Annotated in this window: 54 protein-coding genes (2 of these 54 running past the window's edge); 7 read left to right on the forward strand and 47 right to left on the reverse strand. The window is 63.1% G+C overall.

Translation table 11 applies throughout. The features are described 5' to 3' along the window. From hisD to ACFQNJ_RS09460, 26 genes are all read right to left on the reverse strand, one after another. Positions 1-1,108: the 5' portion of a histidinol dehydrogenase gene (gene hisD / locus ACFQNJ_RS09335; protein WP_382256401.1), read on the reverse strand. The gene continues 284 nt to the left of window position 1, outside the view; the window shows 1,108 of its 1,392 coding nt (coding positions 1-1,108); the start codon lies at positions 1,106-1,108; the stop codon falls past the left edge of the window. Further along, positions 1,105-1,764, reverse strand: coding sequence for an ATP phosphoribosyltransferase (gene hisG / locus ACFQNJ_RS09340; RefSeq protein WP_382256403.1), 660 nt, complete (start codon positions 1,762-1,764; stop codon positions 1,105-1,107). Before hisG ends, hisD begins: the two co-directional genes overlap by 4 nt. Before the next feature lie 5 nt (positions 1,765-1,769). Further along, positions 1,770-3,038 carry a UDP-N-acetylglucosamine 1-carboxyvinyltransferase gene (gene murA, locus ACFQNJ_RS09345; protein ID WP_382256406.1) on the reverse strand — a complete coding sequence of 423 codons (1,269 nt, stop codon included), beginning with the start codon at positions 3,036-3,038 and terminating at the stop codon, positions 1,770-1,772. Positions 3,039-3,048: 10 nt separating this feature from the next. After that, complete coding sequence (locus tag ACFQNJ_RS09350; protein ID WP_374640136.1) at positions 3,049-3,288, reverse strand: BolA family protein; 240 nt, start codon at positions 3,286-3,288, stop codon at positions 3,049-3,051. A 21-nt stretch (positions 3,289-3,309) separates the two neighbouring features. Then, positions 3,310-4,065, reverse strand: a complete 756-nt coding sequence (locus tag ACFQNJ_RS09355; RefSeq protein ID WP_382256408.1) for an ABC transporter permease — start codon at positions 4,063-4,065, stop codon at positions 3,310-3,312. Continuing rightward, entirely contained in the window at positions 4,062-4,994 is a 933-nt protein-coding gene (locus ACFQNJ_RS09360) for an ABC transporter ATP-binding protein (protein ID WP_382256409.1), read from the reverse strand. Before ACFQNJ_RS09360 ends, ACFQNJ_RS09355 begins: the two co-directional genes overlap by 4 nt. Before the next feature lie 115 nt (positions 4,995-5,109). Beyond that, complete coding sequence (locus ACFQNJ_RS09365) at positions 5,110-5,415, reverse strand: STAS domain-containing protein (protein ID WP_382256411.1); 306 nt, start codon at positions 5,413-5,415, stop codon at positions 5,110-5,112. Between the two features lie 7 nt (positions 5,416-5,422). Continuing rightward, a complete protein-coding gene (locus ACFQNJ_RS09370) occupies positions 5,423-6,049 on the reverse strand; it encodes an MlaC/ttg2D family ABC transporter substrate-binding protein (RefSeq protein ID WP_374640179.1) in 627 nt (208 codons plus the stop codon). Positions 6,050-6,139: 90 nt separating this feature from the next. Then, positions 6,140-6,898 (reverse strand): MlaA family lipoprotein, encoded by a 759-nt coding sequence (locus tag ACFQNJ_RS09375; RefSeq protein WP_382256413.1) that lies wholly within the window; start codon positions 6,896-6,898, stop codon positions 6,140-6,142. 29 nt (positions 6,899-6,927) lie between these two features. Next, a complete protein-coding gene (gene mlaD, locus ACFQNJ_RS09380; protein ID WP_382256416.1) occupies positions 6,928-7,407 on the reverse strand; it encodes an outer membrane lipid asymmetry maintenance protein MlaD in 480 nt (159 codons plus the stop codon). 14 nt (positions 7,408-7,421) lie between these two features. Further along, positions 7,422-8,201, reverse strand: coding sequence for a lipid asymmetry maintenance ABC transporter permease subunit MlaE (gene mlaE, locus ACFQNJ_RS09385; RefSeq protein WP_382256417.1), 780 nt, complete (start codon positions 8,199-8,201; stop codon positions 7,422-7,424). Next, on the reverse strand, positions 8,198-9,013 hold the full coding sequence (locus ACFQNJ_RS09390) for an ABC transporter ATP-binding protein (protein ID WP_374640128.1): 816 nt from the start codon (positions 9,011-9,013) through the stop codon (positions 8,198-8,200). The genes mlaE and ACFQNJ_RS09390 overlap by 4 nt, the downstream gene beginning before the upstream one ends. A 156-nt stretch (positions 9,014-9,169) precedes the next feature. Next, positions 9,170-10,651: a glutamate synthase subunit beta gene (locus ACFQNJ_RS09395; RefSeq protein WP_382256419.1), complete on the reverse strand. Its 1,482-nt coding sequence runs from the start codon at positions 10,649-10,651 to the stop codon at positions 9,170-9,172. A 28-nt stretch (positions 10,652-10,679) separates the two neighbouring features. Then, positions 10,680-15,407, reverse strand: coding sequence for a glutamate synthase-related protein (locus tag ACFQNJ_RS09400; protein ID WP_382256422.1), 4,728 nt, complete (start codon positions 15,405-15,407; stop codon positions 10,680-10,682). A gap of 190 nt (positions 15,408-15,597) precedes the next feature. Then, positions 15,598-16,296, reverse strand: a complete 699-nt coding sequence (locus ACFQNJ_RS09405) for a transposase (RefSeq protein ID WP_382256425.1) — start codon at positions 16,294-16,296, stop codon at positions 15,598-15,600. Positions 16,297-16,336: 40 nt separating this feature from the next. Then, complete coding sequence (locus tag ACFQNJ_RS09410) at positions 16,337-16,984, reverse strand: hypothetical protein (RefSeq protein ID WP_382256428.1); 648 nt, start codon at positions 16,982-16,984, stop codon at positions 16,337-16,339. 56 nt (positions 16,985-17,040) lie between these two features. Then, positions 17,041-18,252, reverse strand: coding sequence for an MFS transporter (locus ACFQNJ_RS09415; protein WP_382256431.1), 1,212 nt, complete (start codon positions 18,250-18,252; stop codon positions 17,041-17,043). Further along, positions 18,249-19,454, reverse strand: a complete 1,206-nt coding sequence (locus tag ACFQNJ_RS09420) for a deoxyguanosinetriphosphate triphosphohydrolase (RefSeq protein ID WP_382256666.1) — start codon at positions 19,452-19,454, stop codon at positions 18,249-18,251. Before ACFQNJ_RS09420 ends, ACFQNJ_RS09415 begins: the two co-directional genes overlap by 4 nt. Next, on the reverse strand, positions 19,439-20,557 hold the full coding sequence (gene aroB, locus ACFQNJ_RS09425) for a 3-dehydroquinate synthase (RefSeq protein ID WP_382256433.1): 1,119 nt from the start codon (positions 20,555-20,557) through the stop codon (positions 19,439-19,441). Before aroB ends, ACFQNJ_RS09420 begins: the two co-directional genes overlap by 16 nt. A 14-nt stretch (positions 20,558-20,571) precedes the next feature. Further along, positions 20,572-21,120, reverse strand: coding sequence for a shikimate kinase (locus tag ACFQNJ_RS09430; RefSeq protein WP_382256668.1), 549 nt, complete (start codon positions 21,118-21,120; stop codon positions 20,572-20,574). Between the two features lie 85 nt (positions 21,121-21,205). Further along, the gene (locus tag ACFQNJ_RS09435; protein WP_382256435.1) at positions 21,206-21,589 is read right to left on the reverse strand and encodes a hypothetical protein; all 384 of its coding nucleotides are present in this window, start codon (positions 21,587-21,589) and stop codon (positions 21,206-21,208) included. A 23-nt stretch (positions 21,590-21,612) separates the two neighbouring features. Beyond that, the gene (pilQ, locus tag ACFQNJ_RS09440) at positions 21,613-23,754 is read right to left on the reverse strand and encodes a type IV pilus secretin PilQ (RefSeq protein WP_382256671.1); all 2,142 of its coding nucleotides are present in this window, start codon (positions 23,752-23,754) and stop codon (positions 21,613-21,615) included. A gap of 26 nt (positions 23,755-23,780) precedes the next feature. Continuing rightward, positions 23,781-24,308, reverse strand: a complete 528-nt coding sequence (locus ACFQNJ_RS09445) for a pilus assembly protein PilP (protein ID WP_382256438.1) — start codon at positions 24,306-24,308, stop codon at positions 23,781-23,783. A gap of 20 nt (positions 24,309-24,328) precedes the next feature. Then, positions 24,329-25,018, reverse strand: coding sequence for a type IV pilus inner membrane component PilO (locus tag ACFQNJ_RS09450; RefSeq protein WP_374640118.1), 690 nt, complete (start codon positions 25,016-25,018; stop codon positions 24,329-24,331). 10 nt (positions 25,019-25,028) lie between these two features. Continuing rightward, a complete protein-coding gene (locus ACFQNJ_RS09455) occupies positions 25,029-25,646 on the reverse strand; it encodes a PilN domain-containing protein (RefSeq protein ID WP_382256441.1) in 618 nt (205 codons plus the stop codon). After that, positions 25,643-26,722, reverse strand: coding sequence for a pilus assembly protein PilM (locus tag ACFQNJ_RS09460; RefSeq protein ID WP_382256444.1), 1,080 nt, complete (start codon positions 26,720-26,722; stop codon positions 25,643-25,645). The genes ACFQNJ_RS09455 and ACFQNJ_RS09460 overlap by 4 nt, the downstream gene beginning before the upstream one ends. Positions 26,723-26,991: 269 nt before the next feature. On the opposite strand from ACFQNJ_RS09460, the gene ACFQNJ_RS09465 reads away from it, so the two are divergent. Then, positions 26,992-29,418: a penicillin-binding protein 1A gene (locus ACFQNJ_RS09465; RefSeq protein WP_382256447.1), complete on the forward strand. Its 2,427-nt coding sequence runs from the start codon at positions 26,992-26,994 to the stop codon at positions 29,416-29,418. On the opposite strand, the gene cyaY is transcribed toward ACFQNJ_RS09465, so the two are convergent. Next, entirely contained in the window at positions 29,408-29,737 is a 330-nt protein-coding gene (cyaY, locus tag ACFQNJ_RS09470) for an iron donor protein CyaY (protein WP_382256449.1), read from the reverse strand. The genes ACFQNJ_RS09465 and cyaY overlap by 11 nt on opposite strands. A 14-nt stretch (positions 29,738-29,751) precedes the next feature. Here cyaY and lptM point away from each other — a divergent pair, with 14 nt between their 5' ends. Next, positions 29,752-29,991, forward strand: a complete 240-nt coding sequence (gene lptM / locus ACFQNJ_RS09475) for an LPS translocon maturation chaperone LptM (protein WP_382256451.1) — start codon at positions 29,752-29,754, stop codon at positions 29,989-29,991. 46 nt (positions 29,992-30,037) lie between these two features. Further along, positions 30,038-31,315: a diaminopimelate decarboxylase gene (gene lysA / locus ACFQNJ_RS09480; protein WP_382256452.1), complete on the forward strand. Its 1,278-nt coding sequence runs from the start codon at positions 30,038-30,040 to the stop codon at positions 31,313-31,315. A gap of 7 nt (positions 31,316-31,322) precedes the next feature. Here lysA and ACFQNJ_RS09485 read toward each other — a convergent pair whose 3' ends face one another. The 5 genes from ACFQNJ_RS09485 to ACFQNJ_RS09505 form a co-directional block, all read right to left on the reverse strand. Beyond that, the gene (locus ACFQNJ_RS09485) at positions 31,323-31,928 is read right to left on the reverse strand and encodes a protein-methionine-sulfoxide reductase heme-binding subunit MsrQ (RefSeq protein ID WP_382256674.1); all 606 of its coding nucleotides are present in this window, start codon (positions 31,926-31,928) and stop codon (positions 31,323-31,325) included. Next, positions 31,925-32,938 (reverse strand): protein-methionine-sulfoxide reductase catalytic subunit MsrP, encoded by a 1,014-nt coding sequence (msrP, locus tag ACFQNJ_RS09490; protein WP_382256454.1) that lies wholly within the window; start codon positions 32,936-32,938, stop codon positions 31,925-31,927. The genes ACFQNJ_RS09485 and msrP overlap by 4 nt, the downstream gene beginning before the upstream one ends. 123 nt (positions 32,939-33,061) lie before the next feature. Then, positions 33,062-34,423 carry a c-type cytochrome biogenesis protein CcsB gene (ccsB, locus tag ACFQNJ_RS09495; RefSeq protein WP_374640111.1) on the reverse strand — a complete coding sequence of 454 codons (1,362 nt, stop codon included), beginning with the start codon at positions 34,421-34,423 and terminating at the stop codon, positions 33,062-33,064. Further along, on the reverse strand, positions 34,420-36,558 hold the full coding sequence (locus ACFQNJ_RS09500) for a cytochrome c biogenesis protein ResB (RefSeq protein WP_382256456.1): 2,139 nt from the start codon (positions 36,556-36,558) through the stop codon (positions 34,420-34,422). Before ACFQNJ_RS09500 ends, ccsB begins: the two co-directional genes overlap by 4 nt. 170 nt (positions 36,559-36,728) lie before the next feature. Then, positions 36,729-37,343 carry a c-type cytochrome gene (locus ACFQNJ_RS09505; protein ID WP_374640109.1) on the reverse strand — a complete coding sequence of 205 codons (615 nt, stop codon included), beginning with the start codon at positions 37,341-37,343 and terminating at the stop codon, positions 36,729-36,731. Between the two features lie 97 nt (positions 37,344-37,440). Between ACFQNJ_RS09505 and yihA the strand changes: the two genes are divergently transcribed. Then, complete coding sequence (gene yihA / locus ACFQNJ_RS09510) at positions 37,441-38,163, forward strand: ribosome biogenesis GTP-binding protein YihA/YsxC (RefSeq protein WP_382256458.1); 723 nt, start codon at positions 37,441-37,443, stop codon at positions 38,161-38,163. A gap of 14 nt (positions 38,164-38,177) precedes the next feature. On the opposite strand, the gene ACFQNJ_RS09515 is transcribed toward yihA, so the two are convergent. Next, entirely contained in the window at positions 38,178-39,098 is a 921-nt protein-coding gene (locus ACFQNJ_RS09515) for a lysophospholipid acyltransferase family protein (RefSeq protein ID WP_382256460.1), read from the reverse strand. A gap of 10 nt (positions 39,099-39,108) precedes the next feature. Beyond that, a complete protein-coding gene (locus ACFQNJ_RS09520; RefSeq protein ID WP_382256463.1) occupies positions 39,109-39,951 on the reverse strand; it encodes a lysophospholipid acyltransferase family protein in 843 nt (280 codons plus the stop codon). Positions 39,952-40,091: 140 nt separating this feature from the next. On the opposite strand from ACFQNJ_RS09520, the gene metK reads away from it, so the two are divergent. Continuing rightward, on the forward strand, positions 40,092-41,273 hold the full coding sequence (gene metK, locus ACFQNJ_RS09525) for a methionine adenosyltransferase (RefSeq protein WP_374640105.1): 1,182 nt from the start codon (positions 40,092-40,094) through the stop codon (positions 41,271-41,273). Positions 41,274-41,451: 178 nt separating this feature from the next. After that, complete coding sequence (locus ACFQNJ_RS09530; RefSeq protein WP_382256465.1) at positions 41,452-43,530, forward strand: PAS domain-containing sensor histidine kinase; 2,079 nt, start codon at positions 41,452-41,454, stop codon at positions 43,528-43,530. A 6-nt stretch (positions 43,531-43,536) separates the two neighbouring features. Here ACFQNJ_RS09530 and ACFQNJ_RS09535 read toward each other — a convergent pair whose 3' ends face one another. Beyond that, positions 43,537-44,049, reverse strand: coding sequence for a DUF2889 domain-containing protein (locus ACFQNJ_RS09535; RefSeq protein ID WP_382256468.1), 513 nt, complete (start codon positions 44,047-44,049; stop codon positions 43,537-43,539). 126 nt (positions 44,050-44,175) lie between these two features. Between ACFQNJ_RS09535 and ACFQNJ_RS09540 the strand changes: the two genes are divergently transcribed. Continuing rightward, positions 44,176-44,640: an EVE domain-containing protein gene (locus tag ACFQNJ_RS09540; RefSeq protein WP_382256470.1), complete on the forward strand. Its 465-nt coding sequence runs from the start codon at positions 44,176-44,178 to the stop codon at positions 44,638-44,640. A 4-nt stretch (positions 44,641-44,644) separates the two neighbouring features. Here ACFQNJ_RS09540 and ACFQNJ_RS09545 read toward each other — a convergent pair whose 3' ends face one another. From ACFQNJ_RS09545 to ACFQNJ_RS09600, 12 genes are all read right to left on the reverse strand, one after another. Further along, positions 44,645-45,871 (reverse strand): multidrug effflux MFS transporter, encoded by a 1,227-nt coding sequence (locus ACFQNJ_RS09545; protein WP_382256473.1) that lies wholly within the window; start codon positions 45,869-45,871, stop codon positions 44,645-44,647. A gap of 51 nt (positions 45,872-45,922) precedes the next feature. Further along, on the reverse strand, positions 45,923-49,045 hold the full coding sequence (locus ACFQNJ_RS09550) for an error-prone DNA polymerase (protein ID WP_382256476.1): 3,123 nt from the start codon (positions 49,043-49,045) through the stop codon (positions 45,923-45,925). A gap of 9 nt (positions 49,046-49,054) precedes the next feature. After that, entirely contained in the window at positions 49,055-50,365 is a 1,311-nt protein-coding gene (locus ACFQNJ_RS09555) for a DNA polymerase Y subunit UmuC family protein (protein ID WP_382256479.1), read from the reverse strand. Next, positions 50,310-51,152, reverse strand: coding sequence for a translesion DNA synthesis-associated protein ImuA (imuA, locus tag ACFQNJ_RS09560; protein WP_382256482.1), 843 nt, complete (start codon positions 51,150-51,152; stop codon positions 50,310-50,312). Before imuA ends, ACFQNJ_RS09555 begins: the two co-directional genes overlap by 56 nt. An 80-nt stretch (positions 51,153-51,232) precedes the next feature. After that, positions 51,233-51,637 carry a ribonucleotide reductase subunit alpha gene (locus ACFQNJ_RS09565; RefSeq protein WP_382256485.1) on the reverse strand — a complete coding sequence of 135 codons (405 nt, stop codon included), beginning with the start codon at positions 51,635-51,637 and terminating at the stop codon, positions 51,233-51,235. Continuing rightward, on the reverse strand, positions 51,634-52,287 hold the full coding sequence (locus tag ACFQNJ_RS09570; protein ID WP_382256487.1) for a nitroreductase family protein: 654 nt from the start codon (positions 52,285-52,287) through the stop codon (positions 51,634-51,636). Before ACFQNJ_RS09570 ends, ACFQNJ_RS09565 begins: the two co-directional genes overlap by 4 nt. Further along, positions 52,265-52,939 (reverse strand): carbonic anhydrase, encoded by a 675-nt coding sequence (locus ACFQNJ_RS09575; RefSeq protein ID WP_374640094.1) that lies wholly within the window; start codon positions 52,937-52,939, stop codon positions 52,265-52,267. Before ACFQNJ_RS09575 ends, ACFQNJ_RS09570 begins: the two co-directional genes overlap by 23 nt. Positions 52,940-52,949: 10 nt before the next feature. Next, positions 52,950-53,783, reverse strand: coding sequence for a peptidylprolyl isomerase (locus ACFQNJ_RS09580; RefSeq protein ID WP_374640092.1), 834 nt, complete (start codon positions 53,781-53,783; stop codon positions 52,950-52,952). Between the two features lie 22 nt (positions 53,784-53,805). Continuing rightward, entirely contained in the window at positions 53,806-54,537 is a 732-nt protein-coding gene (gene narI, locus ACFQNJ_RS09585; RefSeq protein ID WP_374640091.1) for a respiratory nitrate reductase subunit gamma, read from the reverse strand. Between the two features lie 15 nt (positions 54,538-54,552). Beyond that, positions 54,553-55,230: a nitrate reductase molybdenum cofactor assembly chaperone gene (gene narJ, locus ACFQNJ_RS09590; RefSeq protein WP_382256491.1), complete on the reverse strand. Its 678-nt coding sequence runs from the start codon at positions 55,228-55,230 to the stop codon at positions 54,553-54,555. Between the two features lie 13 nt (positions 55,231-55,243). Next, positions 55,244-56,776 (reverse strand): nitrate reductase subunit beta, encoded by a 1,533-nt coding sequence (gene narH / locus ACFQNJ_RS09595; RefSeq protein WP_382256494.1) that lies wholly within the window; start codon positions 56,774-56,776, stop codon positions 55,244-55,246. Between the two features lie 26 nt (positions 56,777-56,802). Next, on the reverse strand, positions 56,803-57,053 hold the final stretch of the coding sequence (locus tag ACFQNJ_RS09600) for a nitrate reductase subunit alpha (RefSeq protein WP_382256497.1). The gene runs 3,532 nt beyond the window's last position; 251 of the gene's 3,783 nt are visible here — the last part of the coding sequence; the start codon falls outside the window, past its right edge; it ends in the stop codon at positions 56,803-56,805.

Consider the following 57,053-nt stretch of genomic DNA (forward strand, 5'->3'; position numbering starts at 1 on the left):
GCCTGAGCAGCGGCTCCCATCGGTGCGGATCGCTGCTGGAGACCTCCAGGTGCTCCGGCGCGATGCGGTTGCTGATGGTGCAGGCTTCTTCCATGTCGCGCGTGTGGATGAGCGCGCCGCGGTCGTTCAGGCTCTTGGCGATGATGGCGGCACGCGGCATGGTGGGCAGCAAGCGATCAATGGCGGCCTGCACCGCGTCGAGGTAGGTAGCGTCGGGGCACAGCAGGATCGACTGCGCCAGCTCGTCATGCTCGGCCTGGCTGAACAGGTCCATCGCCACCCAATCGGCCGGTGTGCTGCCGTCTGCCAGCACCAGGATCTCGCTGGGGCCGGCGATCATGTCGATCCCCACCGTACCGAACACCCGGCGCTTGGCACTGGCCACATAGGCGTTGCCGGGACCAGTGATCTTGTCGACCTTGGGCACCGTGGCGGTGCCATAGGCCAGTGCAGCCACGGCCTGCGCACCGCCGATGGTGAAGGCGCGCGTGACACCGGCGACGTAGGCCGCGGCCAGCACCAGTTCGTTGCGCTCGCCGCGCGCCGAAGTGGTCGCACCCGTGCCGCCGGTAGCCACGCTGCCGCGCACCGGGGTCGGCACCACCATGATGATCTCGCCCACGCCGGCCACGTGCGCCGGCACCGCGTTCATGATCAGACTCGATGGGTAGGCCGCCTTACCGCCGGGCACATAGATGCCCACACGGTCCAGCGGCGTGACCTTCTGGCCCAGCAGAGTGCCGTCTTCGTCGCGGTAGGTCCAGCTCTCGCCAGAGGCTTTCTTCTGCGCCTCGTGGTAGCTGCGCACGCGGCGCGCCGCGCTCTGAAGCGCCTCGCGCTGGGCGGCAGGCAAGCCGTCAAACGCGGCCTTGAAGTCGGCCTGGGTCAGCTCGAGTTCGGCCATCGAGCCCGCCTGCAGACCATCGAAGCGCGCCGTGTACTCCAGCACCGCCGCGTCACCGCGCTGCTTCACATCGGTCAGGATGTCCGCCACGCGTTGCTCGATCGCATGATCCGTGTCCGCCGACCAGTGCAGCCGCTGGGCGAACTGTGTTTCGAAATCGGCCGAGGCTGTGGACAGGCGAAGGGGCGTGGCGGAGAGGCTCATGACGGTGAAGGGCCTTTCTGGATGGCTTGTGTGAAGGCGTCGAGAATGGGTCGGATGGCAGCCTGCTTGAGCTTGAGGGCCGCCTGGTTGACCACCAGGCGCGAGCTGATGTCCATGATCTGCTCGACTTCGACCAGGTTGTTGGCCTTGAGCGTCTTGCCGGTGGAGACCAGGTCCACGATGGCATCGGCCAGCCCGGTCAGGGGCGCCAGCTCCATGCTGCCGTAGAGCTTGATCAGGTCGACGTGGACGCTCTTGGAGGCAAAGAAATCGCGCGCAATGGTGGTGTATTTGGTGGCCACCTTCAGGCGCGACCCCTGCCGCACCGCCGACGCGTAGTCAAAGTCTGCCGGCACCGCGACACTCATGCGGCACTTGGCGATCTGCAGATCCAGCGGCTGATACAGGCCCTGTCCGCCATGCTCGATGAGCGTGTCCTTGCCGGTGACGCCCAGGTCGGCACCGCCGTGCTCCACGTAGGTCGGCACGTCCGTGGCTCGTACCAGAACCACGCGAACGTTCGGCTGATTGGTGGGGAGAATGAGCTTGCGCGACTTCTCCGGATCTTCAAGCACTTCGATGCCGGCTGCAGCGAGCAGCGGCAAGGTTTCGTCGAAAATTCGCCCTTTGGACAGGGCCAGGGTGATCGTGGGCATGTGGCTCACCTGATGCGTTCGATGTCCGCGCCGATGGCACGCAGCTTGGTTTCCATCTGGTCGTAACCGCGGTCAAGATGGTAGATCCGGTCCACGATCGTTTCGCCGTCGGCCACGAGCCCGGCAATCACCAGACTGGCCGACGCGCGCAGGTCCGTGGCCATCACCGTCGCGCCGGACAGGCGCTCCACGCCTTCCACGACCGCGACCTTGCCGTCGATCTGGATGCGAGCGCCCAGGCGCATGAGTTCACTCACGTGCATGAAACGGTTCTCGAAAATCGTCTCGGTGACCGTGCTGGTTCCTTGGGCGATGCAGTTCAATGCCATGAACTGGGCCTGCATGTCGGTCGGGAAGCCGGGGTACTCGGTGGTGCGGAAGCTCTGTGCCTTGAGGCGACCTTCGCTGCGGACGCGAATGAAACCTTCTCCCGCTTCGATGACAGCGCCGGCCTCACGCAGCTTGTCAATGACCGCTTCGAGGTGGTCAGCGCGCCCGTGCCGCAACACGACCTCTCCACCAGTTGCGGCGACGGCGCAGAGGAAGGTTCCCGCCTCGATCCGGTCGGCAACCACCTGGTGGCGACAACCATGCAGGCGTTCGACGCCCTGGACATGGATACGGCTGGTGCCATGGCCTTCGATCTTCGCCCCCATGGCGATCAGCATCTCGGCCAGATCCGGGATCTCGGGCTCCTGGGCGGCGTTTTCCAGCACCGTCTCGCCATCCGCCAGCGCAGCGGCCATCAGGAAGTTCTCGGTACCGGTCACCGTCACCATGTCGGTGGCGATGCGCGCGCCCTTGAGTCGGCTGCGACCCGACGGCAGACGGGCCACCATGTAGCCATGCTCCACCACGATGTCGGCACCCATGGCCTGCAAGCCCTTGATGTGCTGATCCACGGGCCTGGCGCCGATGGCGCACCCCCCCGGCAGCGACACCCTGGCGTGTCCGAAACGGGCCAGCAAGGGACCGAGCACCAGCACGGAGGCACGCATGGTCTTGACCAGTTCGTACGGTGCTTCCGGGGTGATCGGTCCGCCAGCGTGGAAATCCATGCCCCCACGCTCGCCATGGGTCGCTGTGCGCACACCCATGTGGTCGAGCAAGGACCTCATCGTGGCGATGTCCCGCAGGCGCGGCACATTCGTCAAGGTGACGGGCTCATCGGTCAGCAGGGTGGCACAGAGTTCGGGCAAGGCCGCATTCTTGGCCCCGGAAATCTCCACCTCACCGTGCAGGGTCCGCCCCCCCGTGATGCGCAGTTTGTCCATGGTCTTGCTCTCAGCCTCGGGCAGCCCATTCGGCTGGCGTGAAGGTTTTCATCGACAGCGCGTGCACCTCATCATTGTGGATACGCTGTCCCAGGGTGGCATAGACCTTCTGGTGGCGCGCGATCGACCGCATGCCCTCGAAAGCCGGCGATACGACGACGGCGGCCCAGTGGCGGCCATCACCGGTGACCTCTATGTGTTCGCAAGGCAGACCCTCGCGGATGATGGACTCGATCTGGTCAGCAGTCATGGGAAGGAAGAGAAATGGGCGTCAGTGACGGATCTTGTAGCCGGTGCGAAGCAGGTGCAACGCCAGAAAAGCCACCACGGCAAGCGCAGCGCTGACGATCCCCAGACTCAGCCAGGGTGACACGTCGCTGACGCCGAAGAAGCCGTACCGGAAGCCGTCGATCATGTAGAAGAACGGGTTGAGATGGCTGACAGTCTGCCAGAACGCCGGCAGCGAATGGATCGAATAGAACACCCCTGACAGGAACGTCATGGGCATGATGATGAAATTCTGGAACGCCGCCATCTGGTCGAACTTTTCGGCCCACAGCCCGGCGATCAGACCCAGCGTTCCGAGCAGCGCCGCGCCCAGGAACGCAAACACCAGCACCCAGAGCGGCGCCAGTATGGGCGGCTGCGCGTACCACCAGGTCAGCAGCATCACCCCAAGGCCGACGGCCAGACCACGCACCACCGACGATCCCACGTAGGCCACGAACCAGGCCCGGTGAGACAGGGGGGTGAGCATCAGGAACACAAGGTTGCCCATGATCTTGCTCTGGATGAGCGAGGAACTGCTGTTGGCAAAGGCATTCTGGAGCACGCTCATCATCACCAGGCCCGGCAACAGGAAGGCGGTGTAGTTCACCTGACCGTAGACCTTCTCGCTGTCCTCGAGCACATGGCCGAAGATCATCATGTAGAGGATGGCCGTGATCACCGGCGCTGCCACGGTCTGGAAGCCCACCTTCCAGAACCGAAGGACCTCTTTGTAGAACAGGGTCTGCCAGCCGTTCACGAACGCGCCTCCGCTTGGGCAGCCTGTGCAGCGCCCCCCATCACATCGATGAAGACATCCTCCAGATCGGGTTTGCGAATCTCGATGTCTTCGGCCACCACACCGCTTTCACGGACCCGAGCGAGCAGTTGCTCCACCTCCAAGGCGCTGTGCGCCGGCAACTGAACCACCCGGCCGGTGACACGGGCGTGTACCAGCAGATCATCGGGCAGGGACTGGTCCGTCTTGAAGCGCAGCACATTGGATGACGCGCGTCGAAGGAGCTCGGAGGTTTTCTCCAGCGCCACCACCCGGCCCTGCTTGAGCATGGCAATGCGGCCGCACAGCGCCTCGGCTTCTTCCAGGTAATGGGTGGTGAGCAGCACCGTGCTGCCCTCGCGATTGAGGCGGGACACAAACTGCCAGAGCGTCTGTCGCAACTCGACGTCCACCCCGGCCGTGGGCTCATCCAGCACGATCACGGGTGGACGGTGGACCAGCGCCTGCGCCACCAGCACACGCCGCTTCATGCCACCCGAGAGCTGCCGCATATTCGCCTGGGCCTTGTCGGCCAGACCCAAGCCTTCCAGAAGCTCATCGATCCAGGCATCGTTGTGGCGGATGCCGAAGTAGCCCGACTGAAGCCTGAGCGTCTCTCGGACATTGAAAAAGGGATCGAACACGAGTTCCTGTGGCACCACGCCCAACTGACGGCGCGCAGACGGGTAGTCAGCCTGCACATCATGCCCGTTGACGGTCACCTTGCCACCGCTGGGCTGGGTGAGACCCGCCAGAATGCTGATCAGCGTGGTCTTGCCGGCGCCATTGGGGCCCAGCAGACCAAAGAACTCCCCAGGTTCGATATCGAACGAAACGCCATCCAGCGCCTTGAAGGTGCCGCGTGCGCTCTGGTAGGTCTTGGAAACGTTTTGGAAAGATACGGCGGGCATCGCGCGGGCGGTCCGAACCGGCGGCATGCTAGCCGCCTCGGGCTGAGGAACCTGACATTTTAGGCCAAGGGGAGGGGCCGGACAGCCGGGCTGTAGAAAGACCCGGCCTATGACATCAGGCCGCGGTGGCCGAAGGGATGTCGAGCAGGGTGTCGACCCCGTAGAGGCGAACCAGCGACGTCAGGCGCTCCGGCCAGTTCACGATACCGAGTTCGCGCCCTCGAAGAAGCTGGTGGCGGCGCAACTCCAGCAGGACAGCCACCGCCGACGTGTCGAAATCATGCAGAGCCGCTGCATCGAGGACGACCATGGCATCCTCGGTCGCTGACAGCGCAGACTGGAGCTCTGTCAGCACCGAAGATGCCCGTTCGATGGTCAGCCGCGAAGGCAACGCCAGGAGAGGAAGCAACTGCTCGTTCACAGCGGGCTCAACCTGCCTTGGGAGAAGCACCAGCCTTGTTTCGCTGGGCCAGCGACTGGATCAGGCCATCAATGCCTTTGGCAGAGATTTCCTGGGCAAACTGCGAACGGTAGGTTTCCACCAGCCAGACGCCCAGCACATTCAGGTCATAGATCTTCCAGCCCTGCTCGGTCTTCTCCAGGCGGTAATCCAGCTGGATCGGCTCTCCCTTGCCGCGCACCTCGCTGCGGACCACAACTTCCTTGTCTTCCGGGCGGGCACGCATCGGACGGAAGCTCAGGGTCTGATCCTTCACCTCACCGAGAGCGCCCGAATAGGTGCGCACCAGCAAGGTCTTGAATTCGTCCTGCAGGGCCTTCTGCTGCTCCGGCGTGGCCTGGCGCCAGTACCGACCCACGGCAGACGAGGTCATGCGGGTGAAGTTCACATTGGGCATGATCTTGCTGTCGACCAGCGCCACGATGCGGTTGGTGTCTCCCGCCTGAATGGCGGGGTCGGCCTTGATCGCGGCAAGCACTTCGTTCGAAATCCGCTTGACCAGTTCGTCCGGTGCCTCCTGGGCAGCCTGCACGGACATGGTCGAAATCGTCGAGACGGCCATCACGGCAGCCACCATCCATTGGCGTCGTTTCATCATGGTGTTGTTTTCCTTTCCGGGCCAGTGCCCTGTCCACAGGTTTGCCAGAGGCGCCCATCATGGAACACCTGCATGTCGGCAAAACCCCTATTTGTCAGTATCTGTATCGCGCTGGATCCCGATGCCGTTGCCCATCTGCTCCTGGGCATGCTCGATCTGGCTTTCGCGACGCTGGAGGTAGACATCCCGTGTGAAGCTGTACTTGTCCAAGGCAACCCCTTCGAGCATGGAAGTGGCTCTCAGCAGGTTGGTGCGTGTGTCCACAAGCCTGAGCACATACAGGCTGTTGCGTGTCGGAATGTGCTCCAGCTGCTGGACCAGATCTCCTCGGGACTCGATGCTCGTGCCTGCGACATCACGGATGGTCGAGGGGCCCATGAACGGGAGCACCAGATAAGGACCTGACGGAATGCCCCAACGACCAAGAGTCAACCCAAAATCCAGTTTGGTCCGCTCGATACCCATCTCGGAGGCGATGTCGAGCAGCCCACCCAGACCGAAAACGGTATTGACGCTGACGCGCAGCCAGTTCTCAGCCGCTTCACGCGGACGAAGCTGAAGCACCGCATTGGCCGTCGACCACACATCACCCAGGTTGCCGAAGAAATTGCTCACACCGGTTCGCACCGGATCTGGCGTCACATCCCGGTAGGCAATCGCCACTGGCTTGACGACCGCTTCGTCCACCACCTCGTTGAAACGGTACACATCCCGGTTGAAGGTCTCGAACGGATCCTGTGGATGGGCATCCGGGCGGGTCGCACAGCCCACCGATACCGCCACCACCACGGAAAGCAGCGCCCACCGGGTCATCCGCTGAAGCATGGAAGAAAACGTTGAGGACATGACACAAGAATCCGAAGGATGGCAGGCCGTCATTCGCCCTGGCTTGAACCGCTGTCCGCCGCCCGGTTGAACAGGAACTGACCAATGAGGTTCTCCAGCACGACGGCCGACTGGGTCTGTGTGATCACATCGCCCGCCGAAAGGTTCTCCACGGCGCCACCCGGCTCGATACCGACATACTGGTCGCCCAGCAGACCCGAGGTCAGGATCTTGGCCGACGAATCCCTGGGAAACGCCATCGCTTTGCTGATTTCCAGCGTCACCAGACCCTGAAAGGTCTGGGGATCCAGGGTCACACCCGTCACGCGCCCGACATTCACGCCGGCCGAACGAACGGCGGCCCTGGCCTTGAGGCCGCCGACGTTGTCGAACCGGGCCTGCACCACATAGGTGTCACCACTGGTTGTGAAACTGGCCAGGTTGGCCGCCTTGAGCGCAAGAAACAGCAGTGCCGCAGCCCCCAGGAGGACAAACAGGCCGACGAGGATTTCGGTGGTTCGCTTGTTCATGAATGATTACCTTGTCAGGGGGTGGAGAACATCAGTGCCGTCAGGATGAAGTCCATCGCAAGCACCCCCAGCGAAGAGGTCACCACGGTTCTCGTGGTGGCATAGGCGACGCCCTCGGGGGTCGCTTCGGTTTCATAGCCCTGATAGAGCGCCACCGCGGTGCAGATGACGCCAAAGACCATGCTCTTGACCACGCCGTTGCCCACGTCCCGCCAGACGTCAACGCCGTTTTGCTGGATCGCCCAGAAGTTGCCCGCATCGATGCCGATCAGACCCACGGCCACCAGCCAGGCACCCAGAATGCCGATGGCCGAAAACAGCGCCGCGAGCAAGGGCATCGAGATGACACCGGCCAGGAAACGCGGCGCCAGCACCCGTTTGCGCGGATCAATCGCCATCAGTTCCATGGCCGAGATTTGTTCACCAGCCTTCATCAGACCGATTTCGGCCGTCAGCGAGGTACCGGCCCGACCCGCAAACAACAGTGCCGTGACCACCGGGCCCAGTTCGCGCACCAGGGAGAGGTTGACCACCAATCCCAGCGATTCGGCTGCACCAAAGTTCGTCAGCGTGTTGTACAGCTGCAATGCCAGCACGAAACCCACCGCCAGCCCCGATGCCAGGATGATGATGAGCGAACGGTTGCCGATGGCATGAACCTGCTTGACCACCAGGCCGAAGCGCCCCAGGGCCGACGGCACAGCCTTGAGAAGCTCAAGGAAAAAAATGGCGCCATGTCCCCAGGACGCGAGCACATCCAGGGCCCTGCGCCCCAGCCATTGAAGAAAATTCACCGGACCACCTCCAGGCCGAAATCGGCTGCCACGGGGGGCGCCGGATAGTGGAACTTGACCGGACCATCGGGTTCGCCGCGCACGAACTGACGAACCTCGGGATCTGTGCTGTCCATCAGCTCAGCGGGGGTACCTTGAGCGACCAGGCGACCACCCGCGGCCATCAGCACCACCCAGTCGCTGATGGCCATGCACTGCGGCACATCATGGGAAATCAGCAGCGTGGTGGCACCCGTGACATCGGTCAGGGTGCGGATCAGCTTGGCCGCCACCCCCATGGACACAAGATCAAGGCCGGCGAAGGGCTCGTCGTACATGATCAGTTCCGGGTCAAGGGCGATGGCACGGGCCAGCGCCACCCGACGACCCATGCCACCGGACACTTCACTGATCTTCAGCCCCGCGGCTCCGCGAAGCCCGACCGCGTTGAGCTTCATCAGGACGATGTCCTTGATGAGCGCCTCTGGCAGGTCTGTCATCTCGCGCAAGGGAAAAGCAACGTTGTCGAACACCGACAGGTCGGTGAACAGCGCCCCGAACTGGAACAGCATGCCCAAGCGGCGGCGCAAGCGGAACAGCTGTGCCTTGTCACGCGTGTTGATGACCTCGCCGTCGAACACCACCCGACCGCTGTTGGCGGGATGCACGCCACCAATCAGCCGCAGCAGAGTGGTCTTGCCACAGCCCGAGCCCCCCAGGACGGCCGTCACCTTGCCCCTTGCAAACTGCAGGGACAGGTCGTTGAGGATGGTGCGTCGGCTGTCGTAGCCGAACGTCACGTGGTCGATCTCGATAAAGGGTGATGAGGTCATGCCAGGCGGCGGGATCCCGGGGAAACCCGGATTGTCGCATGGTCATGAAAAGCCCCTCGAAACCACGGACTCAAACAATTTGTGAACAAAAGCAATAAAGCCGGCATTCCTCCATATTCAGGAGGCGTGCCGGCTGTCGCCAAGAATCGGACGATATCAGCGTGGGAGGTCGGAATAGCCCATCAGGAACTCGTCAACGGCGCGGGCGGCCTGACGGCCTTCCCGGATCGCCCAGACCACCAGAGACTGTCCTCGGCGCATGTCGCCGGCCGCGAACACCTTGGCCACATTGGTCGCATAGCCACCGGTGAATTCGGTCGTCGCCCTGGCGTTGCCTCGGGCGTCCTTGTCCACACCAAAGGCGTCGAGCACGCTGGCGACCGGGTTCACAAAGCCCATGGCCAGCAGCACGAGGTCGGCCTTGTACTCTTTCTCGGTGCCCGGCACCTCGATGAACTTGCCGTCCTTGAACTCGACGTGCACCGTCTTCAGGCCGGTGAGCTTGCCGTTCTTGCCGATGAACTCCTTGGTGGAGATGGCGAACTCGCGCTGGAGGATGCCCTTCTCGGCGCTCTCCTCGTGGCTGGAGCTGGTGCGCAGCTTAAGGGGCCAGTAGGGCCACACCAGGGGCTTGTCTTCCTGCTCGGGCGGCTGCGGCATGAGCTCGAACTGCGTCACGCTCAGGGCGCCATGGCGGGTGCTGGTGCCCACACAGTCGGAGCCGGTGTCGCCACCGCCGATGACGATGACGTGCTTGCCGTCGGCGCGAAGCTGGTTCTTGAGCTTGTCGCCTGCGTTGACCTTGTTCTGCTGGGGCAGGAACTCCATGGCAAAGTGCACGCCATCCAGATCACGGCCGGGCACCGGCAGGTCACGGCTCTGCTCGGCGCCGCCGGTCAGCACCACAGCGTCGAACTGCGCCTTGAGCTCGTCGGCACTGATCACCGTCTTGGCGTCGTTCGTGACCTTGCTGCCCTCGGGCATGGCACCGATCAGGGTGCTGGTCTTGAACACCACGCCCTCGGCTTCCATCTGCGCCACGCGGCGATCGATGTGCGACTTCTCCATCTTGAAGTCGGGGATACCGTAGCGCAGCAGCCCGCCGATGCGGCTGTTCTTCTCGAACACCGTCACATCGTGGCCCACGCGCGCCAGCTGCTGCGCGGCCGCCAGACCAGCCGGGCCGGAGCCGACCACCGCCACCTTCTTGCCCGTTTTGTGCTTGGGCGGCTGAGGCTGAACCCACCCATTGGCCCAGGCCTTGTCGATGATGGCGTGCTCGATGGACTTGATGCCCACCGCGTCGCCGTTCACGTTGATGGTGCAAGCAGCCTCGCAAGGCGCGGGGCAGATGCGTCCGGTGAACTCCGGGAAGTTGTTGGTGCTGTGCAGCACGGTGATGGCGTTCTGCCAGTCCCCCTGGTACACGAGGTCGTTGAAGTCAGGAATGATGTTGTTGACCGGGCAGCCGTTGTTGCAGAACGGCGTGCCGCAGTCCATGCAGCGTGCGCCCTGGATCTTGGCCTGGCTGTCGTCCAGCGCAACCACGAATTCCTTGTAGTGCTTCAGGCGTTCGGCAACGGGCATGTAGCCCTCTTCCAGACGCTCATATTCCATGAAGCCGGTGACTTTTCCCATGATGAATGGTCCTGCGTGGGGTGGATTTTTACTTGGCGGGAGCCGCTTGTTTCTTGGCGCTGCTCTGCGCCTTGCCGGTGGCAGCCACAGCCGCCTTCTTGGCGTTGATCTCGGCCAGGGCGCGCTTGTACTCGGTCGGGAAGACCTTCACGAACTTCGAGCGGGCGGTGGTCCAGTTGTCCAGCAACTCTCGGGCGCGCTTGCTGCCCGTCCAGCGGTTGTGGTCTTCGAGCAGTTTCTTCAGCTGAGCCTCATCGGTCTGGTCGCGGTGCCAGACAGCGCGGTCGATCGTGGCTTCCTGCTCGGCGGCTGGCAACACCTTGTCCAGCGCGACCTGGGCGGTGTTGCAGCGCTGGGCGAACAGGCCGTCCTCGTCGTACACATAGGCCACGCCACCGCTCATGCCGGCGGCGAAGTTGCGGCCGGTCTTGCCCAGCACCACCACGGTGCCGCCGGTCATGTATTCGCAGCCGTGGTCACCCGTGCCCTCGACCACCGCGGCGGCACCGGACAGGCGCACGGCAAAACGCTCGCCGGCCACGCCGCTGAAGAAGGCCTCGCCGCTGGTGGCACCGTACATCACCGTGTTGCCGACGATGATGTTGCGCGCCGCGTCGCCGCGGAAGTCGATGCTCGGGCGCACCACCACACGGCCACCCGACAGCCCCTTGCCGGTGTAGTCGTTGGCGTCACCGATCAGGTACAGCGTGATCCCGTTACACAGGAAGGCACCGAAAGACTGGCCACCCGTGCCTTCGAGCTGGATGCGGATGGTGTCATCGGGCAGCCCTTCAGGGTGCACCTTGGTCACCGCGCCCGAGAGCATGGCACCCAGCGAGCGGTTGACGTTGCGCGCCACCTCGATGAACTGGACCTTCTCGCCCTTCTCGATGGCAGGCTTGCTCTTGGCGATCAGCACGTTGTCGAGCGACTTCTCCAGGCCGTGCTCCTGCGTCTGCACATGCAGGCGCGGCACATCGGCCGGCACGTCGGGGGTGGCCAGCAGGCGGCTGAAGTCCAGACCTCGGGCTTTCCAGTGCTCGATGCCTTTCTTCATGTCCAGCAGGTCGGCGCGACCGATCAGGTCGTCGAACTTGCGGATACCCAGTTGGGCCATGATCTGGCGGGCTTCCTCGGCGACGAAGAAGAAGTAGTTGACCACGTGCTCGGGCTTGCCCGAGAACTTCTTGCGCAGCTCCGGATCCTGCGTGGCCACGCCCACCGGACAGGTGTTGAGGTGGCACTTGCGCATCATGATGCAGCCCTCAACCACCAGCGGTGCGGTCGCGAAGCCGAATTCATCGGCACCCAGCAGCGCGCCGATGACCACGTCGCGACCGGTCTTCATCTGACCATCGGCCTGCACACGGATGCGGCCGCGCAGGCGGTTGAGAACCAGGGTCTGCTGGGTTTCGGCCAGGCCGATTTCCCAGGGCGAACCAGCGTGCTTGATGGACGACCAGGGCGAAGCGCCCGTGCCGCCGTCGTGACCGGCGATCACCACATGGTCGGCCTTGCACTTGGCCACGCCCGCGGCGATGGTGCCCACGCCCACTTCGGACACCAGCTTGACGCTGATGTCGCTGTGCGGCGCCACGTTCTTCAGGTCGTGGATCAGCTGGGCCAGGTCTTCGATCGAGTAGATGTCGTGGTGCGGCGGCGGGCTGATGAGGCCCACGCCCGGCACGCTGTGGCGCAGCTTGCCAATGTACTCGGACACCTTGCCACCGGGCAACTGGCCGCCTTCGCCCGGCTTGGCGCCCTGGGCCATCTTGATCTGGATCTGGTCGGCGCTGGCCAGGTATTCGGCCGTCACACCGAAACGGCCGGAAGCCACCTGTTTGATCTTCGAGCGCAGCGAATCGCCATCCTGCAGCGGGTAGTCCACCTCGAAAATGTTGCCCAGCAGGTCGGACATGGTCTGGCCCTGCTTGATCGGGATGCCCTTGAGCTCGTTGCGGTAGCGCAGCGCGTCCTCGCCGCCTTCGCCGGTGTTGCTCTTGCCGCCGATACGGTTCATGGCCACGGCCAGCGTGGCGTGCGCCTCGGTGGAGATGGAGCCCAGCGACATGGCGCCGGTGGCAAAGCGCTTGACGATCTCCTTGGCCGGCTCGACCTCGTCAAGCGGGATGGCCTTGGACGGATCGATCTTGAATTCGAACAGACCGCGCAGCGTCATGTGGCGGCGGTTCTGGTCGTTGATGATTTGCGCGTATTCCTTGTAGGTGCTGAAGTTGTTGGCGCGTGTGCTGTGCTGAAGCTTGGCGATCGCATCCGGCGTCCACATGTGCTCTTCGCCGCGGGCGCGCCAGGCGTACTCGCCACCGGCATCCAGCATGTTGGCCAGCACCGGGTCGTCACCATAGGCGGCCTTGTGCATGCGGATGGCTTCCTCGGCGATCTCGAAAACGCCGATGCCCTCGACACGGCTGGCGGTGCCGGTGAAGTACTTGGCCACCGTCTCGCTGTTCAGGCCGATGGCCTCGAACAGCTGGGCGCCGCAGTAGGACATGTAGGTGCTCACGCCCATCTTGGACATGATCTTGGACAGACCCTTGCCAATCGCCTTGACGTAGTTGTAGATGGCCTTGTCGGCCGACAGGTCGCCCGGCAGCTCCTTGTGCATGGCCACCAGGGTTTCCATGGCCAGGTAGGGGTGCACGGCTTCGGCGCCATAGCCGGCCAGCACGGCGAAGTGATGCACCTCGCGGGCGGTGCCTGTCTCCACCACCAGACCGGCGGTGGTGCGCAGGCCCTCGCGCACCAGATGCTGGTGCACAGCCGACAGCGCCAGCAGCGCCGGCACAGCCACCTGTTCGCGGCTCGCAGCGCGGTCGCTGATGATCAGAATATTCTTGCCACCCTTGATCGCGTCCACGGCCTCGGCACACAGCGAGGCCAGCTTGGCCTCCACGCCCTCCTTGCCCCAGGCCACCGGGTAAGTGATGTCCAGCGTGTGGCTGCGGAACTTGCCTTGGGTGCGCTCTTCGATGGCACGCAACTTGTCCATGTCCTCGAAGTCGAGGACGGGCTGGCTGACTTCCAGACGCAGCGGCGGGTTCACCTGGTTGATGTCCAGCAGGTTCGGCTTGGGGCCGATGAAGGACACCAGCGACATCACGATGGCTTCGCGGATCGGGTCGATCGGCGGGTTGGTCACCTGGGCGAACAGTTGCTTGAAGTAGTTGTACAGCGGTTTGTTCTTGCCCGAGAGCACGGCCAGCGGGCTGTCGTTCCCCATGGAGCCGATGCCCTCTTCGCCGTTGATGGCCATCGGCGCCATCAGGAACTTGATGTCTTCCTGGGTCATGCCGAAGGCTTGCTGGCGGTCCAGCAGGCTCGCCGGCTCGGACACCGGCATGTCGGCCGCGTTGGGCTCCACATCATCGAGCTTGATGCGCAGGTTCTCGATCCACTGCTTGTAGGGCTTGCTGTTGGCGAGGTTGGCCTTGAGCTCCTCGTCGTCGATCATGCGGCCCTGCTCCAGGTCGATCAGGAACATCTTGCCGGGCTGCAGGCGCCACTTGCGCACGATCTTGTTTTCCGGCACCGGCAGCACGCCCGATTCGGAACCCATGATGACCAGGTCGTCATCGGTCACGCAGTAGCGCGAGGGGCGCAGGCCGTTGCGGTCCAGCGTGGCGCCGATCTGGCGGCCGTCGGTGAACACGATCGAGGCCGGGCCGTCCCAGGGTTCCAGCATGGCGGCGTGGTATTCGTAGAACGCGCGGCGGCGCGGGTCCATCATGGTGTGCTGTTCCCAGGGCTCGGGAATCATCATCATCACGGCCTGGCTGATCGGGTAGCCGGCCATGGTCAGCAGTTCGAGGCAGTTGTCGAACGTGGCGGTGTCGGACTGGCCGGCGAAGCTGATCGGATACAGCTTCTTGAGATCGTCGCCCAGCACCGGCGAAGACATCACGCCTTCGCGCGCCTTCATCCAGTTGTAGTTGCCCTTGACAGTGTTGATCTCGCCATTGTGCGCCACGTAGCGGTAGGGGTGCGACAGCGGCCACTCAGGGAAGGTGTTGGTCGAGAAGCGCTGGTGCACCAGGCCCAGGGCGGACACGCAGCGCGGGTCCTGCAGGTCCAGGAAATAGGTGCCCACCTGGTCGGCCAGCAGCAGGCCCTTGTAGACCACGGTGCGGCTGCTCATGCTGGGCACGTAGTACTCTTTGCTGTGCTTGAGCTTGAGCGCCTGGATGTGGGCGCTGGCGGTCTTGCGGATGACGTACAGCTTGCGCTCCAGCGCGTCCTGCACGATCACGTCGGCGCCACGGCCGATGAAGACCTGGCGCATGATCGGCTCTTTCTCGCGCACGGTCGGGGACATCGGCATGTCCTTGTTGACCGGCACATCGCGCCAGCCCAGCAGCACCTGGCCTTCGGCCTTGATGGCGCGCTCCATCTCCTGCTCACAAGCCAGGCGGCTGGCGTGTTCCTTGGGCAGGAAGATCATGCCCACCCCGTATTCGCCGGGCGGCGGCAGCGTGACACCCTGCTTGGCCATCTCCTCACGGTAGAGCGCGTCCGGGATCTGGATCAGGATGCCGGCACCATCGCCCATCAGCTTGTCGGCACCCACGGCGCCGCGGTGGTCCAGATTCTCCAGGATCTTGAGCGCGCCCTGGACGATGTCGTGGCGCTTCTCGCCCTTGATGTGCGCCACGAAGCCGACGCCACAGGCATCGTGTTCGTTGGCCGGGTCGTAAAGACCCTGTTGTTGAAGCTGCTGCTGTTCGGCTGCCGTGGTCATGGCGCTTCCTTCTTGAATGCAAGGCGTACTTACGCGGGATTGGCTAGCTTAGTGCAATGCAACATGAGTGCCAAGCATTTTATTTAGGGTCAGATACGTATTTTGTTGAATACGGCGATTCATAGAATTTATTAGGGGACACATTAAAGAACGGTGAAATATCCATATTTTTCAACGACTTGGCGACAGCCTATTCGGTGCGTGACTGCTTACGGGGCCTGCCCGGACGACCTTTCGTCACCCGCCGAGGCACCTGCGGTTGCAGTTCTTCGACAAACGGTGCATCGCCAAGAACCCAGGCCTTGTCCACCGCGTCTTCGATCCGGGACGCCTGCGTGCTGCTCAAGCCTGCACGCACCAATTCGGCGTAGGCCGCCTCACGGGCAAACGGGGTGTTGCCCAGGGACCAGTACGAAGCCAGCGGCGTGAGGAACCGGTCTTGCCGAAGCCCGAGGTAGTGCAGATGACTGGACCACGGATACTGGTCAGCGCCAGTCGCGAGTCCTGCCCGGACCGACGCCAGGTCCAGGTACACCATCGCCGAAAGCGCGTAGTGGTCTGCATCGACCACTGTGCACCGGTATCGACCGTCCCACAGGGTGCCGCGCCGGTGATGGCGATCATTGAAGTAGCGGCCGTACCGCCGCCCGATGGCCTGCATCCAGCGCGAAACACCCTGAGCTTCCGCAGGGGTCGCCAACAGGCCCACCCAGGCGTCAAGGAGCGCGTAGGCATGGACGGCAATCCGCTCCGTCTTCGCGTAGTCGGACATCCAGTCCAGCCATACCTGTCTGTCGTCGGCATCCCGGAACACCGACTGCTTCCCATGGGCGTGCAGGACGATCAGGTGCAGGCGCCCCCCCACCGCCAAACGGGCCAGGCGCGCCATCAGCGGGCACCCTCACATGGCTTCAAGCAATCACGCCGCATCAGACAAAGCGGCTGGGTTGGCCAACGATCAGGCGCGCCAGCTCATCCATCAGTTCCGTCGTCGCGGCAGCAGCAGGGTACGTCGTGGTCACGATGTCCAGACCCTGCACGCATCCAAGACGGAAGGCCACGGTCCCCGCCTCATGATCCGGTGTGACCAGCACACTGGCCTTGGCCACCGTTTCATGATCGAAGAACAGCATCTGCAGGCGATTGGTCTGCGGGTGGCGCTGCTCCCGACGCTGATGAGGCACATGTCCGGCCGACAGACGGCGCTCCACCCTCTCCAGATCCGGAGGGAAATTCACACCAACTGTCATCATGACTGGGGATCCCTGGGCAGGCACGACACGCCAGCCCAGTGCGACGTAGTCGATGACCTCCCTGTCCATGAAACGCTTCTTGCGCACATCCGACCGGAACTCCACCTGCTTCATCGGCGGCCAGTGCGCCCGGCCGTCCAGCGACAGCGGTACCACCGCGGGTTCAATCACGTTCAGTTGTCTGGGCAGTTCGCCCAGATAGTCGGCAACCCGCCGACAGGCGAGCTCGGTCACCTGGACATTCGCATCCAGGCTCTGGCGACATTCATCCTGTTGCGATTGGAGACTTCGCGCCTGCTGTTTGAGCTGCTGAAGAAAGCTCATGATCTCTTGTATGTGTCCGAAGGATCCACGCACAGCGCATGGATGTCAAAGGAACATCAGTGTAGCGGTCGCGCAAGCTGTCTCCAGAGCCCTTGCAGCCGCCAGGCCAGTGCCACGCCGATCACGGAACATGCGCCGGTCGCCATCCAGGTCATGCTCCAGCCGCCGACCCAGACCGCGACCATCGCCACCACCGGCGGGCCAAGAAACTGCCCGAGGGACGACCATTGCTGCATCCAGCCCACGGTGGTGGAAATGGTGTCCGAGCCGGGCGACAAAGAAACGGCCAGCGAGAAAAGCGTACCCGGAATGAGGCCACCAAAGGCCGAAAAAACCAGAACACCCAGGTATCCCAGCAGGGGGGATTCGGGCACACCGAAGGTCAGCAGTGCACCCAGTCCCATGGCCACATAGCCCGTCAGCAATAGCCGCACCGGTGCCACGCCACGGGCCAGCAGACGCCCGGCAGCGATATTGCCGGTCATGTTGATCCCGGCCGCCAGCGCACTGAGCCAGCCAACCACCGAGACCGGAAGCGATGCCCCGCTGTAGATGGTCGGAAGGAATCCCACCACGGCCAGCCATTGGCCGGAATAGCAGAAAAAGGCCAAGGCGGCATACCAAGGGCCAGATGCACGCAAGGTACGGAGGAGGCGCGGTACAAAAGCACTGGACGGAGCGATGCCATAAGTTCCAGGTACCCGGGCCCACAGCAGCCAGGCACATCCACCGGTCAGGGCGCCAAGCAGCAACCACAAACCACGCCATCCAACGCTTCCGATCAACATGCCCCCGAGCAGCATGGCAGTCGCAGTGCCCACCGGCATGTAAGCACCCCACCAACCCAGGGCCTTCGACAAGGCCATCGGGTTTCGCACCGTCAGCCTGAGCAGCGCAGGCGCGGGCAACACCGACAGGAGAAAGCCGGCACCTTCCGCGCCCCGCGTCCACAACAGCTGGGCCACACCCTGTGACATCGACCCCAGCAAACTCGATAGCGTGAGCACCGCTAGGCCGACAAGCATCACCCGACGCGGCCCGGCCTTGTCGGCCAGCAGTCCCACCGAAAGCCCACCCAGCATGCCCGCTACCTGAACCAGTGACAGCAGGTAGCCCGCCTCCACCAACGAGAGACCCAGTTCGGCACGCAGCACCGGAATCGCCACCGGCAGTTTGCCAATGTGCATCGCCGAAACCATGCCGATCACCACGACAAGCACCGCCGATCTCACCGATGCCAATTCATCCCCCGGTTCGTGCGGCATCATGGAAACAGCGAACTCCCGAACAGGCGTGCATGCTCCCTGATCGCAAAACGGTCGGTCATGCCAGCAATGTAGTCCGCCACGGCCCTGGCGTTCCCGGCGTCACCTCGCACACCGCGCTCTTCCGGTTGAGCCAGATAGGCCGCGAACAATTCGCGGACGATGCGCTGTGCCCGGTCTGCGGTTTCCTGCACCTGAGGGTGCCGGTACAGGTTCTGAAAAAGAAAGCGCTTGAGCTGCGCCGACTCCCGGGCCATGGGCGCGGAAAAGGCCACCAAGACAGGATGCGCGCGGACCTCTTCCACATGCCTCACCCCGGCGTCGGCCAGCGCCTGACGGGTGTGGTCGATCACGTCATACACCTGATCGCTGAGCATGAGCCTTATCGATTCGAAGAGCAGCCTGCGGCCCGCCAGATTCGGATGACTCTTCAGCGCCTGAAAACGGTACCGATCGAAAAGCGGCACCTCTTGGAGTTGCTCCCAGGACAGCAATCCCGAACGCACACCATCATCAATGTCGTGCGCGTTGTAGGCAATCTCGTCGGCCAGGTTGCACAGCTGTGCCTCCAGGGTCGGCGAACCGCCATCGATGAATCGCCTGGCCACGCCGGTCTCATCCTGGCGCATCAACTGACGCGCACTGGCCAATGAACAATGCTTCAGAATCCCCTCCCTGGTTTCGAAGGTGAGATTCAGTCCGTCGAAAGACGGATAACGCTCTTCCAGCGCATCGACGACGCGAAGACTTTGCAGGTTGTGCTCGAACCCGGCGATGTCTTCATCGCCTGCCTTGCGGCCAGACAGGTCACGCATACAGGCGTTGAGCGCGTCCTGGCCTGCGTGGCCAAACGGTGTGTGGCCCAGATCGTGCGCAAGCGCGATAGCCTCGACCAGGTCCTCATTCAGACCCAGTGGACGGGCAATGCTGCGTCCGAGTTGGGCGACTTCCAGCGAATGGGTCATCCGGGTTCTGAACAGGTCCCCCTCATGGTTGAGAAAAACCTGCGTCTTGTACACCAGTCGACGGAACGCGGTCGAATGGATGATCCGGTCACGATCGCGTTGGTAAGCCGTTCTCGTCGGCGCCTCAGGCTCCGGAAAACGCCGCCCACGACTGTTTTCAGGGTGGGCCGCGTAGGGAGCCAAGGGCGCCCCCACCACCTTGGGCAAAGATCCCGTGGGCGGATTCACGCAGCGCAGCAGTCGTTGATGACCGACATCACCACATCGTCCGGCGCAGCCCGGACCTGCGCTTTGCCCGGTCCGTCGATCAACACAAACCGGATGTCGCCAGACTCCGATTTCTTGTCCAGGCGCATCAGCTCCAGATAGCGCAACGCATTGGCGTTGGCGTCAATCACGGCCCCCTTCACAGGCAAACGGGCGCTATCGATGACCTGTCGCAACCTTTGTACAAAGGCCTTGTCCACCATGCCAAGACGCTCGGACAGGATGGCCGCCATGACCATGCCTGCACCGACGGCCTCTCCATGCAACCAGGCGCCGTAACCCATACCGGCCTCAATCGCGTGACCGAAGGTGTGTCCGAAGTTCAGGATGGCCCGCAAGCCCGCCTCACGCTCGTCCTGCCCCACCACCTGGGCCTTGATCTCACAGCTGCGTTGGACGGCGTGTGCCAAGGCGTCTGCGTCCAGCGTCAGCAGCTTGTCCATGTTCAGCTCGATCCAGTGCAAGAAAGCCATGTCATGGATCGGCCCGTACTTGATCACTTCAGCCAGTCCGGCACTGAGCTCTCGCTGGGGCAGCGTGTTCAAGGTCGAGAGATCGCAAACCACCCGAAGGGGCTGGTAGAACGCCCCGATCATGTTCTTGCCCAGCGGATGGTTGATGGCAGTCTTTCCTCCGACCGAAGAGTCGACCTGCGCCAACAGGGTGGTCGGAACCTGCACGAACGGGACACCGCGCATGTAGCACGCCGCCGCAAAGCCCGTCATGTCCCCTACCACGCCACCGCCCAGCGCGTACAGCATGGTTTTCCGATCGCACCCATGTTTCAGCAGGGCATCGAAGATCAGGTTGAGTGATTCCCAGGTCTTGAACGCCTCTCCGTCAGGCAAGACCACGGCATGCACATACTTGTGGCGTCGCGCGATCGATCTTTTCAGAGCGTCCAGGTACAGGGGCGCCACGGTCTCGTTGGTCACCACCATCGCAGCGGTGGAGGACGGAAGACTCTCGAAGCTCAAGGGATCAGACAGCAAGCCGTGTCCGATCCTGATGTCGTAGCTGCGGTCGCCCAGGTCAATGGCAACGTTGCGGGAAGAGGAATTGCTGCACGTGGTCATGACCCAAGTGTAGGTCAGACGCTATGACGATCCCAATCGCCAGCTGGCAGGTGACCAGCCAGTTCCAGTTGCATGCAGATCATGTTCACCAGGGTGGACACCGATGGCCTGCCGGTATCGATCACAAAGTGTGCCGTTTCCCGATAGAGCGGATCACGGACTTGGTAAAGATCCCTAAGGCGCTGCAACGGGTCATCGACCTGCAGCAAAGGCCGGTTTTTGTCGTGACGGACCCGCCGAAAGATCTCCTCCGGCGAGGACCGCAAATAGATCACCTGGCATCGTTGGCGCAAATGCTGCCGATTGGCGGCGCGAAGCACAGAGCCACCTCCCGTGGAAAGCACGGTGCCAGTGCCTTGCAACGTCAACTCATCGAGCACGGATTGCTCCAGATCTCGAAAGGCCTCTTCACCCGAACGCTCGAAAAACTCCCGGATGCTGCAGCCCAGGTGCTCTTCAATCACGTGATCCGAGTCGACGAAACCCACCCTCAAGCGGCGTGCAAGATGCCGGCCAACGGTCGATTTGCCTGAGCCAGGCATACCCACCAATGCGATGATCAGATCACTTGAAGCCAAGATTTCACAAAAAAAGCCCGGCATACAAACCGGGCCAGTTGATATCAAAAGGATGAAGAAAGGCGATCCGTCATTCCTCCTCCTCATCGCCCTCTTCAAGTTTGATGTCGATACTTACCACCCTGGAATGGTAGTCCAAAACCGTGACCGTGAACTCGGCGCACCCCCCCAAGGTGGTCATCTTGAACACAGGGTCCTTGCCAGTCACTTCCGTGCGATCAACTTGAAGATTATCAGGACTGGAATTCCGAATCCGGAAGGGCGCCTGCCCGCCAATGATGGTCACCCATTTCTCGGCACCACCGGTGGAACAACCTGGCTCAGCACTTTTGACTGTCCATTCATCAATATTGGTAGAGAAGTCCGTCAGATCACCTGCGTTATCACCACCACCACCACACGCCACCAGAAAAGCGGAGGCCGCGACCACATAACCAAACTTCAACAGCTTCATAAAGATTCCTATCTAAGCCTCATTCAACGGGACAAGCCACGATCCGCAATCACACGCGGCGTCAGGAAAATCAGGAGCTCAGACTTGTTTGCTGTCTTCGCCTTGTTCTTGAACAAATTACCCATGATTGGAATATCGCCAAGCAAGGGCACCTTGGTCACGTCCTCGATTTCGGTCTGCTCGAAAATACCACCAATAACGACGGTACCTCCGTTTTCAACAAGAACCTGTGTCTGCACATGTTTGGTATTGATCGCAACACCAGCTGTCGTGGTTTCGCCTCGGCTGTCTTTGTTGATATCTACGTCCAGAATGATGTTCCCCTCCGGCGTGATCTGAGGTGTCACCTCAAGCTTCAGGTTGGCCTTCCGGAAAGCAATGGCGGTTGCACCGCTGGCCGTCGCAGTCTGGTAGGGGTACTCGGTACCTTGCTCAATGAGTGCCTTGACCTGGTCGGCGGTCACGACTCGCGGGCTGGACACGATTTTTCCTCGCCCGTCGGCCTCCAGAGCGGAGATCTCGAGGTTCAGAAATCGGTTGGCTGCCGAACTGAACAAGGACACGGCGAACGCTGCCGGAGCAAAGCCACCCGCACCCACGGAGGGAAGATTCACAAAGGAGGTATTGAGGGTATCCAGCGCGTTCTCAGTTTCTCGCGTGGTCATAGAAACCGCGTCGTAGCTACCACCAATGGCCACTCGGTTGGGTCCGCCTGCTGCATAACCGGCATCGCCACCACGGATACCACGAAGGTCGCTGCCACCCAGCCTCACACCCAGCGAGCGCCCGAACCGGTCATCCGCCTCGACAATGCGCGCCTCGATCAGCACTTGGCGAATCGGAATATCCAACTTGGAAATCAACTGCTGGACCTGTTCCAGTTTGGAGGGAATATCGGTGACGAACAACTGGTTGGTCCGCGGCTCCGCGATCACACTCCCCCTCGACGAAAGGATACGGGTAGGCGCAGATCCCGATGCACCAGCACCAGATCCACCGGCGGTCAACTGCGCGGCGATGTCACTGGCCTTGGCATAGTTCATCTGGAACCCTTGGGTTCTCAGCGTCTCCAGGCTTTCGATGGACGCCTTGGACTCCAGTTCCTGCTTTTCACGGGCAGCAATTTCGTCCTTGGGTGCAATCCAGAGTACATTGCCAGACTTGCGCATGCCCAAGCCTTTGGCCTGAAGAATGATGTCGAGCGCCTGATCCCAGGGCACATCCTTCAGCCGCAAGGTCAGCGATCCACCGACAGAGTCAGAAGTGACCACGTTGAAGTTGGTGAAATCGGCAATGACCTGCAGGAGCGCGCGCACCTCAATGTTTTGGAAGTTCAGTGACAGCTTCTCACCGTTGTAGCCTGGCCCTTGGGTCAGCTTGTTCGGATCGATTTTCTGTTCGCGAACCTCAAGAACAAATTGGCTGTCGCTCTGGTACGCAGAGTGTTCCCAGTTTCCGCGCGGGGTCACCACCATCCGCACCTTGTCACCCGCCTGGGTGGTCGTGATCAGCTGCACCGGTGTCCCGAAGTCGGAGACGTCAAGCCGACGCCGCAGGCCTTCTGGCAAAGAAGATTTCAGGAAATCGACCACCAGATCCTGACCTTGCTGCCGAATGTCCACCCCTACTTGACTGCTGTCCAGATCAACGACGATACGACCGGTCGCTTCGGCACCGCGACGGAAGTCGATGTCCTTCAATGCAATCACGTTGCTGTTCTGACTGGGGGCGAAACTCGTGGTGTTTTGGGTGGCCGCACTCTTGGCGACCCCAGCATCACTGCGCTCCATCACGACCAGCAATGTCTTGCCGTCAATGGTGGCTTGATACGACGCCGGTTGCTTCAAATTGATCACCACACGCGTGCGATCACCCGCCTGAACCACGTTGGCAGACCGCATGTTGCCCTGACTGATTTCCACCGAATTGCGACCGATCGCATTGGTCACCCCCGGGAAGTCCAGGGAAATGCGGGCAGGCGATTGCACCGTAAAGCCGGTGGGTATTGCGGTCAAAGGCTCCTGGGTCTCAATACGGATAACCTCAGCCCCGCCCTGCAAACTGCCGGTGAGACTCTTGATGGCATTTTGGGCCTGAGCCCAGGCAGACGAAACAGCCAGCAAGAGGAACAGCCCTCCCCGAACCATCCCACTTGCCGACCCCATCCGGCGTGCTGTCTTGATTGTGTTGTTCATTTGCTCGCGTCCTCTTGAAGCTGAAGTGCCGTCGACTTTTCCATCCATTCGCCGGCGGCGTCCTGCACGATCTCCCGCAGCAGCACCTCGGTTTCGGTGATCTTGGTGATTTTTCCGTAGTTCTGCCCAAGGTAGTTCCCTGGCTTGACCTGATAGAGAAGGTTATCCACCCGAATCAGCGCGACCAATTTTCCTTTTTGATCAAGACTGCCGACCATCACCATGGTATCGAGAGGATACGCCTCCAAAGGCTCTTTGCGGCGATTCAACTCGGGCTCGATCAGCGCGGAATTGGACAATGGACCGGACTGCGCACCTCTGAGAACACTCGCAAGCTTTTCACCACTGAAAGGCTCAAGCATTTGCTCCGCTGTGTAGGCCTTGGGCTCGAACTTGGAGGGTTCTGGTATCGGCTGAACCTGAGGTCGAATGGCGCTGCGTTCGGCTTGCATCCACTGTCGCAACTCGTCGTCAGCAGACGAAGAACACGCATGCAAAAGCAGTGCCGCACTCAGCACCACCATGGACCGGCAAAACGGGTGTATCACTTTTGAGCCCCCGGTTTGGTTGCTGCCGATTTTTGCTGCATCTCGATTTCCTCCTGGTCCAGATACCTGAAGGTCTTGGCCGTGCACTCGAGCGTCAGTACCCCATCACGATCACGAACAGGGGTTAGCGCCAAATTGTTCAGTGTGACGATACGGGAGAGATTGGCGATATCGGCCGCAAACAGCCCCACATCGTGGTATCGACCCGTCACTTTCACGGTAATGGGTAGCTCGGCGTAGTACTCCTTGACGCTCACCTGACCAGGCCGGAACAATTCGAACTGAAGACTGCGCCCAAGACCCGCCTGGTTGATGTCCGACAGAAGAGCATCCATCTCTGCCTTGCTCGGCAGTTGCTTTTCCAGCTGAGAGACATACTGTTGAACCTGTTCAAGCTGCTTCTTGAGGGCATCCAGGTTGACGGCTTGCACCAACTTCTTGCGATAGTCTTCCCTTAGCCGTTGCTCCTCCTGCTGCGCCGCCACAAGCTCTTCGTCCACCGTCTTCAACCAGGCGAACCACAAACCGGCGCATACGGCTGCACAGACAGCAACGAAAAGGAGGCCTCGCGGAAGGGCGGGCCATAGCGACGGGTCATTCGGATCCAGCCCGGAAAACTGCCGACGCAGTTTCTCCTGTACCGAGGAAAAATCCATCTGAAAACGGGGTGAGTTTTTAAGTGCCATGAGACCCACCTCAGACCTTGCCAGGCGCGGGCGCCGTGCCCACCGCGGAAGCTCCCGCAGCAGTTTTGGACGGACGGACCAGCGTCACGCGAATGGTGAAATTGGACACTCGCCGCTGGTCATTTTTTTGCAAATCGGCTCTCGCGGCAATGATTTCGACCAGTTCCGGCTTGCTCAGCCATGGGCTGTCGTGCCCCAAATTGCGCAACAGCTCTGAGACCCGCTCTTGCGACTGAGCAGACCCCACCAGTAGAACGCTCTGGTTTTCCTGCTTCATGCTCCTGAGGTACACACCATCAGGAAGTTTGGTGACCAATGCTTCCAGCAAATGAACAGGGAGATTCCGGTCGCTTTGCAGGTTCTCGACCGCCGTCTGTCGTGCGCGCAACGAGGCGATCTGGCTCTGCAATGTGGCGATGTCCTTGATCTCGGCTTCCAGCTTGACAATCTCCGCTTTGAGGAACGCATTACGATCCTGCTGAGACGAGATCTGCCCCTGGTACCAGGTGAACACGGCGCCACAGATGATCCCGCCAGCCAGAGCAGACATCACCAAGTGGGTGTAGAACTGCTCTTTCTGCTTCTTGCGGGCCGCCTCCCGGTGGGGCAGCAGGTTGATGAGAATCATTGGTAGAACCTCCGCAAGGCGAGACCGGTGGAGGTCAGGTAAGACGGTGCTTCGCGGGAAATCTTGCGTGCCTGAACCGAACCACCCATTTCCATGCCATCAAAAGGATTGATGACCATGCAGGCGAACGAAGTCTGGTGTGTGACGGCTTCGGTCAGCCCCGGCAAGGCAGCACTGCCACCGGCCAACAGGATATGGTCCACCTTGTTGTATGGGGTGCTGGTGAAGAAGAACTGAAGCGCACGACCCACCTCTTGCGCCATGCTTTCAATGAACGGATCCAGGACAGCAGACTTGTAGTCTTCCGGAAGTTCACCGGAACGCTTCTTCGCCTCCGCCTCATCGGCAGAGAAACCGTATTGCCGAACAATCAACTGAGTGAGCTGTGCTCCGCCAAAAGCCTGATCGCGTTCGTAGAGGACATCATCGTTTCGGATGACCTGCATGCTGGTTGTCATGGCCCCAACTTCAAACAAGGCCACCAGTGCATCCGCACCGTTGTTCGGCAAGGTCTCGATGACACGGCTGGCAGCCATGCGGGACGCATAGGACTCCACGTCCATCACCACAGGTTTCAGGCCCGCCGCTTCGGCCAGACCTTGTCTGTCAGACACCTTTTCCTTGCGAGATGCAGCGATCAGCACCTCAACATCTCCCTGGGAGCTGGCGCTGGGGCCGATGACACAAAAGTCAAGGCTGACTTCGTCCAGAGAAAAGGGGATGTACTGGTTGGCCTCGGACTCGACTTGAGCTTCCAGCTCCCGATCGGACAAGCCACCCGGCAGGATGATCTTCTTGGTGATCACCGCAGATGCCGGCAGGGCCAAGGCCACATTCTTGGTCTTGCTGCCGCTCTTGCGAATCACCCGGCGCACAGCTTCAGCGACCTCATCGAATTTCTCGATGTTGCCATCGGTAATCCAACCTCGCTCAAGAGGCTCGATGGCACAACGTTCCAAGACAAGATCACCCGACCGGTTACGGCCGAGTTCCACCAGCTTGACGCTGGACGAGCTGATGTCGATGCCCAGCAATGGCGCCGATTCCCGGCTGAAAAGCGATCCCAATGAGATCAAGGTGACCCCCGTTTTGTGAAGCACCCGCAGGCGCCATACTTAAGATTTCACTTCAATCCTAGCAGCAAGCTCTTTGTGCGGCAAAGAAATTTCACCGCCGCAACACCTTGAAGCGTTGTCAAAACCATACGAAGAACACCGTTCTTCACAACCCGTAACAGGTGAAGGCACCTGCCCGGTGGAATCCTGACGGTTTGACCAAAAGAACCCGACACGCCTCATTCCCCCTGCTTCCTATAATGCCCCACGACTTTTGAACGACCTTGCTCATGCCCCACAACGAAGCGCCAGACACTGACCGCAAGGGCAGCAAAACCCGCCCCAAAGGCACCCGCTCTTCATGGGGCCGATGGGTGATGAGGGCGTTGGTATCCTTGCTGGGACTGGTCGTTGCAGGCATCGCCGCCGTCGCTGTCCTGGTGGCCATCGCTTTGGCCATGGCTTACCCCAACCTGCCCGACGTGGCCGAGCTGGCCGACTATCGACCCAAGCTGCCGCTGAGGGTATTCACGGCAGAGGGACAACTGATGGGGGAGTTTGGCGAAGAGCGCCGTAACCTCACCCCCATCGACAAGATCCCGGAGGTCATGAAGCACGCGGTGCTGGCCATCGAGGATGCCCGTTTCTTCGAGCATCATGGCGTGGACTACAAGGGCATGCTCCGTGCTGCGCTGGCCAATCTGGGACAGGCCAAGAGCCAAGGCGCCTCCACCATCACGATGCAGGTCGCGCGCAATGTCTTCCTGTCTGCGGAGAAGAGCTACACGAGAAAGATCTACGAGGTTCTGCTGACCTTCAAGCTGGAGCACCTGCTCAGCAAGGAACAGATTCTGGAGATCTACATGAACCAGATTTTCCTGGGTCAACGTGCCTATGGCTTCTCGGCAGCCGCCCAGATCTATTTTGGCAAGCCGCTCAAGGACATCAGCATCGCCGAGGCGGCCATGCTGGCCGGTCTGCCCAAGGCGCCTTCGGCCTACAACCCGATCACCAACCCCAAGCGAGCCCGCATCAGGCAGCTGCACATCATCGACCGGATGATGGAGAACGGGTTCATCTCGGCGGAAGAAGCCCGACAGGCGAAAGACGAGCCCTTGAAGCTGCGCACCGCCAGCACGCAGCGAACCCTCAATGCGGAGTATGTGGCTGAGATGGTCCGCCAGGCCATGGTGGTTCAATACGGTGACGAAGCCTACACCCGCGGCCTGAACGTGTACACCAGCCTTCGCGCCGAAGAGCAACAGGCCGCTTACCAAGCGGTCAGGCGTGGGGTGCTGGACTACGAGAGACGCCAGGTTTACCGTGGACCCGAGCGGAACATCGCTCTGCCCGCGGAAGGAACCGCGCGGGACGAGGCTATCGACACGGCACTGGACGACCACCCGGACAACGGGGATCTGATGTCTGCGGTGGTGCTGCAGGCCAGCCCCAAGGAGGTGGTGGCCGTGAGGCAGGACGGGGAACCGTTCTCCATCACAGGCGAGGGACTCAAACCAGCCCAGTCGGGCCTGTCTCCCAAGGCGTCAGCCTCGGTTCAGATCAAGCCAGGCAGCGTGATCCGGGTGCTCCGCAATCCCGACAAGTCCTGGCGGATCACCCAGGTGCCCGAAGTGGAGGCGGCATTCGTCGCACTGGACCCTCGCGATGGTGCCGTTCGCGCGCTGGTGGGTGGATTCGATTTCCAAAAGAACAAGTTCAACCACGCGACGCAGGCCTGGCGTCAGCCCGGCTCAAGCTTCAAGCCATTCATCTATTCGGCCGCCCTAGAGAAAGGCCTGAGCCCCATGACCGTGGTCAACGATGCGCCGCTGTTTTTCAGTGCCGCCGAGACGGGGGGGAAACCTTGGGAACCGAAAAATTACGATGGCCAGTTTGAAGGACCGATGTCCGTGCGTCGGGCATTGGCCCGGTCCAAGAACATGGTGTCCATTCGCATTCTGCAGATGGTCGGCACGCAGAGCGCCCAGGAGTGGGTCACGCGATTTGGCTTCGAGGCCAGCAAGCACCCGCCTTACCTGACAATGGCGCTGGGCGCCGGCTCGGTGACACCCATCCAGATGGCCACAGGGTATGGGGTGTTTGCCAACGGAGGCCGCCTGGTGACACCCAAGCTGATCACCCGGGTGACCGACTTCCGCGGGAAGGTGCTTTTCGAAGACCGGACATCGCCGGAAGATGCCCCACAGGTCATCGATGAGCGCAACGCGTTCCTCATGAGCAGCCTCCTGCAGGAAGTCACGAGAAGTGGCACCGCGGCTCGCGCCCGTTCGACGCTCAAGCGACCAGATGTCTACGGCAAGACCGGCACGACCAACGACTCGGTCGATGCCTGGTTCGTGGGCTATCAGCCCACGGTGGTGGCAGCAGCCTGGGTCGGCTATGACAATCCGAGAAATCTGGGCAGTCGGGAAACCGGGGGCGGACTGAGCCTGCCGATCTGGATCGATTACATGAACACCGCCCTGCGAAAGGAGCCTGTGGCCGAATACAAGGCCCCCGCAGGCATCATGCAGGTGGGCGGAGAGTGGTACTACGAGGAATTTGGCCCATCCCAGGGTGTCCAGTCGCTCGGCCTGTCGGATCCTTGGCCGGGCGCATCGATCACCCTGCCGCCGGGATCAACCGGGGAAAGTGTGCCGTCTCCAGGTTCTGGCAGCGAGGACCGGCGCAGCATCCTCGACCTGTTCAGGAACTGAAGTCCAGGGGCATCCCGGCCTGCTCCGAGGCGTGACGCTTCAGGTCGGCAAAGAATTCGCCCTGACTCTTGGTATCGAGCCAGCGCTGTCCATCAAAGCGATAGTGGTAGCCGCCGGCTCGCGCCGCCATCCAGACCTCCTGCAGCGGTTTCTGCAGGTTGATGACGATCTGGCTGCGGTTGGCAAACGTCAGCGTAATCATGCCCCCGACCCGCTGGTTGTCCACGTCGGCATCGGATTCGTCGTTGATCCGGTCGCATGCCTGCTCTACGCGCCGGAGCAAAGCCTCGGCGTGGTTCAGATACTCAAGGTCGGTCATTACAATGGGCCTTCATGAAAACGCTTGAAATTGTAGGTTCGATGCGCGGTGCTTTCTGGCCTTCCGTGGCTGCCGCCACAGTGGCAGTCGGGTTGCTCGCAGGGTGTGGTCAAAAAGGGCCTCTCTACCTGCCGGCACCCGGTCAGGCCAAACAGAAGGCGCCGGCACGCACCACACCGCCGGTTGAAGCCATGGACCCCGCCATCCTCGGCGTGCCGGGCACGCTCGAGACTGCGCCAGCCAGTCAACCCTGAACAGGGCAACGCCTGATCGCAGGCCACCATCATCCGCGCACCATCCATGCCTTCACCATCCACGCCGCTGCCTCCCCATCTGGTCTATCGGGACCATCAACTCGTCATGGAAGACGTGGCGCTGGCTTCTCTGGCCCGGGCGCACGGGACACCCCTGTTCGCCTACAGCAAGGCGGCCATCCTGGATGCGCTGGCAGCCTATCAACGCGGCCTGGCCGGGCGACCGCACCTGATCTGCTATGCGATGAAGGCCAACTCCAGCCTGGCGATCCTTCAGGTGCTGGTGCGGGCGGGCTGTGGACTGGACATTGTCTCGGGTGGCGAGTTGGAGCGTGCCCTGGCGGTGGGCTGTGATCCTGAAAGAATCATTTTCTCAGGGGTGGGCAAGACGCGAAGCGAGATGCGGCACGCCCTGCAGGTTGGCATCGGTTGCTTCAATGTGGAGAGCGAAGCCGAGCTTGAGGTACTGGACGAGGTCGCGTGCGACATGGGGTTGCGGGCCCCGGTGAGCATTCGCGTCAACCCCAACGTGGACGCCAAGACGCACCCTTACATCTCCACCGGCCTCAAGGGCAACAAGTTCGGCATTGCCCACGAGCGGGTGGTGCAAACATACTTGCGGGCGGCGGCGTGCAAGGGCCTTCGGGTGGCAGGAATCGACTGCCATATCGGTTCGCAGATCACCGAAACGGGACCGTACCTGGATGCGATGGACCGCGTGCTGGAACTGGTCGATGCCATCGAGGCGGCAGGCGTACCCCTCGAACACATCGATTTCGGCGGTGGTCTGGGCATTGACTATGCCGGCGACACGCCACCCAGCGCCGATGCCCTCTGGCGGCAGTTGCTGGAACGCATCGATGCCCGGGGTCATGGCCACCGCAAGATCTGCATCGAGCCTGGGCGTTCACTGGTCGGCAATGCAGGTGTCTGCCTGACCGAGGTGCTCTACCTCAAACCCGGCGACCAGAAGAACTTCCTCATTGTGGACGCAGCGATGAACGATCTGCCCAGGCCCGCCATGTATGAGGCCTATCACCGCATCGTCCCCGTGCAGCCCCGCGACGAGCCCGGCCTGGTCTGGGACGTGGTGGGACCGGTCTGCGAAAGCGGCGACTGGCTGGGTCGGGATCGCAAGCTCGCCGTGAAGCCCGGCGATCTGCTGGCGGTGCTCTCGGCCGGCGCGTATTGCATGAGCATGGCCAGCAACTACAACACCCGGGGAAGGGCGATGGAGGTGCTGGTGGACGGCGATCAGGCACTGGTGATTCGCCAGCGCGAATCCGCCCAGGACCAGTTCCGCATGGAGCAGTTGTTGCCCTGATCGCGGGTCAGGCGCGCTTCATTCGCAGGAATCGCTGAAGGCGCCAACCCAGCAGGGCGGCCATCAGCAGCGCATAGACGGCCACTTCGGCAAAGTCGTTCTTGCCGGCACGCATCCAGAAGAAATGCAGCACCCCCAGCATCGCGATGGCATAGACCGTCTTGTGCAGTGAGCGCCAGCGTGGCGCACCGAGCCAGCGCACGGCCTGATTGAACGAAGTGCAAGCCAATGCCAGCAGCAGCAGCCATGCCAGGGTACCCACGAGGATGAACGGCCGCTGGGGAATGTCGGCCAGGACGGCGTAAACGTCCAAGCCCATGTCAAACCAGACATAGGACAGCCAGTGCAAGGTGGCGTAAAAGAACACGAAGAGCCCGAGCATTCGGCGCCAACGGGCCAACCAGGACCAGTCGAAAGTGACACGCAGGGGCGTCACCATGAGAGCGATCACCAGAAACCGCAGGGTCCAGTCACCCAGCGAGCGGATCAGGGCTTCGGCGGGATTGGGCCCCAGGTCACCGACAACCGCCGCCCAGATCAGCCAGAAGGCGGGCAACAGACAAAGCAAGAATCCCGCCGGCTTGGCCATCGGGTGAGCCATCCACCGCATCAGTAGAACTTCTTCAGATCCATCCCGGCATAGAGTTGTCCGACCTGGGGCTCATACCCGTTGAACAAGAGCGTCTTGCGGCGTTTGGCGAACAGGCCGCCATCATCCCCGATGCGCCGCTCGGTGGCCTGACTCCAGCGCGGGTGAGGGACGTCGGGGTTGACGTTGGAGTAAAAGCCATATTCCTGCGGCGCGGCCACGTTCCAGGAGGTCTTCGGCTCCTTGTCCGTGAAGCGAATGCGTACGATGGATTTGCCGCTCTTGAAACCGTACTTCCAGGGTACGACCAGCCTCAGGGGTGCGCCGTTCTGGTTGGGCAGAACCTCCCCGTACATGCCGAGCGCCAGCATGGCCAGCGGGTGCCTGGCCTCATCCAGTCGAAGGCCTTCCAGGTAGGGCCACAGCAGCACACCGGAACGAAGGCCGGGCATAACCTCACGATCCGCCAGTGTTTCGAACTCGACGTAACGGGCACTGCCCATGGGCTCGACCTCCCGGATCAGATGGGCCAGGGAGTAACCGACCCAGGGGATCACCATGGACCAGCCTTCGACACACCGCATGCGGTAAACCCGCTCCTCCAGCGCGGACAGACGCAGCAGGTCGTCGACATCAAATGTTCGTGGCTTGTGGACAAGGCCATCCACCGTCACCGTCCAGGGGCGAACCTTCATGCGCCCCGCCTTGGCGGCCGGGTCCGACTTGTCGGTGCCGAACTCGTAGAAATTGTTGTAGCTGCTGGCGTCACGGTACTCGGTGACTTTTTCGACCGTTTGTGCGCCGGGAACACCCGAGGGTCTGGTCGACAGCGGCGCCAACTTGCCAGGACGAACAACGTTGGGGCCTGACGCCTGAGCCATGGCATCCCGGGCCGCCCAGGTTGCCAACACCGCGCCACCCGCACCCACGGCCAGCCCCTGCATCCACTGACGGCGCTTGAGATAGGCTTGTTGCGAGGTGATCTCGCTGGGTACGGGATGCATGAATCCCTGCTGGTTCGAACGAATGATCATCCTGGTCTCCACTGCGGTGATCTTGCTGAGAGATCACAGTGTGTTCGAAAGTTCGGCGACCTGCCGCGCCCGGAAAAAGAAACACCCCGCCGTGGCGGGGTGTCGGGTGGGTATCACGAACAGTCAGAGTTCGCCGTAGCTGTGCAATCCGGACAGGAACATGTTCACGCCGAGGAACGCAAAGGTCGTGACAGCCAAGCCAACCAGTGCCCACCAGGCTGCCACCGTGCCGCGAAGACCCTTCATCAGGCGCATGTGCAACCAGGCCGCGTAGTTGAGCCAGACGATCAGGGCCCAGGTTTCCTTCGGGTCCCAGCTCCAGTAGCCACCCCAGGCCTCGGCGGCCCAGAAGGCGCCGAGCACGGTGGCGATGGTGAAGAAGGCAAAGCCCACCGCAATGGCCTTGTACATCACGTCGTCCAGCACCTCGAAGGACGGCAGACGCTCGGCGATACGGCGTCGGGCCGCCATGATGCCGCCGACGATCAGGGCCGACACCCCGAAGTACACAAACCAGTAGCTCGCTCCCTTGTCCATGGACGACTGACGGAAGACGATGGGCTCCAGGCACAGCACGATGCCCAGCAACCACAAGGGCGCCAGCTTGTACCAGCGGGTCTCGCTGGCGCTTTGCTTGATCAGGTAGGCAAAGGCCAGCATGGCGGCAATGGCAAAGGTGCCGTAGCCGACGAAGTTGGCCGGCACATGCAGCTTCATCCACCAGCTCTTGAGCGCCGGGACCAGGGGCTGGATCTGGTGGGCCTCGCGCACCACGGTGTACCAGAGCAGAAAGCCCACCGCCGCACTGACCACCAGCATCACGAAGGCTCCCATGGAGCGGGTCTTGTACTGCTCTTCGTAGTAGAGGTAGAACGCGGCGGTCATCCAGCAGAACAGGACAAACACTTCATAGAGGTTGCTGACCGGGATGTGACCGATGTCGGGCCCGATCTGGTGGCTCTCGAACCAGCGCACCATCGTGCCGACCAGCGCCAGGGTCACCGCCACCCAGGCCAGACGCGTACCCAGCACTTCGAAGGTTTCACCGGCACGGGTGAACATGCCCACCCAGTAGAACAGCGTGCTCATGAAGAACAGCACACTCATCCAAAGGATGGCCGACTGGCTGGAGATGAAGTACTTGAGCATGAACGCCTGGTCGGCGCGAGCTAGGTCGGCGTTGCCATCCGGCCCCATGTACAGCCAGATGGCCAGCAGCGACAGGGCCGAGACCACCACCATCAGGGTACGCATGGGCCGCCAGAACCACCCCAGCCAGATGAGCGAAGGGGCTGTGCCCGCCAGGATCCACTCTTCGTAGATGTCCATGGCATCGCGGTAATGAACGAACGCCCAGACGGCACCTGCGATCACCAGCAGGGCAAACAGCCAGTCCCACCGGTCACGGCGGGCAAAGTAGCCGGGCTGAACCTCCAGGCCCTGCTGGCCACGCTTGAGGTCGATGGTCCGGGTAGCGGTGTTCATGATTGCACCTTCAACAGTTGGGATTTCAACAAACCGAATTCCTTGTCCGCATCCAGGGTCTTGCGGTTGGTGGACAGTGCCATGGAGGCACTGCTGCCCCCGGCGGCGGGCGACAACCAGATCCAGAGCCTGCGCTCACGGACGTAGAGCATGGCAAAAACGCCAACGATGAGCAAGACACAGCCCAGATACACGATGGTCTGACCAGGCGCGCGCGCCACCTGGAACACACTGGCCTGGATGTGCTCGAAATCGGCGAGCTGGAAAGTCATGGGTGCCGGATAGAAATAGCTGTCGCTCAGGGCCATGACCATGAGTGTCATCAGTCGCTGGGTGTTCTCGTCGCGTTCCAGCGGCTGAAGTCCCGCCTGCTCCCTCGACAGTTGCAGCAACTCGAACAGGGTGCCATTGAGAATACGGACCAGGACTTCGCTGGCTCGCTCCCGCTCGGCTTCCGGAACATTGACCTCCAGGAAAGAGGAGACTGCCGGCAAGCCCCCCTTGGCCGCGGGCAGGCCAGCGGGCGCGCCCGGCGGAATGGGCGCAGGCTCGGCACCGGCAAACAGACCCAGTGCACGGGATGCCGAGGCCGCCAGCGCTTCGGCCAGTTCAGGGCGCTCGCCTTCGACCGCCCCCGCTGCATAGCGCCGGATGGCCTTTTCCCGCATCCCGGCGTCCCCGAGGGCAGCACGCAGACGGATGAAGCCGTCGAGGCCATCGGCCTCATCGGCCGGTACCCGAAGATAGCGGAAGGGTTCGGAAGGGGTTTCCCGCATGCCCATCAAATAGACGCGCGCGCCATCGAGCTCCACGGGCAACATGTAGTTGTTGTATTCAATGGCCTGGCCGGCAGCATCCCGCAGCTTGTAGCTGATGCTCGGCCCGACGTTGCGCAGAACCTTCTCGGTCACTGTCTTGTGACCCGAGCCGAGCCGGCTCTCGATGGCCTCGCGCAGGTCGACCTTGCGCACGTCCACCTGGGCGGTGGACTGGTTGCCCGAGAAATTCTCGACGTTGATCACTCTCAGGCCGGTGAATTCCAGCGTCAGCTTGTCATCGCCGTTGGTCAGGGGGGTGGACCCGCCGATGACACCATTCACTTCAAAGGGACGGGTCGGTGCATTGATCGGCAAAGCCCGCAGCCTGACCTTGGAACCACCGTCATCGAAGCTGGACTGGTAGATGTTGATGCCACGGTGCTGTGCAGGATGATTGACTTCAACCCTCGCCTCCTTCTTCTCGCCGGTTTCATGGTCATGAATGACGATGTCGCTGGCAAACAGCTTGGGCATGCCGGTGTCGTAGTACTCGACGATGAACTTCTTGAGTTCGACGGAGAACGGCAGGTCTTGCAGCAGGACGCCTCGGGGCTGTGCCAGCACCGCGGTGCCAGAGGTGGTGCCCTCGGTCACCAGCAGATTGCCCCGGAAGGTGGGGTTTGACGGAGACAAACGGTGCTGTGCAGGGACGTCGGCGATCAGGCCGCCACCCACGAAGGGCTCCTTGCCGTTGAACCACATCTGCGCCCGCACGAAGAGGTCGCCGTCGAGCAGGCCGCCAATGCAGACAAGCACGATGGCACCGTGCGCGGCCAGATAACCGATCTTGTTGGCGGCACCCGCCTTGGCGGCCACCATCCAGCCTTCGCCCTGAGGGGTTTGGCGGGACTGCAGGCGCACTTTCCAGCCTGAACCCAGGAGGGTCTGGCCGATCCGGTTGGCAGCGGCCTCCGGCGACTCGCCGAGCACCGACTCGGCGCGGTGAGGAAAGGCCTTGAGGCTCTGTTCCCGGATGTTTTCCTTGAAGGTCTTGAAGTCCGTGAAGATCTTGGGTGTGTTTCGGGCAATGCACAGGCTGGTGCTGATGACCAGAAAGGCCAAGATCAGAAGGAACCACCACGCGCTGTAGACCGCATACAGATTGATCTTGCCGAAAACCTCGGACCAGAACGGACCGAACTGGTTGACGTAGTTGTTGACCGGCTCATGCTGCTTGATGACCGTCCCGATGACCGACGCAATGCAGATGACGGTCAGCAGCGCGATGGCAAACCGCATGGAGGAAAGCAGTTCGTTGATGTCGCGCAAGGAACCGGCCGCGCTGCGGGCGGGGATGCCTGGGTTGGAAACAGTCATGAAGGAACCTGAAAAACAGAAAGGGCGTTTCTGGATGGCCAGAAAACGCCCTGCTGTGACTCATGAATCGGCCGGCAGTTCACTGCGCCCATCGCGCGGATCGCATTCTGACCGCCAACATCACCTATCACTTATATATCCCCACGAAGATGTGGGGCATGCGGCCGGTCTCAGCGCAATCCGGCGATGTAGTCGGACACGGCCTTGATTTCGCGGTCGTTCATCTTGGCGGCAACACCGGTCATCTGCGCGTTGTTCTTGCGGGCACCATCGCGGAAGGCCTTGAGCTGAGCTTCGGTGTAGCTGGCGTGCTGACCGGCCAGGCGCGGATACTGGGCGGGGATGCCCGCACCGTTCGGGCTGTGGCAACCGGCGCAGGCTGCAATCTGACGGTCGGCAATGCCGCCGCGGTAGATGCGCTCACCCAGGCGCACCAGATCCTTGTCGGTGGCGGCGCCGTCCTTGGCCTTCTGGTCAGCCAGCCACCAGGAGATGTTGCGCATGTCGTCGTCGGACAGGGCCGAGGCGAAACCCTTCATGATGGCGTTGTCACGCTTGCCCGATTTGAACTCGTGCAACTGCTTCATCAGGTACTCGGGGTGCTGCCCGGCGATCTTGGGATTTTCCGGCGTGGTCGAGTTGCCATCGGCCGCGTGACAGGCCACGCAGACCTGACCATAGAGAGCCGCCCCCTTCGCCAGATCGGGCTTGGCCGTCTGGGCCTGGACGCTGAACGACAGGGCTGCAACGGCAGCGGCGCAGAGAAGTGAAGCGGAAAATTTCATTTCGGGGGCTGGCGTCGGTCGGGCGACGGGATGGTTGGGTTGCGGTTGTTCGATCAAAAACCGAAAGATTTTACAATGCTGATCGGGAAAACCCCCAATGACCAGACACAACACTCCAGCTGACCGACCCGGCACCCCTGCCAAACCTTCCCGCGACCCGAAGCAGGCCCATGCCTGGCTGCACACGGCGCGATTCCTGACCACGGCTCCGCAACTGGAGCACCTGCCGGAACTGGATGTCCCCGAGATTGCCTTTGTCGGCCGATCCAACGCAGGCAAATCCACCTCCATCAACACCCTGACGCAGCAAAAGCGTCTGGCCTTTGCCTCGAAGACGCCAGGGCGCACGCAAAGCATCAACCTGTTTGCCCTGGGCAAGCAGGGGGTCACCGACGCCGTGCTGGCTGACCTGCCGGGGTACGGCTATGCGGCGGTGCCGCAGGAAGCCAAGCTGCGCTGGCAGCGGGTGATGGCCAACTACCTGGTCACACGCCCCAACCTGAAGGCCGTGGTGCTGCTCTGTGACCCGCGCCTGGGTCTGACCGAACTGGACGAGGCCTTGCTGGAGATCATCCGCCCGCGGGTGGAGGAAGGCTTGCAGTTCCTGGTGTTGCTGACCAAATCGGACAAGCTCAACCACGCCGAGTCGCAGAAAGCGCTGTCCATTGCGCGCCTGCAGTGTGGCGGCGGTCAGGCGATGCTGTTTTCCGCGCTCAAGAAAAAGGGGCTGGACGACGTGGCATGCCTGCTGTGGGACTGGGCCCACCCGCCACTGCCGGCCGACGCCGAAGAACCCTCGCTGCCGGCACCGGACGCCTGAACGAGGGCGGTTGGTCAGTCGCCCCTGCCGTAGGGAGAGGATTGACCTTCCGGACGGGTCTTGAAGCGCTTGTGCACCCAGTAATACTGCTCAGGCATCTGGCGAATGAAGGCCTCAAGCTCGCAGTTCATGCGCGTGGTGTCGGCGACTACGTCGTCGGTCGGGAAACCGGTCCACGGCGAGTGGACGGTCACCTCATAGCCCTCTCGGGTCATGCGGGACACCACCGGCACCACCTGGGCGCGCGCCATGCGCGCAAAGCGCGAGAGCGAGGGCACCGTCGCGGCCTGAACGCCGAAAAACGGGACAAAAATCGAATCGCGGCGCCCGTAGTCCATGTCAGGCAGCAGGTACAGGGGCTCACCGGCACGCAGCGCCGAGACCAATGCCTTCAGGCCTGCGCTCTTGGCCACGATGTGAGGCTCCCCGAAACGCTGGCGGCCCTGCGACATCCAGCGATCGATGTCGACATTGAGCTGTCGGGCGTAGATGCCACAGAACTTGCGGTCCAGGTGGGCCGTCAGTGCGGTCCAGCCCGTGTCCATCCCGACGAAGTGGGGAGCGAACAGGACGGTCGGGACATCGCCTTTGAGCGCATCCAGATCTCCGACAAGCTTCAATCGCTGGCGGACCACATCGGGACGGCCTTCCCACAGCCAGCTGCGGTCCAGCCAGGCCTGGGCAAATCGGACAAAGTGCTCCCGAATGGCCCGCTGTGCCTGCGCGTCCGAGGACTCGGGAAAGCACAGCATCCAGTTCGTCAAGGCGATCCGCCGCCGCCTGGCGGCCACCAGGTGCAACGCCCTGCCAAACAGCCAACCCGCCGCCCGGACCCAGGGCAACGGAAGACCGGCGAGCAGGCGCATGAACGCGAGCCCCATGCGGTTGGCCAGCGATGGGCGATGAGCATCGTCAGTGTCAGGTACTGGCGTCATGTGAGATGGGTCAGGCCGGGTGTTTGTATCGGTTGTAAGACCAGAGATATTGCTGCGGACACTCGGCAATCAGTTGCTCCATGGCCGCATTGATGCGGGCGGCGGCCGCCACTGCATCGACGGGCAAGCCCTCCGGTCCGGCCAGATCGAACGGCCGAATGTGCACGAGGTAGCCGCGCCCCCAGCGCAGACGCTCGCCCCAGGCCAGCAGGGGCACCGCGCCGGAAGCATGAACGAGCCGCGCCGACAGCGTCATGGTGTAGGCCGGCCGTCCGAAGAACGGCGCCCAGACCCCCTGCCCTTGCGGAGGCACCTGATCGGGCAAAAGCCCCACGGTCTCGCCGGCTTTCAGGGCCTTGATGAGTTGCTTGACGCCGGCCAGCGTGGTCGGGGCCGTGTGAAGCCCCGGGCGACGGCGGGCCCGCGCCACCAGGTCCTGCAGCCAGGACTGGCGCGGCGGCCGGAAAAGCACCGTGATCGGGTGGCGTTGTCCGAAGCGCTCGGCATACGCCTGTGCGGTGACCTCGAAGCTGCCCATGTGGGGGGTGAGAAACACGATGCCTCGACCGTGGGCGTGGGCAGCCTCGATGTGGGCCGCGCCTTCCCAGCCGACGCGCACGGGACGCCCGAACCACAGCCGGGGCAACTCGGCCACCATGCACCCGGCCTGACCCACCGAGGCCAGTGTCCTGGCCATGCCCACACGGGCCAGCGAAGCGTGCGCCCAGAGGCGCTGACGGTAGCGGGACGATGCCAGCCAGCTGATCCAGCCCACCATGAACCCGAGTCCGTGCAGCACGGGCAGGGGCAGGTGTGAAGCCAGCCGGAACAGGAAGCTTGCGAAATTTCTCAAGGGCAAAAGGATGCTGGCTGCACTAGAATAGCGACATCGCCGAGTTGATGAACTGATTGCGGGGCGATTCACAAATACCGCTAAAGCGTTCGCCGACCCCTGACAGAGCGGCAACGCCGGTCCCACTTTCAGGAGTTTATATGGCGAACGACTTCCTCTTCACGTCCGAATCGGTCTCTGAAGGTCACCCCGACAAGGTGGCCGACCAGATTTCGGATGCCATCCTTGATGCGATCTTCACCCAGGACCCGCGCAGCCGCGTGGCGGCCGAAACCCTGACGAACACCGGTTTGGTCGTTCTGGCGGGTGAAATCACCACCAACGCGCATGTCGACTACATCCAGGTGGCGCGCGACACCATCAAGCGCATCGGCTACGACAACACCGAGTACGGCATCGACTACAAGGGTTGTGCGGTGCTGGTGGCCTACGACAAACAGTCCAATGACATCGCCCAGGGCGTGGACCATGCTTCTGACGACTATCTGAACACCGGCGCCGGTGATCAGGGTCTGATGTTCGGCTACGCGTGCGACGAGACCCCGGAACTGATGCCGGCCCCGATCTACTACGCACACCGGCTGGTCGAACGCCAGGCGCAGCTGCGCAAGGACGGCCGTCTGCCCTTCCTGCGTCCGGATGCCAAGAGCCAGGTGACGATGCGCTATGTGGATGGCAAACCGCACAGCATCGACACCGTGGTGCTGTCCACCCAGCACAGCCCGGACCAGAGCGAGACCCAGACCAAGCTCAAGGCCAGCTTCTACGAGGCCGTGATCGAGGAGATCATCAAGCCGGTGCTGCCCAAGGAGTGGCTGCAGGACACCAAGTACCTGGTCAACCCGACCGGCCGCTTTGTCATCGGTGGCCCGCAGGGTGACTGCGGCCTGACCGGTCGCAAGATCATTGTGGACACCTACGGTGGCGCCTGCCCGCACGGGGGAGGCGCTTTCTCGGGCAAGGATCCGACCAAGGTGGACCGCTCGGCCGCCTACGCCGCCCGTTATGTGGCCAAGAACGTGGTGGCCGCAGGCCTGGCGCGCCAGTGCCAGATCCAGGTGGCCTATGCCATCGGCGTGGCCCACCCGATGAACATCACGGTCTACACCGAAGGCACGGGCGTGATTCCGGACGACAAGATTGCCGAACTGGTGCGCGAGCACTTCGATCTGCGTCCCAAGGGCATCATCCAGATGCTGGACCTGCTGCGTCCGATCTACAGCAAGACCGCCGCCTATGGCCACTTCGGCCGCGAGGAGCCGGAGTTCACCTGGGAACGCACCGACAAGGCGGCTGCATTGCGGGCCGCCGCCGGTCTCTGACCCCGGTACTTTTGCACGAACGACAAGGCCCTGGATCCATTCCAGGGCCTTTTTCATTACCCACACTCGGAAAATCGTTCATCTGGTGGTTCAAAGAGACTGAATTTCTGCTTCGTTCGACCGATATGCTTTCATGAGTCTTGCGCTCTGCGCGCATTGAACCGATAGTGGAGCTATGATGAGCGAACAGCCTGAACACATCGCCAACCCCAACATCGATCCGGACCTCTTGGAGCGCCTGGTTGCCGAGCGGACCCGGGAGTTGCAGGCCACCCTGGCGGAAGCCCGGCAATTGATCAATCACGCCCCCTGCGGCTATGTATCGATCAGCAAGGACCTGAACATCGTCAATGTCAACCAGACCCTGCTGGACTGGGTCGGGTACGAGCGCGACGAAGTGGTGGGCAAGGCACGGCTGTTCGACCTGATCGATCCGATGCGCCGCGCAACGATCGAGATGCGCCTGCAGACGCTGCAGGACACAGGCAGGACCGATCCGATCGAGATTGAAATCCGGCGCAAGGACGGCAGCCATTTTCATGCGCTGATTTCATCGACCGCGGTTCGAAATGATGAGGGGGATTTCCTTCACTCGAACACCACGGTGATCGACATCAGCGAACGCAAGGCGGCGGAGCAGCGGCTGGCCTCGCACGATCGCTTCCTTCAGACCATCACCGACCGGATTCCGGTGCAGCTGGGTTATTACGACAAGGAACTGATCTGCCGTTTTGCCAACACCGCCCATGCCAGCCACTACGGCAAGCTGGCCAGCGACATGGTGGGCATGCACCTGAGCCAGCTGGTCAGTACCAGCGTGCTGCCCGAGATCCTGCCGCATGTGGCCGATGCGCTCAATGGCGTCTCACAGAGCTTCGAGGCGGAGCGGGTCACAGCCAATGGCAACCGCCACTTCTACGACATCCACTACATTCCCGACTTCCAGCACGGGGCCGTCGAGGGCTTGTTCATTGAGCTGTACGACATCACCGACCGCAAGAAAACGGAAGAGTTCGTTCTGGAAGCCAACCGGGATCTGGAAGAGCGCGTCAATGAGCGCAGTGCCGAACTGTTCCGCAGCGAACAGCGTTATCGCCTGATGGTGGATGCCATCCAGGATTACTGCGTCTACTTCATCGATGAGAACGGGCTGGTCAACGAGTGGAGCGACAGTGCTCAGCGCATGCATGGCCATGGTCGCGACCAGATCTTGGGCAAGTCGTTCCGCCACTTGATGGCCACGGACAACGCGGGCGAAGACGAGGTCGATGCCGATCAGGTGCTCAGGCTGGCCAAGGCCCACGGGCAGTGGGAGTCCCGTGGCTGGCGCCTGCGTGACGACGGCTCGCGCTTCTGGGCGCATTCCATCGTGACAGCGCTGCGCAACGAGAACGACGAGCTGCAGGGCCTGTCGGTGATCACGCGCGACATGACCGCCGCCAAGAGCCTGGAGGACGTCATGAACGACCTCAACAAGGAACTGGAAAAGCGCGTGGCCGAGCGCACGCAGCAGCTGGTGGCCGCGAACAAGGATCTGGATGTGTTCTCGCACATGGTCTCGCATGACCTGCGCGCGCCCTTGCGACACATCAGCAGCTTTGTGAGCCTGCTGCAGGAAGAACTGGGTGAACACCCCGATGCGGCCGTCCAGCAGTACCTGGGTTCCATCGTGAAGTCGAGCAAGCGCATGAGCCTCATGATCGAAGGCTTGCTGGAGTACGCGCGGCTCGGTCGGGTGGCCATCGAGGCGCAACCGGTACCCCTGTCACCATTGGTGGATGGCGTGGTATCGCACCTGAAGCAGGAAAATCCGACCCGCCTGATCGACTGGGTCATCGATCCCGACCTGCCGGTGGTGCGGGGGGATGCCATGCTGCTGGCCGAGGTGTTCGGCAATCTCCTGAACAACTCGGTGAAGTTCACCCGCACCCGCCCCCAGGCGGTGATCAAGGTGGGCTGGCAGGTCAATCCGGTCGGTGGCCGGACCTTCTACATCCACGACAACGGTGTCGGCTTCGATCTGGAAAAGGCGCACAACCTGTTCGTGATGTTCCAGCGCCAGCACCATTCGATGGATTTCGAAGGCAACGGCACGGGCCTGGCACTGTCCCAGCGGATCATCGAGCGGCACGGCGGCCGTATCTGGGCCGAGACCGCACCCGGCCAGGGCTGCACCTTCTACTTCACCCTGCCCTTCGAAGGACTGGAACCGGATCTGGAGTTTCCTCGCTCCACGATGGCCGAACTGACGCCCTGATCCGGCTCAGCGAGCTGGCTGCCAGCGGAAGAACATCGGGTAGACCTTCTCGACGACCGGGCCGTCAAAGGCCCAGGCCTTGCACTGACCCAGGTGCATCGGCGGTCGGCCGTCGGCCGGCGGCGCGAAGGATGAGGACATGGTCTGGAACGCGGCCGTGGCCAGGTTGAACAGCAATTCGCGCAGGTGGGTGCAACCCACCGTGCCGCCCAGGTGGCGTTCGATGGTCTTGCGCCACCCCCGCCCCAGGGTTTCACCGATCAGTCCTTGCATGGGTGGCATGGCCTGCGGACACGGATCGTGCGGATGGGCATCCATGCTGACAGCCACGTCACGAATCACCATCTTTTCGTCGATGGTGACGCGAAGGCTCATGTGGTGGATGGGTTCATGGGGCGCCCATTGGCCCTCGCCTTCGATCTCGAAGGCATGGGGCTTGGTGTCGAGCAGTTCGCCCTCGATGTCCCATAGGCCATCATCGCGCCGGTATCCCTGGTAGGTCACGCGGCGGGTGTGCATGGGGGTGCGGGGCTGGGGAGCTGGCAATGGCAAGACAGGCCTCGTGAGGATATTCGTTATCAGTTTGAATTTTCTCCGATCGGGCAGACCCGTGCAGGCACTCTGCTGTCTCGCTACCATGCGGACATGCAACAGTACTGGCTGATGAAGTCCGAGCCCGACGAATGCTCGATCGATGATGCGCTGGCGGCGCCTGACGCCACGGTGCCCTGGACCGGTGTGCGCAACTACCAGGCGCGCAACTTCATGCGCGACGTGATGCGGGTGGGCGATGGTGTGCTGTTCTACCACTCCAGCTGCCCGCAGCCGGGCATTGCCGGCGTGGCGCGGGTGGCCTCTGGCACCCGGCCGGATCCGACGCAATTTGACCCCGGATCGCCCTACTTCGACCCCAAATCGAGTCCGGAGAAGCCGCGCTGGCTGCTGCTGGATGTGCAGGCCTTGCAGAAGACGCGGCTGATCGGCCTGCCCGAGTTGCGTGCCGCCCCGGAACTGGCTGACCTGCAGATCCTCCAGCGTGGCAACCGGCTGTCGATCACGCCGGTGAGCGAAGACCATTGGCGCTTCATCACCGAACAGTTGATGCGCTGAAGCGTCACGGGCGCAGCCGGCTGGGGCCAGGCGGCGCCTTGAACGACTGGCGCAAACCGATCTGCGCGAGAACGCCCAGCAGGCACATGCCCATCATCACCACCGCCAGGTTCACGGCGTTGTGATGACTGACCAGCCCGACGGCAAAGCCGCCCAGCGCCGAGGCCATCTGCTGCATCAGGCCGGCGATGGCGGCTGCTGAGCCAGCCAGTGCCGGCAGCAGACCAACGGTACCTGCCAGCGCCGGCGGCACCATGAAGCCGTTGCCCAGGCCCATGAGCATCAAGGGCAATGCCAGTGCCAGTGGCGAGTTCAAACCGGCCAGGGCCAATGCCAGCATCAGGCCGATGCCCGCCAGCGTGAAGGCCTGTCCGATCCACATCAGACGCTGGTCACCCAGGCGGTGGATGAGGTGCGAGGTCAGGAAGTTGCCGATGATGTAGGAACCGGGCACGAACATGATGTAGTAACCGATGCCGTCCGGACCGACACCGTAACTGCCCAGCACCAGCGGCGCCGCCCCCAGGAACGCATAGAAGGTGGCCGAGGTCAACGCCAGCAGGGCCACGTACAGCACGAAGCGCCGGTCCTTGAGGAGCTGCGCATAGGCAGCCAGCATGGCGGTCAGCCAGTGAGCCTGGGGTTGCCCGGATGGCTGGTGCGCAGGCAGCCCGCGCCAGGCCGTCACCCACAGCACGGCCGCCAGAGCGGCCATCAGCACGAAGTTGGCCTGCCAGCCCAGGCTCACGTGCAACTGGCCACCCACGATGGTGCCCAGGGGTGGGCACAGGCCCATGGCCATGCCCACATAGGCCATCACGCGCGTGCGCTCAGGGCCCTGGAAGAGGTCCTGGATCAGTGCGCGACCGACCACCATGCCCGCGGCACTGCCGGCGCCTTGCAGCACGCGCGCCAGAATCAGCGTGGTCAGATCGGTGGCCAGGGTCGCGAGGACCGATGCCAGCAGGGTGATGCTCAGGCCGGTCATCAGGATCTTGCGCCGGCCCAGACGGTCGGACAGCGGGCCGTAGACCAGCTGCAGCAGACCATAGGTCAGGACATAGCCGCTGAAAGTCAGCTGCACGGCGGCCTGGGGGGCACCGAAGATGGTGGGCCATTCCTGCATGGAGGGCAGACCGATGGTCATGGCCAGCAGGCCGAACGCCAGTTGCGCGAGCAGGTTGGCGATCAGCCAACCGTGGTGGGCGGGACGGGAAACGGGAGAGGTCATGCAGTGTTCAGGGGTGGCCGCGGACTTTCGCCGCGAACGGGACAGTATCTCTCAATGGAAGTCCCGGCTCTGCGGTGCCAGGCGACCCAGCAAGGGGGTGAGGTTCTCCAGACGGCCAGCGATCAGGTTGCAGACGTCGCCATCGCGTTGCCAGACACCATGGACCGCCATCAGGCGTGAGCGGGTGAGCTCGTTTCGCTGTCGTTCGCGCAGCGCGCGCCAGACGATCACCTGCACCACGCCGGTTTCGTCTTCCAGCGTCACGAAAACCACGCCCTGAGAGGTGTCAGGCTGCTGGCGGCAGGTGACGATGCCGCAGGCGCGAACCAGGCGGCCGTCAGGCGCTGCCTGCAGTTGAGCTGCGGTCATGAACCGACGGGCATTCAGTTGCTCTCGCAGCAGGGCCAGCGGGTGACGGCGCAGGGTCAGACCGGTGGACGCGTAGTCCCAGACAATCGCCTCACCTTCCGGCGCCTCCTCGAGGTGCAGCCTCGCCTCATTGACCGGTGCGCGCCGCAGGATGGCGGGAGCGGACTGCAGCGCGGACGCGTCCCAGACCTGCTGACGCCGATGACCGGCCAGGCTCTGGAGCGCATCGGCAGCAGCCAGGTGCTTCAGGGCCTGGCGGTCGAGGCCGGCGCGCAGGGCCAGGTCTTCGGTGCTGCCAAAAGGCCGCTCCCGACGCGTGGACCTGATGCGCTCCGCCTCGTCTTTCGACAGGCCGCTGACCAGCCTCAGTCCCAAGCGGACCACAGGACGGCCCGGCGCATCGGGCGGCGGCATGTCTTCCAGGGTGCAGTCCCAGTCGCTGTGGCTCACATCGGCGGGGCGCACCTGCACGCCGTGGCGCTGTGCGTCCTGCACCAGCTGACTGGGTGAGTAGAAGCCCAGCGGCTGGCTGTTGAGCATGGCGGCCAGAAATTCGGCGGGGTGGTGGCACTTGATCCAGCAGCTGTCGTAGACCAGCAGCGCAAAGCTCACCGCATGGCTTTCCGGGAACCCGTAGCTGGAAAAACCCTTGACCTGCTCGACCACCCGCTGCGCGAAGTCCAGCTGATAACCATTGCGTGTCATGCCGTCGATGAGGCGGTGTTCGTAGGCCCCCAGCCCGCCGGTGCGACGCCAGGCACCCATGGCGCGGCGCAGGCCATCGGCCTCACCGGGGGTGAAGTCGGCCGCGATCATGGCGATCTGCATGCACTGCTCCTGGAACACCGGTACTCCCAGCGTGCGCTCGAGCGCGGCTTCCAGACCCTTGGGGTAATCAATGGGTTCCTTGCCCTGGCGGCGGCGCAAATACGGATGAACCGCACCACCCTGGATGGGGCCGGGCCGCACCAACGCGACCTCAATGACCAGGTCGTAGAAAGTGCGCGGGCGCAGCCGGGGCAGCATGGCCATCTGCGCGCGGCTTTCGATCTGGAACACGCCCACGGTGTCGGCGGCACAGATCATGTCGAAGGTGGCATCGTCCTTGTCGGGGATGGTGTGCATGGGCATGGGCCGGCCGCGCCGCTGACCGATGAAGTCGAGCGCTTTGCGGATCGCTGTCAGCATGCCCAGCGCCAGCACATCCACCTTGAGCAGACCCATGGCATCCAGGTCGTCCTTGTCCCACTGGATCACCGTTCGGTCGGGCATGGACGCGTTCTCGATCGGCACCAGCCGGGCCAGCGGCCCGCTGGTGAGCACGAAGCCGCCCGTGTGCTGTGAGAGATGGCGCGGGAACCCCAGCAACTGCCTGACCAGGGTCACCAGCTGACGCACGGCCAGGCTGTCCGGATCCAGACCGGCTTCGCGCAGGCGGGTGTCGGCCAGACCGTCTTCGTCCCACCAGCGGTGGCCACTGGCCAGCTGCGCCAGCGTGGCCTCGTCAAAACCCAGGGCCTTGCCCACATCGCGCACGGTGCTGCGCGGTCGGTAGCTGATGACGGTGGCGGTGAGCGCGGCGCGGTCACGTCCGTACTTGCGGTAGAGATACTGGATGACCTCTTCGCGCCGCTCGTGCTCGAAGTCCACATCGATGTCGGGTGGCTCGTTGCGTTCGCGCGAGATGAAGCGTTCGAAGAGCAGCGAGGAGCGCGCCGGGTCGACTGCGGTGATGCCCAGGCAGTAGCAGACCGCGCTGTTGGCCGCCGATCCGCGCCCCTGGCAAAGAATGCCCTGCGAGCGTGCGAAGGCCACGATGTCGTGCACGGTCAGGAAGTAGTGCTCATAGCCAAGCTCCGTGATCAGTGTCAGTTCATGTTCGATCTGGGCACGAATCGGGGTTGGAACACCCTCTGGCCAGCGCTCATGGGCACCAGCCTCGGTGAGCGCGCGCAAGTGCTGGGCCGGCGTGAGGCCGGGCGGCACCACCTCGGCCGGGTACTGGTAGCGCATCTCGTCCAGCGACCAGCCCGTGCAACGCTGGGCAATGTGCAGGGTTTCTGCCAGCAGATTCGGCGGGAAACACTGCGCCAGCCGCAAGCGGGTTCGCAGATGCTGTTCGGCATTGGGGGTGAGCGCGTAGCCGCAGTCGGTCAACGGACGGCCGATGCGGGTGGCGGTCAGCACGTCCTGCAGCGGCTTGCGCGAACGCACATGCATGTGCACGTCGCCCACCGCGACCAGCGGTACCGCCGTGAGCGCACTGGCCTGGCGAAGGCGCTGCAGGTGGATCTCGTCGTCCATCAGGCGCAGCTGGGTCACGCCCAGCCAGCAGCGCCCCAGGAAGGCGTCGAGGAGCCAGCGCGCGGTGGCGTCCGTCTGCGCCGGGGTGGCGTGGCGGGGTGGCACGGCGATGGCGACACAGTCACCCAGCGCATCTGGATCCATCGCTGCCAGCGTCAGGCGGTAGGTGCCTTTTTCGGACGAACGTCGCAGACGCGTGATGAACTCGCACAGGTTGCCGTAGCCCTGCAGGCTGGTGGCCAGCAGCGCCAGGGTGAAGTCACCCGTAGGTGCGCCCTGCCCCTGCACACGGAACTGACTGCCCACCATGAGGGGCAACCTGGCCTTTTTGGCCGCCAGGTGGGCGCGCGCGATGCCGGCCATGGAGCATTCATCGGTGATGGCCAATGCGGCGTAGCCCAGCGTCTGCGCACGCGCCACCAGCTCCTCGGCATGGCTGGCACCGCGCAGGAAAGTGAAGTTGGAGCAGCACAGCAGCTCGGCGTAGTCGGGCAGGGACATCGCAAGCATTCAGGCGAAAAAACCATGCAGGTACCAGGCCGGCTCGTCGGCCAGCCGTGTCTGGAACACCCACAGCAGGCCGGTCTTGGCCGAGCGTGCGATCCAGTAGTCCCGCGCCGCATGGCGGGTCTGACCTGATGCTTCATCACGATCCCACCAGCCGCCCTCGACCCGCTGCGGGCCGAGCAGCAGTTGCAGTTCGCCCTGATGCTGCGGTCGATGCGCGATGACCGGCAGACGCAGTGGCTGCTCCAGCAGCAGGGACGGTTGTGGCCAAGCCGGTGGTGGCACCGTGCGTGCGCCAGATGGCAGGGGTTGGCCCACGGGCTGCCAGCGGGCGGCGTACTCGGGCCGATGGTCCGCGCAGAGCCGTGGACGCAGCACACGCGCTTCGCCCAGGCGGGCAGACAGGCGTTCAAGCACATGGGCCAATGGCTCCTGCCCTTGGGCGTCGTCGGGCAACCAGGAGACGCTGAGTTGCGGCAGCGATCGCACCTCGTCGGCCGTCAGCCGCAAATCACCCACCGGCGCTGCCAGCGTCACCTGCGACAGGTGCTCGGCCAGCAGACGTGAGAGATGATCCACCGCACGCGTGGGTTCTGCCGTGCGTACGGTCAGCTGCCCACCCTCGCCCGCACCACGCGATCGCATCGCATCGTGCGCCCAGTGCAGGGTGAAGGCGGTGGTGCCGAGATGGCGTGCTGCCAGCCAGGCCGCCAGCTGCAGCAGCAGGCGGCGGGCGCCGAAGAGCATGGCGGCCGCTTCATCCACCCGATGCGGCAATTCCAGCCGGGCATCGAAGCGTTCGGGCAGCACCACCCATGAATGCGTCTGTGGCGCATGGCCATAGGCCTGATCCAGCGCGCGCAGCAGTGCGGCGTCAAAGCGCCGGGCCAGGCCTGCGCGTGGCAGGCGTCGAACGTCGCCCAGCGTTCGGCAGCCGATGTGGGAGAGCGTCATCCGGTGGGCACGCAAGGCACTGAGCACGGTCAACGGCAGCGGATCCAGCAGCGCAGCCAGCGGCTCCCCCAGACCGTCCTCGACCCCGGCATGGGCCAGTGCCAGCGCAGCCAGTGCGTTCGGTGCCCAGGCCAGAGCGGTGGCCCCAAGTTCTTGCGCCCCGGGCCACAGCCGCTCGCGCAACGCCAGCCGTCCACCGAACAGGCGCAAGCTGCCCCCCACCTCCAGCAGCACGGCTTCTTCGGCGATGGCGACGCGGGGCGTGAACTGCAGCGCCCAGACCGCCAGCGCCTGCCGCACCGCGTCAGTGGAAGGAAGCGGTTCGTCGGGACTGGGCAGCTTCAGCGCGGACCACAGCATGGCCGGCCTCACGGGAAACGACAACAGCGGGACGGGGTGCATCGACCCGCCGGGAAGGCCAGACCTGCGGCAAGCCGGCCGGCGGGGCGGACAAGGCAAGCGCATGCGCCAGGGGTGGCCCCTTGCGCTTGACCACATCCACCAGCAGCTGCCAGTCATCGCCAACCCCGCCCGCACGAGCCACCAGACGCAGCGGCGCGGCCGACGACTCGCGCGCGGCATGGGCGGGTCGGCACAGGAAGGCCGGTGCCGCGCTGGCGGCGGCATGAACCTGCAGGCGACGCAACTGGTCTGACCGGACCGCTGGCAGCCAGGACAGGACGGCACCACACGACCCAGCCTTGAGCAGTTGCTCGGTGGCCCACAGGCGTTCGGCCGCGGTATCGGCGCGCACCCAGATCAGCGCATCGGTGCCCACGCCATGTGGGAGCAGGCCGGGCGCGTGCGGTGGGATGGGCGGGCCAACCAGAACCATCCGGCCACCTTCGGCCGCGATGCGTCCCAGCAACGGCCCGAGCAGACGGAACTCCAGCGTGCCGGCCTGCGGCAGCAGCAGTTCGGTCAGTCCGAAGCCAGGCCAGCCACCACCGGGCAGAACGGCGTCCAGCGCATCAAAGCCGCTGGGCCAGGTGGTGCTGACCGTCTGGCCCAGCGCGTCGCCGCGCCAGACGGCCGCGGCCACCGCGGGCGGCAGCACCACCGGCCGGCATGACCGGAGGGCGGAGGCTTCAGAGACGGAAACGGCAGGGACTTCAAGGGCCTCCTGCCGGTGGAACATGGGCTGCATGGTGCGCCCATGATAGCGTGTTTACTGTTTTTTTGTACAGTATTTTGCCGAACGAACCGGGTGGGCATTGGCCCCTGGCATCAGCCGAAATGGACCACCTGCCCCTGCCGGTCAAACGGCACGAAGGCCTGAATCTGGCCCTGGTGGATGGACATGACCATCTGGTTGAGCGCCCGTTCGATCTGCTCGTTGGCCGGCGGTCGCCCCGGTTGGCCCGCCAGTGCAGCCACCATGACCATGCGCCACTGGTCGGATTGGGCATCGGCATCCCTGACCAGTGCTTCCCAGCTGTCGATGTCGGATGGCGACCGGTCCACGCACATGCGGGGCGTCAGCGCACCGCCCTCTCCGCGGGCAAACCGCTCACGCTGATCGGGCGTGCTGTCGGGCGGCAACTCCACATCGACAAACACCATCAGCAGGCTCTGGGGAACAGGCTGGGCACGGCTGGCCGAGAGCAGGTCGGCAAAAGAGGCAATGTTCATTCGGTGGGTTCCGGTGCGGGTGGAAAGCCGGCCATGACGCCAGCCTCGCCCAGGGTCTGCAGATAGTCTTCGGGCGACGGTCGGGGCCGTGCCGGGCGTCGCTGGCGCACGGTCCCCAAGCTGAGGAAGCACAGGGCATGCTCGTCGGGTGTCAGCCCGAACAGGGCGCGCAGGGCCGTCGACTTCAGGGCCTTGCCGCTGGTCAGTGCCGAACCGTACCCCTGCGCCGTGGCCATCAGGAGGAGGTTCTGCACGGCGCATCCGGCCGAGAGGATACGCTCATGCAGGTCGACGCCGGGGTCTCCACGGGCGCCGTCGACAACCAGCAACAGCAGCACCGGTGCGCGCAGCGCCTTGTCCCGGGCCTGGGACACCTGCTCATCGGTCGCCGCCGGATCGCGTTCAAGCAAGGCCTTGGCAAAGGCATCACCCAGCCGCGAACGCTGATCCTGCGGCACGCAGATGAAGCGCCAGGGCAGGATCTGGCCATGGTCGGGCGCCGATGCGGCGCTGGTCAGCCAGGTGCGCCATTCATCCGGATCGGGGCCGGGGGCATCGAGCCGCTTGGGCAGGATGGTCTGGCGCGCTTCCATGAGCATGGCCAGCGCCGCGGGAGAAAGTTCGTTGTCAGTCGACCAGGATCTGTCCATCGTTCTCGATGTAGGGCGGGTAAGGACCGGTGCCACTGTGCGTGGACTCGGAGGCCGGGACGAAGGCTCCGCGTTCGGCGTCAAACACGTGCACCTCGCCATTTTCGATCACATAGTGCCACCCATGCAGGGTCAGATGACCCGCTTCGACCGCGCGACGGACCATGGGGTAGTCCATCAGCCGCTCCAGCTGCAGCACCACCGCACGCTGCTCGGTGCGGTGCAGGGCCTCGCGGGTCGGCTGCACAGGCAGCAGCGCCTCGTCCGCCAGCCTCAGCCAGGCCTTGAGTGCCACGGCTTCGTCCGGCGCACCTTCGTAAGCGGTGCGGATGGCGCCACAGTGGCTGTGACCACAGACGATGATCTGCTCCACCTTCAGGCTGAGCACCGCAAACTCAATGGCAGCCATGGTGCCATGCAAGCCGTGCGACTGGTCGTAGGGCGGCACGAAAGCCCCGACGTTGCGCACGATGAACAGATCCCCTGGTGCCGCGCCGGTCAGCAGATAGGGCACCAGACGCGAATCGGAGCAACCGATGAACAGGGTCTTGGGATGCTGACCCTGGGCCACCAGGTCCTGGAAGCGCTGCTGGTGCCGGGGGAAATAGTCCTCCTGGAAATTTCGCAGACGCAACAGCAGTTCGTCTGGCATGGTCAACCCCTTACTGAACCAGGGGCGAGTCGGCGCCCTCCAGATCGATGCCTTCGACCGTGGCCTGGCCCACCAGCAGGCGCATGTACTGGCGCAAGGCGGTGGCCCGGGACTGCAGGCGCAGGCGGGAGGTGATCTGCTCACGCACCTCGTCGAACGACGGCAAGGTGCCCTTCTTGCGGCCCAGCACCTCGATGATGTGCAAACCAAAGCGGGTATGCACCAGGCGGGGATGCACCCCCATGCCCCAACGTGAATCGCTCTGGAAGAACAGCTCGTTGGCCAGTTCGGGCGCGCAGTCCTGCGGGCCCACCCAGCCCAGATCACCACCCTGGGCGCTGGACGGGCAGTTCGACAGCTCGGCCGCCAGTTGCTCGAAGCGACCCGGCGGCACATCCTTGCGGGCCAGCTCCAGCAGGGCCGCCTCGGCCCGCTGCGTCAGTGCATGCACATTCACCCCGGGCGTGACCGCAAACAGGATGTGACGAACATGCAGAGACTGCCCGACGATGAAGTGGGGCTTGTTGGCTTCGTAGTAGCGCTGGCACTCTTCCTCGGTCGGCTCGGGTGACCGGACCTCGTCGTCGGTCATGGCCTCGATCACCTTGCGCTCGACTTCGTTGAGTTCGGGCGCCAGCAGACCGGTGACGCGGGGCAGAAGGCCCAGCGACACCGCCCGCTGGCGCAGCAGCTCGGTCCAGGCCCGCTCACGCAGGGTCTGGGCATCCACCGACTCGCCCGGCTCGTGCAGGGCAATGCCGTTGATGCTGGCCGGAACAATCTGCAGCTGGCCGGAGCAGGCGCAGTGTGCGCTGCCACAGCCGCCGGATGGGTTGGCGTTCATGATCTTGCTCTCTTGGCCGGTTTCAGAAAGGACGACCACCCTGGCTGGCCGGTGCACGTGGGGTCATGCCGACCCGGCGGCTGCGCACCAGCTGGTAGGGACGCACCACATAGGCCAGGGTGCCGAATCCGCTCCACACATGCACCAGGCGGGTGAACGGGAAGATCAGGAAGATGCTCATGCCCAGGAACATGTGGGCCTTGAAGATGAAGCCCGCCTCGGCCAGCAGTTCAGGAGCACCGGCGCGGAAGGTCACGATGCGCTGGGCCCATTCGGCCAGCTTCATCATCATGCCGCCGTCCAGGTGCTGGGCCGACAGGGGAATCGTCGCCAGACCCAGGGCAAACTGCAGCCACAGAAGCCACAGCAGCACGATGTCGCTGGTCTTGCTGGTGGCCCGGATGCGGGCATCCGACAGGCGCCGGTGCAGCAGAAGGCTCACGCCGATGAAGCCGAACAGGCCGAAGATGCCGCCCGAGATCATGGCCAGCAGCTGCTTGGCGCCAGCGGTCATGAAGGGCTCGTAGACAAAGTGCGGCGTGAGCATGCCCACGCTGTGTCCGAAGAACAGGAACAGGATGCCCACGTGGAACAGGTTGCTGCCCCAGCGCAACTGGCCGGCGCGCAGCAGCTGCGAGGAATCGCTCTTCCACGTGTACTGGTCGCGGTCGAATCGCAGCAGGCTGCCCAGAAGAAAGACCGTCAGGCAGATATAGGGGTAGTAACCGAAGAGAAAGTTGTCAAGGTAGTTCATGGTCATCTCCTGTCATCAGGCGGCGGCGCGTTCGGCGCTGCGCGATGGGCGAACGATGTGGATGGGCTGCGCCTCGCCGGGCCGGGCCTGGCCACGGGTGCTGCAGCCGTCGAACGCCTGGGGCTCTGCCCAGGATTCGTCCATCGGCTCGTCCTGCGTGATGGGCACCGCCTGGGGTTTCTCGCCGGCCATCTCCAGCACGGCGGCAATGACGGCGGCGTAGGGGCTTTCACGCTGCAGCAGGGCACTGAAGATGGCGTTCAGGATGTGCGCCACTTCGCCGAGGAAGGACTTGGCCACCTGGGGTGACTGGGTCGATGCGAACTCCAGCACCACGCACAGGTGGTCGGGCAGTTCCTCGGGAGAGAGGAACAGGCCCGCCTTTTCGTAGGTCTGTGCCAGGTCGATCATGGCCGGCCCCCGGTCACGCGAGTCACCATGCACATGCTCGAACAGGTGCAGCGAGGTGGCGCGACCACGGTCGAAGGTCTCGACATAGCGTGACTCGATCTCCATCGGGTCCAGCCGCTGCAGGCCGATGGCCAGGGCACGCAGTTCAGCGCGACGGGCCGCCGGCAGCGCGGCCTCCTCATCGATCGCATCGACCAGCAGGCCCAGTTCGCTGCGCAACTGGTCGTCCGGATAGGCGAGCAGCCGGGCCAGCGCACGCAGGGTATAGCGGGTTTGCTTCATGGCTGTCTCCTTCTCAGACCACCGACTGGATCGGAATCGTGCGGCGCTTGCTGCCACCGAACAGGCTGGTTTCCCCGGCGCCCTCGGAACAGCCGTTGCCGAACGAGAAGCCGCAGCCACCACGCAGGTCAAAGGCGTTCTCGGCGTACTCGCGGTGCGAGGTCGGGATGACGAATCGGTCCTCGTAGTTGGCAATCGCCATCACGTGGTACATCTCCTCGACCTGAGCCCGTGTCAGGCCGGTCTGTTCCAGCACCTTGACGTTCTCGACGCCATCCACATGCTTGCCACGCTGGAAGGCGCGCATGGCCAGCATCCGCTCCAGGGCACGCACCACGGGCCCGGTGTCGCCGGCGGTCAACAAGTTGGCCAGGTATTGCACGGGGATGCGCATCTGGCTGAAGTCAGGCAGTTCACCGTTGGCACCGATGTGGCCGGCGTTGGCGGCGGCGCTGATCGGCGAGAGCGGCGGCACATACCAGACCATGGGCAGGGTGCGGTATTCGGGGTGCAGCGGCAGGGCCACCTTCCAGTCGATCGCCATCTTGTAGACCGGGCTGTTGCGGGCACCCTCCAGCCAGGCTTCGGGGATACCATCCTTGCGCGCCTTCTCGATCACCTTGGGGTCGTGCGGGTTCAGGAAGATGTCCAGCTGGGCCTGGTACAGGTCCTTCTCGTTGGGCACGCTGGCGGCTTCGGCAATGCGGTCGGCGTCATACAGCACCACACCCAGGTAGCGAATGCGGCCCACGCAGGTCTCCGAGCAGACGGTCGGCTGGCCAGCCTCGATGCGCGGATAGCAGAAGATGCACTTCTCGGCCTTGCCGGTCTGCCAGTTGTAGTAGATCTTCTTGTAGGGGCAACCGCTGACACACATGCGCCAGCCGCGGCACTTGTCCTGGTCGATCAGCACGATGCCGTCGTCCTCGCGCTTGTAGATCGAGCCCGAGGGGCAGGACGCCACACACGCCGGGTTCAGGCAGTGCTCGCACAGGCGCGGCAGGTACATCATGAAGGTGTTCTCGAACTGGCCGACCATGTCCTTCTGGACCTGATCGAAGTTGGCCAGGTTCGCGTCCTTGCTGCGCTTGCTGAACTCGCCGCCCAGGATCTCTTCCCAGTTCGGCCCCCACTCGATCTTCTCCATGCGCTGGCCGGTGATCAGGCTGCGCGGGCGGGCAGTGGGCGCCGCCTTGACCTCGGGCGCCGACTGCAGGTGGTCGTAGTCAAAGGTGAAGGGCTCGTAGTAGTCGTCGATCTGCGGCAGGTTGGGGTTGCTGAAGATCTTCATCAGCAGCGACCACTTGCCACCCTGTTTGGGAACGATGGAACCGTCGGCCTTGCGGACCCAGCCGCCGTTCCACTTGTCCTGGTTCTCCCATTCCTTGGGATAGCCGATGCCGGGCTTGGTCTCGACGTTGTTGAACCAGGCGTATTCCACGCCGGGACGGCTGGTCCAGACGTTCTTGCAGGTGACCGAGCAGGTGTGGCAGCCGATGCACTTGTCCAGGTTCAGCACCATGGCGATTTGGGCACGTACTTTCATCGTGTTTCTCCTAGTCTTTCTTCGCCTCAGGCCTGAACGGAGTCGGTGCCTTCGCCGTCGAGCCAGTCGATCTTGCGCATCTTGCGCACGATGACGAACTCGTCGCGGTTGGTGCCGATGGTTCCGTAGTAGTTGAAGCCGTAACTGAACTGCGCGTAGCCACCGATCATGTGGGTCGGCTTGGTCACGATGCGGGTCACCGAGTTGTGGATGCCCCCTCGCGTGTTCGTGATCTCCGACCCCGGGGTGTTGATGATCTTTTCCTGCGCGTGGTACA

This window comes from Hydrogenophaga bisanensis (assembly GCF_042665135.1).
Lineage (GTDB): Bacteria > Pseudomonadota > Gammaproteobacteria > Burkholderiales > Burkholderiaceae_C > Hydrogenophaga > Hydrogenophaga bisanensis.

Excerpts from the sequence above, each read along its gene's own strand:
- hisG (WP_382256403.1), bottom strand. The coding sequence starts at position 1,764 with ATGCCCACGATCACCCTGGCCCTGTCCAAAGGGCGAATTTTCGACGAA.
- murA (WP_382256406.1), bottom strand. The coding sequence starts at position 3,038 with ATGGACAAACTGCGCATCACGGGGGGGCGGACCCTGCACGGTGAGGTG.
- ACFQNJ_RS09350 (WP_374640136.1), bottom strand. The coding sequence starts at position 3,288 with ATGACTGCTGACCAGATCGAGTCCATCATCCGCGAGGGTCTGCCTTGC.
- ACFQNJ_RS09360 (WP_382256409.1), bottom strand. The coding sequence starts at position 4,994 with ATGCCCGCCGTATCTTTCCAAAACGTTTCCAAGACCTACCAGAGCGCA.
- ACFQNJ_RS09370 (WP_374640179.1), bottom strand. The coding sequence starts at position 6,049 with ATGAAACGACGCCAATGGATGGTGGCTGCCGTGATGGCCGTCTCGACG.
- ACFQNJ_RS09375 (WP_382256413.1), bottom strand. The coding sequence starts at position 6,898 with ATGTCCTCAACGTTTTCTTCCATGCTTCAGCGGATGACCCGGTGGGCG.
- mlaD (WP_382256416.1), bottom strand. The coding sequence starts at position 7,407 with ATGAACAAGCGAACCACCGAAATCCTCGTCGGCCTGTTTGTCCTCCTG.
- ACFQNJ_RS09390 (WP_374640128.1), bottom strand. The coding sequence starts at position 9,013 with ATGACCTCATCACCCTTTATCGAGATCGACCACGTGACGTTCGGCTAC.
- ACFQNJ_RS09395 (WP_382256419.1), bottom strand. The coding sequence starts at position 10,651 with ATGGGAAAAGTCACCGGCTTCATGGAATATGAGCGTCTGGAAGAGGGC.
- ACFQNJ_RS09400 (WP_382256422.1), bottom strand. The coding sequence starts at position 15,407 with ATGACCACGGCAGCCGAACAGCAGCAGCTTCAACAACAGGGTCTTTAC.
- ACFQNJ_RS09405 (WP_382256425.1), bottom strand. The coding sequence starts at position 16,296 with ATGGCGCGCCTGGCCCGTTTGGCGGTGGGGGGGCGCCTGCACCTGATC.
- ACFQNJ_RS09410 (WP_382256428.1), bottom strand. The coding sequence starts at position 16,984 with ATGAGCTTTCTTCAGCAGCTCAAACAGCAGGCGCGAAGTCTCCAATCG.
- ACFQNJ_RS09415 (WP_382256431.1), bottom strand. The coding sequence starts at position 18,252 with ATGATGCCGCACGAACCGGGGGATGAATTGGCATCGGTGAGATCGGCG.
- aroB (WP_382256433.1), bottom strand. The coding sequence starts at position 20,557 with ATGACCACGTGCAGCAATTCCTCTTCCCGCAACGTTGCCATTGACCTG.
- ACFQNJ_RS09435 (WP_382256435.1), bottom strand. The coding sequence starts at position 21,589 with ATGAAGCTGTTGAAGTTTGGTTATGTGGTCGCGGCCTCCGCTTTTCTG.
- pilQ (WP_382256671.1), bottom strand. The coding sequence starts at position 23,754 with ATGGGGTCGGCAAGTGGGATGGTTCGGGGAGGGCTGTTCCTCTTGCTG.
- ACFQNJ_RS09445 (WP_382256438.1), bottom strand. The coding sequence starts at position 24,308 with ATGGTGGTGCTGAGTGCGGCACTGCTTTTGCATGCGTGTTCTTCGTCT.
- ACFQNJ_RS09450 (WP_374640118.1), bottom strand. The coding sequence starts at position 25,018 with ATGGCACTTAAAAACTCACCCCGTTTTCAGATGGATTTTTCCTCGGTA.
- ACFQNJ_RS09455 (WP_382256441.1), bottom strand. The coding sequence starts at position 25,646 with ATGATTCTCATCAACCTGCTGCCCCACCGGGAGGCGGCCCGCAAGAAG.
- ACFQNJ_RS09465 (WP_382256447.1), top strand. The coding sequence starts at position 26,992 with ATGCCCCACAACGAAGCGCCAGACACTGACCGCAAGGGCAGCAAAACC.
- cyaY (WP_382256449.1), bottom strand. The coding sequence starts at position 29,737 with ATGACCGACCTTGAGTATCTGAACCACGCCGAGGCTTTGCTCCGGCGC.
- lptM (WP_382256451.1), top strand. The coding sequence starts at position 29,752 with ATGAAAACGCTTGAAATTGTAGGTTCGATGCGCGGTGCTTTCTGGCCT.
- lysA (WP_382256452.1), top strand. The coding sequence starts at position 30,038 with ATGCCTTCACCATCCACGCCGCTGCCTCCCCATCTGGTCTATCGGGAC.
- msrP (WP_382256454.1), bottom strand. The coding sequence starts at position 32,938 with ATGATCATTCGTTCGAACCAGCAGGGATTCATGCATCCCGTACCCAGC.
- ccsB (WP_374640111.1), bottom strand. The coding sequence starts at position 34,423 with ATGAACACCGCTACCCGGACCATCGACCTCAAGCGTGGCCAGCAGGGC.
- ACFQNJ_RS09500 (WP_382256456.1), bottom strand. The coding sequence starts at position 36,558 with ATGACTGTTTCCAACCCAGGCATCCCCGCCCGCAGCGCGGCCGGTTCC.
- ACFQNJ_RS09505 (WP_374640109.1), bottom strand. The coding sequence starts at position 37,343 with ATGAAATTTTCCGCTTCACTTCTCTGCGCCGCTGCCGTTGCAGCCCTG.
- yihA (WP_382256458.1), top strand. The coding sequence starts at position 37,441 with ATGACCAGACACAACACTCCAGCTGACCGACCCGGCACCCCTGCCAAA.
- ACFQNJ_RS09515 (WP_382256460.1), bottom strand. The coding sequence starts at position 39,098 with ATGACGCCAGTACCTGACACTGACGATGCTCATCGCCCATCGCTGGCC.
- metK (WP_374640105.1), top strand. The coding sequence starts at position 40,092 with ATGGCGAACGACTTCCTCTTCACGTCCGAATCGGTCTCTGAAGGTCAC.
- ACFQNJ_RS09530 (WP_382256465.1), top strand. The coding sequence starts at position 41,452 with ATGAGCGAACAGCCTGAACACATCGCCAACCCCAACATCGATCCGGAC.
- ACFQNJ_RS09535 (WP_382256468.1), bottom strand. The coding sequence starts at position 44,049 with ATGCACACCCGCCGCGTGACCTACCAGGGATACCGGCGCGATGATGGC.
- ACFQNJ_RS09540 (WP_382256470.1), top strand. The coding sequence starts at position 44,176 with ATGCAACAGTACTGGCTGATGAAGTCCGAGCCCGACGAATGCTCGATC.
- ACFQNJ_RS09545 (WP_382256473.1), bottom strand. The coding sequence starts at position 45,871 with ATGACCTCTCCCGTTTCCCGTCCCGCCCACCACGGTTGGCTGATCGCC.
- ACFQNJ_RS09550 (WP_382256476.1), bottom strand. The coding sequence starts at position 49,045 with ATGTCCCTGCCCGACTACGCCGAGCTGCTGTGCTGCTCCAACTTCACT.
- ACFQNJ_RS09555 (WP_382256479.1), bottom strand. The coding sequence starts at position 50,365 with ATGCTGTGGTCCGCGCTGAAGCTGCCCAGTCCCGACGAACCGCTTCCT.
- imuA (WP_382256482.1), bottom strand. The coding sequence starts at position 51,152 with ATGCAGCCCATGTTCCACCGGCAGGAGGCCCTTGAAGTCCCTGCCGTT.
- ACFQNJ_RS09565 (WP_382256485.1), bottom strand. The coding sequence starts at position 51,637 with ATGAACATTGCCTCTTTTGCCGACCTGCTCTCGGCCAGCCGTGCCCAG.
- ACFQNJ_RS09570 (WP_382256487.1), bottom strand. The coding sequence starts at position 52,287 with ATGGACAGATCCTGGTCGACTGACAACGAACTTTCTCCCGCGGCGCTG.
- ACFQNJ_RS09575 (WP_374640094.1), bottom strand. The coding sequence starts at position 52,939 with ATGCCAGACGAACTGCTGTTGCGTCTGCGAAATTTCCAGGAGGACTAT.
- ACFQNJ_RS09580 (WP_374640092.1), bottom strand. The coding sequence starts at position 53,783 with ATGAACGCCAACCCATCCGGCGGCTGTGGCAGCGCACACTGCGCCTGC.
- narI (WP_374640091.1), bottom strand. The coding sequence starts at position 54,537 with ATGAACTACCTTGACAACTTTCTCTTCGGTTACTACCCCTATATCTGC.
- narJ (WP_382256491.1), bottom strand. The coding sequence starts at position 55,230 with ATGAAGCAAACCCGCTATACCCTGCGTGCGCTGGCCCGGCTGCTCGCC.
- narH (WP_382256494.1), bottom strand. The coding sequence starts at position 56,776 with ATGAAAGTACGTGCCCAAATCGCCATGGTGCTGAACCTGGACAAGTGC.